The following is a 56267-nucleotide window of genomic DNA, read 5'->3' as shown; positions in this document are numbered from 1 at the left end:
GCGGTTCTGCCCGACCGGCGGGGTGGGCGAGGCCAATGCGGCGACCTGGCTCGCCGAGCCCAACGTGGTAGCGGTCGGCGGTTCCTGGCTGTGCCCGGCGGCGGAGATCAGGAGCGGGAACTGGGCCGGCATAACTGCCATCTGCCAGCGCACCCTCCAGGCCCTTAAACCTGCGTGAAGTCTTGCCATCCCTGAGCTAAGACTTAGGTCAGGCAAAAGACCCAGGGAGGGAAGACCATGACCGCCAGCATCGTCGGATGGGCGCATACGCCGTTCGGCAAGTTCGACACCGAAACCGTCGAAAGCCTCGTCACCCGCGTCGCCAACGAGGCGATGGCCGATGCCGGCATTTCGGCGTCCGATGTCGACGAGATCGTGCTCGGCCATTTCAACGCCGGCTTCTCGGCGCAGGATTTCACCGCCTCGCTGGTGCTTCAGGCCGACCCGAAGCTGCGCTTCAAGCCGGCAACCCGCGTCGAAAACGCCTGCGCCACCGGCTCCGCCGCTGTTCACCAGGGCCTCCGCGCGATTGCCGCTGGCGCGGCCAAGATCGTGCTGGTGGTCGGCGTCGAGCAGATGACCCGCACGCCTGGCCCGGAGATCGGCAAGAACCTGCTCAAGGCGTCCTACCTGCCCGAGGACGGCGACACCGTTGGCGGCTTTGCCGGCGTGTTCGGCAAGATTGCCAGCTCCTACTTCCAGAAATACGGCGACCAGTCCGATGCGCTGGCGCTGATCGCGGCCAAGAACCACAAGAATGGCGTCGCCAATCCCTTCGCCCAGATGCGCAAGGATTTCGGCTTCGACTTCTGCCGCGCCGAAAGCGAGAAGAACCCTTATGTCGCCGGTCCCCTGAAGCGCACCGATTGCTCGCTGGTGTCGGATGGCGCGGCCGCGCTGGTTCTAGCCGATGCCGAAACCGCCAAGACCATGGGCAAGTCGATCGGCTTCCGCGCGACCGCGCATGCCCAGGATTTCCTGCCGATGTCCAAGCGCGACATCCTCCAGTTCGAGGGCTGCACGGTTGCCTGGCAGCGCGCCCTGGAGAAGGCCGGCGTGACGCTCTCCGATCTCTCCTTCGTCGAGACCCATGACTGCTTCACCGTCGCCGAGCTGATCGAATACGAGGCAATGGGCCTGACGCCCAGGGGGCAGGGCGCCCGCGCCATCAAGGAAGGCTGGACCCTCAAGGACGGCAAGCTGCCGGTCAACGCGTCCGGCGGCCTGAAGGCCAAGGGACACCCGATCGGCGCCACCGGCGTCTCCATGCATGTGATGACCGCGATGCAGCTCGCAGGCCAGGCGCCCGAGGGCATGCAGCTCAAGAACGCCAGGCTTGGCGGCATCTTCAACATGGGCGGCGCCGCCGTCGCCAACTACGTCTCCATCCTGGAGCCGCTGAAGTGAGGCTTGTAGGGTGGGTTAGCGTAGCGTAACCCACCTCTTCTCTGTCTGCGTGGAAAGTGAAGAGGTGGATTACGCCTTCGGCTAATCCACCCTACGCTCCTTGCGCTAGATCATGGTGGGCACGCTTCGATTTGCCCACCCTACCGCTCTGATTGATTTGCAGGGAATGCATCATGAGCAATGATTACGAAGATTCACTGTCGATGGACGCCCTCAACGATCGCATCGCGATCCTCGAGGACAACATCCGCCAGCTGATCGAGCAGGCTGCCGCCGCTTCCGGCGAGCAGAGCGAGTCGCGCATCGCCGACCGCATCAACCAGCAGAACGACGAGCTCGATCGGCTGATGAAAATCCGCGAATCCCGCCAGAAGAAATAGCAGCCATCGCTGCGCATGCGGCCATACGCCGTCCGCCCTTGCGCGCACGGCACCGGTGGCTTTAGCTGGACCGATATCGCGGGGCCGCTTCGAAATCCCGCGCAATCGGGAGTGAAGCAATGGGGCCGCTGAAGGGCATCAAGGTCGTCGACATGACCACCGTGCTGATGGGCCCCTATGCGACCCAGATGCTCGGCGACTACGGTGCTGATGTCATCAAGGTGGAATCGCTCGATGGCGACGTCACTCGCCTGATCGGCCCGATGCGGCATGCCGGCATGGGCCCGGTGTTCCTCAACACCAACCGCAGCAAGCGATCGATCTGCCTCGATCTGAAGAAGCCCGCCGGTCGCGACGCCGTGCTGCGGCTGCTCAAGGACGCGGACGTGCTCGTCTACAACGTCCGTCCGCAGGCGATGGCACGGCTTCAGCTCGGCTATGACGTCGTCTCCGCGATCAATCCGCGCCTCGTCTATGCCGGTGTGTTCGGCTTCGGTCAGGACGGGCCCTACGCGGCCAAGCCTGCTTACGACGATCTGATCCAGGGCGCGACGGCGCTCCCCGCCTTGATGGCGCAGACCGGAGATGGCGTGCCGCGCTACGTGCCGAACGCGCTGGTCGATCGCATCGTCGGTCTCACGGCCGTCGGTGCGATCTGCGCCAGTCTGGTGCATCGCGACCGCACCGGCCGCGGCCAGCGCGTCGACATTCCGATGTTCGAGACCATGGCCGGCTTTGTCATGGGTGATCACATGGGCGGGCTCACCTACGAGCCGCCGCTCGACAAGGGCGGCTATGCCCGCCACCTCTCGCGCGACCGCAGGCCCTACAAGACGTCCGACGGCTATCTCAGCGTCATCGTCTACAACGACAAGCAGTGGGAGAATTTCTTCAAGGCCACGGCGCGCGACGATTTGCGCGCCGATCCAAAATTCGCGACCTTTGCCGGCCGCGCCGCCAATATCGACGTCGTCTATGCCGAGCTCGCCCGCATCTTCGAGACGCGCACCACCGCCGAATGGATCGAGCTTCTGACGAAGGCCGACGTGCCTGTCATGCCGATGCACGACCTCGCCTCGATCCTGCACGACGAGCATCTGGAGGCGACGAACTTCTTCCCGGTGGTGAACCATCCGACCGAAGGTCCGATCCGCAGCATGAAGGTGACGGCAACCTGGTCGGACACCGAAGCCGAGCCGGTCCGTCTCGCGCCGCGGCTCAACGAGCACGGCGCGGAGATTCTTCGCGAGATCGGTTATTCCGCCGACGAGATCGTGGCGATGGTGCGCGATGGCATCACGCGCTCGGCGCCGGAGTAGGGGAAGTGATGACGCAAACTCTCTCATCCGTCATTCCGGGGCGATGCGAAGCATCGAACCTGGAATCTCGAGATTCCGGGTTCGATGCTTCGCATCGCCCCGGAATGACAGCGAGGTTCGCATCATGAGCTTCATCACCGGCGTCGGCCTCACACCTTTCGGCAAGCACGAAGGCTCATCCTCGCTCGACCTGATGAGCAAGGCCGCGCAATCAGCACTCGACGATGCCGGGCTGAAGCGCGCCGAGATCGACGGCATTCTCTGCGGCTACTCCACCGTCTCGCCGCACATCATGCTGGCGACCGTGTTCGCCGAGCATTTCGGCATTCGTCCGTCCTACGCCCATGCCGTCCAAGTCGGCGGCGCCACGGGCCTTGCGATGACGATGCTCGCGCATCACCTCGTTACGTCAGGTGTCTGCCGTAACGTGCTCGTGGTTGCCGGTGAGAACCGCCTCACCGGGCAGAGCCGCGACGCCTTGATCCAGGCGCTGGCGCAGGTCGGGCATCCCGATTACGAGGTGCCGCTGGGGCCGACCATTCCCGCCTATTACGGTCTGGTTGCCACGCGCTACATGCACGAATACGGCGTCACCGAACAAGACCTCGCCGAATTCGCGGTGCTGATGCGTGCGCACGCCTGCGCCCATCCCGGCGCGCAATTCCACGATCCCATCACGGTCGCCGACGTCATGGCCTCGAAGCCGGTGGCGCTGCCGCTGAAACTGCTCGACTGCTGTCCGGTGTCCGACGGCGGCGCCGCCTTCGTCATCAGCCGCGAGCGGACCGGCGAGGCCGGCGTCCACATCCGCGGCTGCGCCCAGGCGCATACCCATCAGCACGTCACGGCTGCGCCGGCACTCAGCGCGCTCGGCGCCGAGATCTCGATCGCGCGCGCCAAGGAGGCCGCCGGCCTTACGATCTCCGACGTGCGCTACGCTGCGATCTACGACAGCTTCACCATTACCCTCGCCATGCTGCTGGAAGACCTCGGTCTGGCCGGCCGCGGCGAAGCGGCGGCACGCGTGCGCTCCGGTCATTTCGGCCGCGAGGGCGCGATGCCGCTCAACACCCATGGCGGCCTGCTCAGCTACGGCCATTGCGGGGTCGGCGGCGCCATGGCGCATCTGGTCGAGGCGCATTTGCAGATGACGGGCCGGGCGGCTGGCCGCCAGGTGCGCGATGCCTCCATCGCGCTCCTGCACGGCGACGGTGGCGTGCTGTCGTCCCATGTCAGCATGTTTCTGGAGCGCGTGCGATGAGCGAACGTCTAGCGGACTGGACCAAGGGCGAGCAGGCGATCACATTTCAGACCTGTGGCGCGTGCGGCCATGTGCAGTATTTTCACCGCGCCTTTTGCGCCGCATGTGGCGCGGCCGATCCGCGAGCGCGGCGCGCCAGCGGCAGGGGCAGGGTCTACGCGACCTCGCTGGTCTGCCGCGCAGCTACGCCCGAAACGCGGGCGCTCGTGCCCTACAACATCCTGCTGGTCGATTGCCCCGAGGGTTTTCGGATGATGGCCCATGGCGAGAATGGCCTTGCCATCGGCGACACGGTCACCGCGAGCTTCAAGCCGTTCGCCGGTAAGCTCGTGCCTTTCTTTACGAAGGAGGCGTAACGGGATTCCGTCATTCGGGGGCGGTCATACGACCGAGCCTGGAACGGGTATTCTGGGCCTGGCTTGTGCGAGAGCCACCCCGGAATGACGAAAACTCTAAAACTCCAACTCAACGCGCGTAGAATAATATGCTGGCGATGACGAGCATTGCCATCACCGCCAGCACATGCGCGAGCGATTCCGAGGCCGCCCCCTTGGTGGCTTCCTTCATGCCATTTTCTCCCTAGACTTGGGCGTGACTCATCGTTGCGCGCACTGCGCACCCGACGGCCAATTATTTTACTCGGAACACCCCACTTCGAGTATTCGCTGCAATTAAGTCCCCATGCGGCGAATATCGACTGTGCCAAGGTCGATCAGCAATGCGGCGGCAATTTGACTCGATGATGTTGCTCCTGCGTCGCGGTGCGAATACAGTTTTTGGGAACTTGCCCCGACAACGACAACAAGCATCAAAAGCTCAAGGAAAAAATTCCCTCATGGCCCGCATCGACTACAGCGATCCGTCCAAGGCGTCCGACCGCACCCGCGAAATTCTCGACAAGAACCGCAACGCCAACATCTTCCGCATGATGTCGCATTCGCCGAGCTACTTCGAGCAATATTGCCGGCTCGGCGGCGCGATCAGGCACAAGGGCGAGCTCGATCCGATCGTGCGGGAGCTAGCGATCACGCGCACCGGCATTCTGTGCGAGGCGCCGTACGAGATCATCGCGCACAAGCGCATCGGCAAGAATGTCGGCGTTACCGATGCGCAGAACGAGGCGCTCGAGAACTGGCAGGCGGCGAGCTGCTTCGACGAGACCCAGCGCGCCGCGCTCGCCTTCACCGACGAGATCGTCAAGCTGAGGAAGCCGACGGACGCGACCTTCAAGGCGATCGCCGCGAAGCTGACGCCGGCAGCATTGGTCGAGCTGCAGCTCTCGGTCGGCTTCTACATCATGACCTCGAAATTCCTGGAGACGTTCGAGATCGATCTCCAGCCGGTCACTGAAGTGGTGGGCTGATCCAGGCCCGGCTTGCGAGGGATGGTCATGACGATCGATGAATATGCGGCCTGGGCTGCGACCATCGCGAAAGTCGATGAGCATCCCTCGAACGAGCGGCTGTCCTACCTCGGGCTTGGGCTTGCCGGTGAAGCCGGCGAGGTCGCCGAGCATATCAAGAAGTTGCTCCGCGACGACTGGCTCGACAAGGCCGGTCTCGTCGAAGAGCTCGGCGACGTCATCTACTATTGGGCCTGCCTGTGCGCCGCGACCGGCCAGCAGCCATCCGAATTGCTGAAAGCCAGCGCAGCCAAGATCAAACGGCGGATCAGCGAGGCGGCAGGCCGCTGAGCAAGGTAAGAGGTTCATTCACAAGAGGTCGTCATGCCCGGGCTTGTCCCGGGCATCCACGTTCTTCGTACTGCGTGGCGAGGCGTGGATGGCCGGGACAAGCCCGGCCATGACGCTGTGGGGACGTCGATGCCCCAGCTCTATGCCTACGTCGAGGTCAAAATATCGACCTTGGTGTTGGCGACGATCAGGCGATCGGCGAGCAGCTGCGCCAGATTGCGCATGATGCGCTCGGAGGCGCGCGGGTGCTGCCTGCGGAAACGCTCGAAATCCTTCAGCGGCACCTCGAACGCCGTCGCGGCCATGTCCGCGAACACGTCGGCCGAGCGGCTTGTCTCGATCAGCGCCATCTCGCCAAAGGCCATCCCGGCGGTGAGCGTTGCCAGTCTGATGCCGTCGGGCAGGGTGACATGCACCGCGCCGCTGCGCAGGAAAAACAGCGCATCAGCGGGATCGCCCGCCGTGACGATCTTTGCGCCGGACTGATAGGTCTTGATCGTGCAGATCGAGGCGAGATCGGTCAGCTCTTCGGCGCTGAGGCCGTCGAGCAGCGGCTGTTCGGACAGCTCGGTGGTCTCGTGAAAATCGATCGAGCCGCCATGGCGGTAGACGATCTGGTCTTCCGCCCATTCGATCGCGGTGTCGAGCAGATAGAAGTCGCGGACGTTCTTCAGCTCCGCGGTCCACTCCCGCAGCGTATTCCATTCCTTCGACGCACGCCTGACACCGGAGAGCACGACGGTCACATTCAGTGCGGCGAGATCCTCGAACGCCTCCGCGATCAGCCGCGCGCCGGCGCGGGTGGTGGAGGTGACGCGGTGCAGGTCGAAGATCACGAATTGCGGACGCGGCCGTTCTGCCAGCCGGCGCGAGACGTAGTCGACCGCCGAAAGCGACAGTGTGCCGACCAGTTCGATGATCCGCACATCCTGCTCATGCGCGGCGAGGATGTCGCGCTCCTGCTGACGGCGGACGCGGCGGGACGGGCTCTTGCCGATGTCGTAGTCGGCGATGACAGCGTTGCGGGCGTCGTCGCTGCGGTTCAGCATGTGCAGGTCGTAGTGCGAGGACAGCGCCTCGCAGACCTTGATGCCGCGGACGCTGTTGCCGTGCTTGTCGAGCTTCGGCGAATAGCTGCCGAGCCCGAGACGGGCAGGCAGCGCCGCCAGAATGCCGCCGCCGACCCCGCTCTTGGCGGGGATGCCGATCCGGTAGATCCATTCGCCGGCGTAGTCGTACATGCCGGACGAGGTCATCACCGACAGCGTGCGCGAGATCGCATACGGCCTCAGCACCTGCTCGCCCGTGACCGGATTGACGCCGCGATTGGCGAGCGTTGCCGCCATCACCGCAATGTCGCGCGCGGTGACCAGCACCGCGCATTGCCGGAAATAGACGTCGAGCACGCCGGCAACATCGTCCGAGATGACCGCGTTGGTCTTGAGCAGGTAGCCGATGGCGCGGTTGCGATCGCCGGTCTGGCTCTCCGAGGCGTGGACCGCTTCATCAACGCCGAGGTCGCGCCCGGCGAAGCGGCTGAGCGCAAGCCTGATCTGCTCGAACGCCGCGTCGCCCTTGCTGGCATGGATCAGCCCGGTGCACGCGATCGCGCCGGCGTTGACCATCGGGTTGAACGGATGGTTCTCGGAATTGAGCCGGATCGAGTTGAAGGGATCACCTGACGGCTCGACGCCGATCGCGCCCTCGACCTTGTTCGCGCCCAGCAGATCCAGCGCCAGCGCGAACACGAACGGTTTCGACATCGACTGGATGGTGAACGGCACCCTGGAGTCGCCGACTTCGTAGACATGGCCGTCCAGTGTCGCAAGGCTGATGCCAAAATGGGCAGGGTCGGCCTTGCTCAATTCGGGAATGTAGTCCGCGACGTGACCGGAGGTCTCGGCAGAGAACTCATTGAGACACGTGTCGAGGAACCGCAACAACGGCGGCTTCGAGCGGGTCCAGGCAGTGGCGGGCGACGGTTGCGCTATCATCGGCTCACTTGTGCAACGCAATCTGGCCACGCGCAACCCATCCCGCAAGCCAATGCGTGTGCCGCGACGTCCGAACGCAAGACGCCGCGCGGGATTGTCGTGTTGTGTGTTTCAGATAAGTCGCGGATGGAAAGCCGCAGGCTGCGCGCTCGGCTTGCGACCATCGCGATCGACTGGCCTTCGGCGACGAGGTCGTCGATCGTCACGAGCAGTGATTTGAGCGTACCCGATGCGGGCGAGGGCACTGGTATCTCCATCTTCATGGCTTCGACGACCACAACGTCGTCACCATCGGCGACGGTTTCTCCAACTTGCGCGGGAGTTGCGCGGATGCGGCTCGCGACGTCGGTGCGATCTTAATTTCTGGCATGCCATCGCCTTTTTGTTGTGATGGCAAAACGCCTGAGGTAGCGTCGTTCACAAAGTGGAATTTAATTCCGCACAGCGGAACAAACGGTAGGGAACATGGGACGACGTTCGGAGCGTTTAAGCAGGCAAGGTGCACTCGCTGGCGATGCCGGCGAAGGTGATGTGATCCAGGTGGTGTCGCGCGCGTTCGACGTGTTGCGATGCTTCGAGGGCCACGAGGCGAGGCTCGGCAATCTCGAGATTTCAAATCGCTGCGGCTTGCCGCGCTCCACCGTGTCGCGGCTCACGCACACGCTGACGCGCATGGGCCAGCTCGTCTATCTGCCGCGCGACCAGAAATATCGCATCGGCCCGAGCGCGGTGGCGATGAGCGTCTCGATGATGAAGGGCGCGCAGCTGCGCAGCATGATCCGCCAGCGGCTGCAGGAAGTCGCCGAGCGGCTTCCGGGCACCGTCGGCTTCGTCGTGCCCGATCGCTTCCATCTCGTCTATCTGCAGTTCGCGCGCTCGGCCGCCGCGCTCGGCCTGCACGAGGGCACCGGCAGCCGCATCTCGATGGCGTCGACCGCCGCGGGCGCGGCCTACACGGCTGCGCTGTCTCCGGAAATTGGCGATGCCTATATCGCCGAGATGGAGCGCGAGGCTCCCGAGGCTGCCAAGATCCTGAAGCCCCGCATCGAGGCCAACAGGCAGTCGCTGCGCGAGCGCGGCTATGTCACGGCTTGCGGTTTGTGGAGCCCGCACATCAATGGCCTCGCCGTGCCGATCTGGTCGCCGCAGTACCAGACCTTCGTGGTCGTCACGATCGGGCTGCTCTCGGCGATGTATGACGAGCAGCGTCTGCATGCCGAAGTCGCGCCGCTGATGGTTGCGCTCGGCCGTTCGCTCGGCAGCCTGATGGAGGGCGCCGAAGGCGACGTCTTCAACGCGCGCATCTCGCGCAAACCGGTCGCGATATCAGTGCACAACAACAACAAGCCGATCAGTTCGGAGGGAGTGAATGAACTGGAAGCCGGAACTCGACGAGCTCGCCCGGCGCGAAGCCTTCGCGCGGGAGATGGGCGGCGTTGACAAGGTCAAGCGACAGCATGACCAGGGCCGGCTGACTGTTCGGGAACGCATCGACAAACTGATCGACAAGAACAGCTTCCACGAGATCGGTGCCGTCTCCGGCATCGGTGAGTACGATCCCACGGGCGAGCTGAAAAACCTGACGCCGGCGAACTGCGTGTTCGGCCGTGCGCGTATCGACGGCCGCACGGTCGTCGTGGTCGGTGACGATTTCACCGTGCGTGGCGGCTCGGCGGATGCGTCGATCTCGGCCAAGCCCCTGATGGCGGAGGAGATGGCGCACGACTTCCGTCTGCCCATCGTCCGCATTATCGAGGGCTCCGGCGGCGGCGGCTCGGTCAAGACCATCGAGACCAAGGGTGCGGCGAACCTGCCGGGCGGCATCGGGGGCACGCGCTGGTACCGCTTCACCACCGAGAATCTGTCGCGCGTGCCTGTCGTCGCGCTTGGCCTCGGTTCGGTCGCGGGCCTGGGGGCCGCGCGTCTTGCTGCGAGCCACTATTCGATCATGACGCGGAAGTCCGCGATGTTCGTCGCGGGCCCGCCGGTGGTCAAGGCGCTTGGCCAGGACCTCTCGAAGGAAGAGCTCGGCGGCGCCGACATCCAGACCAAGGCCGGTGCGGTCGATCATGCTGTCGACACCGAGGAGGAGGCCTTTGCCTGCGCGCGGCGTTTCCTCTCCTATCTGCCGTCGTCGGTCTACGACCTGCCGCCGACCCTGCCGTGCATCGACAATCCGGAGCGTACGGATGAAGCGCTGATGAAGGCGGTGCCGCGCAACCGCAAGCAGGTCTACAAGGTCAGGCCGATCATTGAATCGGTCGTCGACAAGGGCTCGTTCTTCGAGGTCGCCGGCAATTTCGGCAAGCCTGTCATCGTCGGTCTGGCGCGGCTCGAGGGCAGGGCCGTGATGGTCCTCGCCAGCGACAGCTTCCACTATGGCGGCTCCTGGACGGCGGATGCCTGTCAGAAGGTGGTGCGCTGGGTGGATTTCGCCGAGACCTTCCACCTGCCGATCGTCTATCTCATGGACTGCCCCGGATTCATGATCGGCCTCGACGCCGAGAAGGCGGCGACCATTCGTCACGGCGTCCGCGCCATGGCGGCGGTGAACCAGACCACCGTGCCCTGGTGCACGGTGATCCTGCGTAACGCCTTCGGTGTTGCGGGCGTCGTGCATCAGCCCGCCGACCGCTTCTCGATCCGCTACGCCTGGCCCTCGGCCTATTGGGGCTCGCTGCCGCTCGAAGGCGGCATCGAGGCCGCCTACCGCGCCGATATCGACGCGGCCGAGGACAAGGCGGCCAAGCTGAAGGAGATCGAGGAGCGGCTGAACAAGCTGCGCTCGCCGTTCCGCTCGGCCGAAAAATTCTGGGTCGAGGAGATCATCGATCCCAGGAAGACAAGGTCGCTGCTGTGCGAGTTCGCCAGGCTGGCAGAGCCACTGCGGAAGGCAGGGCCGGCGGAGAATTTCTCGATCAGGCCGTGATCTCTCCTCGTCGTTGCGGGCCGCGCTCGTGGTGACGAGTCACACCCGCAGCACCTTGCCCGGATTCATGATGTTCTGCGGGTCGAGCGCGCGCTTGATGGTGCGCATGATGTCGAGCTCGGTCTTGGAGCGGTAGTGGCTGAGCTCGTCGAGCTTTTCGATGCCGATGCCGTGCTCGGCCGAGATCGAGCCGCCCATGGAGGTGACGAGATCGTTCACGGCCCGCGTGATGGCGGCGGCGTATTGGTTCAGCGTCTGCTGATCCATGCCGATGGGCCCCATGAACGAGAAGTGCAGATTGCCGTCGCCGATGTGCCCCAGCGGATAGGGGCGAATGCTCGGGAGAATCTCGAGCGAAGCCTTGAGCCCCTTGTCGATGAAGTCGGGGATTTTGGAGATCGCCACCGAGATGTCGTAGCTGATGCCGGGGCCCTCGGCGCGCGAGGCCTCGGCCATGGCCTCCCGGATGCGCCACATGTTGCGCGATTGACTGACGGTTTGTGCGATGGTGGCATCCAGCACGCGGCCGGCCTCGAGCTGGCCTTCGAGAAACGCCTCCAGCTTTTCGGACATGCCATCGGCGCCATGCTGCCGTGGGCGTGAGGACGACCATTCAAGCAGCAGGTACCACGGCGTATCCGCCTTGAGCGGATCCTGGACGCCGGGAATGTGGCGCATCACGAGGTCGACGGCCGCGCGGCTCAACAGTTCGCAGGAGCCGACATTGTCCTCGGAGGCCGCATGCGCCTCGGACAGAATCTCCAGCGCTGCGCGGGGATCGCGCACCGCCAGCCACGCCGTGCTGACGTCCTTGGGCGCCGGCCACAGCTTGAGCACGGCCTTGGTGATGATGCCCAATGTCCCTTCGGCGCCCATGAAAAGGTGCTTGAGGTCGTAGCCCGTGTTGTCCTTCTTCAGCGCGCGCAATCCGTCCCAGACATCGCCATTGGGCAGCACCACCTCGAGCCCCATCACCAGGTTGCGCGCATTGCCGTAGCGCAGCACCTGGACGCCGCCGGCGTTGGTCGACAGATTGCCGCCGATCATGCAGGAGCCCTGGGCACCGAGGCTGAGCGGAAGGAACCGGTCTTGAGCAGCCGCCGTCTCCTGCAGGGTCTGCAGCACGCAGCCGGCCTCGACCGTCATCGTATAACCGACGGGATCGATGTCGAGCACGCGGTTCATCCGGCCGAGCGACAGCACGATGCCGGTATGCGCCGGCCAGGGCGTGGCACCACCCATCAGTCCGGTGTTGCCGCCCTGGGGCACGATCGCGACGCCGTGCGCATTGCAAAGCCGGACCACCTTGGCGACCTCCTCGGTGCTGCCGGGCCGTACGACGGCGCCGGCGCTGCCGGACAGCACGCCGCGCCAGTCCGTGACGAACGGCTGCTTGCCGTGCTCGTCCTCGATGAAGCCTTTCTCGCCCACGATCGCGCGTAACGCGTCGCGGAGCTCGGCAGTCAGGGGAGCGGTCGGAATGGTGGGGATGGGCGACGGGAAGGCGGTCGGCATCGTGTTTCCTCTGGCGCATCTTGGTGTGCACTGCGCGCGAAGCGCTTGGGGACCATTGTCCACGTTTGGGCCGTGAAGTCTATTCTGTTGGCAGCGCCGGGGTTCTGGATGTCGGAGGTCGCGATCGCACAGAACCAGGAAACGCCATAGCCCTGATACGCAGGGCAATCGCATGGCGGATTGCGTTGGTTGGAGACGCTCGGGCCGCAAACTCGTCATGCCCGGGCTTGTCCCGGGCATCCACGTTCTTCGTGCTGCGGGAAAGGTCGTGGATGGCCGGGACAGGCCCGGCCACGACGTCAGGGAACGGCCTGCTTAAATCTTGGAAAGGTCATCTGCGATTGCCCCTGCCCGCAAGCGGGAGAGGCGGAGCAAGCCCGCGGTCCTCGCGAAATCTATATGCGATTGCCCTGATACGACAGAGGTCGGTCGCCCGGTCCGGATCATTGATCTGTATCAACAGGAATTGCACACGGCCCGTTTTGCTGCTGAATGCACCCGCGGCCCGACCGAGACCGAGGCCCGCAAGAAGCGCCGACAAAGACCGTTGCGGACCGCAAGGCGTACGCCGGGAGGAGAGCTGGATGCCACCGCGGGGCCTGATCGTTGCGTTTCTGAAAATTGTTGTTACCGCGCTGACGATTCCGGCTTGCGTTTCCTGCACGATGCGCCCCCTGCAAGGCGTGCTCGTCCCGAGCAGCGAGGCCGTCGAAGCGACCACCCAAGTTCCGATCCTCATTGGAACGACGCGCGCACGATCGAGCAACGATCCCGGCGAGATGTTCAGCCGCGAGCCGTCGCGCGAGATGGGTTATGCCCAGGTGACGGTGTCCATTCCGCCGGATGGGTCGCGGACGGTTGGTGAAATCCAGTGGCCGCTGTCGCCCCCCGGCGATCCGCGCAAGGAGTTTGTCACGGCATCGGCGGGCTACCTCGATCGCGCCGAATTCAATGCTGCCGTCACCAGCGCGGCAAAGTCCAGGCGTCTGAACAAGGCGATGGTGTTCGTTCATGGCTTCAACAACCGTTTCGACGATGCGGTGTATCGCTATGCGCAGTTTGTTCACGACGGCCGGCTTCCCGTCATTCCCGTCCTGTTTTCATGGCCATCACAGGGCGCGGGAAACCTCGGTTCCTACGACCACGACCGCAAGGTCGCAGGACAATCGGGCGCGGCGCTGGCCGAGCTCGTCGAGACCGTGAACGCCAATCCCGCCATCAAGGAGATCACGTTCGTCTGCCATTCCATGGGCTGCCTGGTGACGCTGGACGCACTGCGGAGCACGGCTCCACGCGGCCGAACGGCATCGAAGCTGAAGAATGTCGCGCTTGTCGCGCCCGACATCGGGTTTGACGAGTTCATCAGCCTGGTCGGGCCTGCCGGGTCCATGCGTCCGCGCATAGGACTGTTCCTGTCCCAGGACGATGTTGCTCTCAAAGTATCGAAGTCGCTTGCCGGAGGGACAACGCGCCTCGGCGACATCAATCCGCAGGAAGAGCCGTATAGAAGCACGCTGGCGCAGCAGAAGATTCAGGTGTTCGACCTCACGCATCTGGGCGGGGACGAGGCGCACTCCAGAGCCATGAGCGAGGTGAGTTCCGTCATGGTGATGATCAGGCAGAGGCTCGCGCAAGGCCAGCAGCTCGGCGAGGACGCGGCCCGAACGGCCTCCCGCTAGCGCGGCGCTGGCATCTTGATGCCGAGCGTGCGCTCGGCGAACGCCGACGTCAGTTTTCCCGTACCAGCCATGCCGGAAGCTCGGCGGTCGCATTTAGTCGCCATTAACGATGCGGTCTCAATCTGACACAGCAGCACCCAATCCGCACCGTGTTTAAGAATTTCCGCAAGTTTTGAGTAAGGAGCGCAAATCCATAGTTCCGTCCGCTGACGGGCGAAAGTGACCGGCGACGAAGTCGGCCCATCACGTTCGTCCGCACCAATCCAGGGACGTGTCTTACCGCAGCGACGGTATTCAGGATCAAGGTTCATGCTCCGCCGCATAGTGCATCGTTTCGCGAGAGATCGGAAGGCCAACGTCGCCATCATCTTCGCGCTCATGCTGGTCCCCATCATCTTCCTGCTGGGCATGGCGCTCGACTACACGCTGGCTCTGCGAAAGCAGGAGCAGTTGAACGCGGCCGCCGACGCAGCGGCCATCGCGGCGGTCAGGCCGGCGATGCTGACGCAATCGGACGACAGCGTCGTCCAGGCGACCGCGGCGGCGGTATTCGCGGCCAAGGCGAACCTTCCCGGTCTTTCGACGGTCCCGACACCCACGATCAATGTCACCGACTCCGGGCTCTCGCGGACCATCACCGTTGCGTACACCGCGCAGTCGATCAACAATTTCCCCGGCGTGCTCGGCAAGGGCACCTGGCAGATTTCCGGCTCGGCGACTGCGAAGGCTTCCAGCGCGCCCAACATGAATTTCTACATGTTGCTGGACGATTCTCCGTCGATGGCGCTCGCCGCGACGCAGACCGACATCAACAACATGATCGCGGCGACGAAGAACCAGCCCTCCTATGCGGCGAATTGCGCCTTCGCCTGCCATGAGGCAAATCCCAACAACAAGGCTCCGAGCTCTTCGAACAAGGACAATCTGACGGTCGCGCGTGCCAACAACATCACGCTGCGAATCGATCTCGTACAGAATGCCGTCACGCAATTGCTCGTCGGCCCGTGGACATGCCCGCAGTCAGGTACGTCGGGCGGCGTCATGCAGTGCATGTCGGCGATCAACAATACGACCTACAAGGCGGCGATCTACACCTTCGACTACAATCTGAACACGATCCAGACGTTGACGACCCCGAGCACCGCCGGCACGAAGATCTCCAATATTTCGCTGCTGACGGTCGACCACCAGAATTGCCCGGTCGTCGATAGCAAAGGTGCTTGTACCTATACCACCGACTTCGGCACGGATATCTCGGGCGGGCTGACGAGCATCAACAACCTGATGCCTGCGCCGGGCACCGGCACCAATCAGCAGGGCGACACGCCGCAGGAGGTCATCTTCCTCGTCACGGACGGCGTCGACGACAAGCTCATCCCGAAGGCGGGAGGCAGCTGTGACCCCAATGCCACCTATGCGCTTCCGTCGGCGAACAGCACGTATCTGCGCTGTCAGCAACCGCTCGACACGACGGTCTGCACGACCATCAAGAACCGCGGCATTCGCATCGCGATCCTCTACACCGAGTATCTGCAATTGTCGGATTCCTGGTATCAGAGCCGCATCTCGCAATTCAACAATCCTTCGTCCTCCACCGGCACGATCGCGCAGCGGCTGCAATCCTGCGCTTCGCCCGGCCTGTTCGCCGACGTGCAGAACGGTGGCGACATTTCCACGGCGCTGACGAACCTCTTCATCAAGGTCGCGTCCAGCACGGCCAGCCTCGTTCAGTAAGGAAAGCCCATGTTCGGACTGAGCGCCGCATCGAGGACAAGACGCCGCAATCGCCGTGCCGCCTTCGCCCGGGACGACAAGGGCGCCACGGCCGTCGAGTTCGCACTCGTCGGCGCGCCGTTTCTCGCTCTCCTCATTGCGCTCATCCAGACCTTTCTCGTTTTCTTCGCCCAGGAGTTGCTCGAATCCGTGGTGCGTCAGTCGGCGCGCCTGGTCATGACCGGACAGGTGCAGTCACAGCAGATGACGGCGTCCACGTTCAAGCAGGCGGTCTGCAACCAGATCGTGATCCTGTTCAGCTGTAGCGGCGTGATGATCGACATGCAGGTCGCCAACGCGTGGTCGTCGACGAATACGGCGATGCCCACCTTGACCTTCGACAGCAACGGCAACATCACCAACACCTGGCAATTCAACCCCGGCAATGCCGGCGACATCGTCGTGCTCCGGGTGATGTATGTCTGGCCGGTCATGCTCGGGCCGCTGGGTTTCAACCTCTCCAATCTTTCGAACGGCAACCGGCTGATCATGTCGTCCGCCGCGTTCCAGAACGAGCCAGGAGCTAGCTGATGATTGCCGGCCTGTCGTTTCGCGCACGGCGCCTGTGGACCGATGACCGCGGCGTAGCGGCGACCGAATTCGCCATTATCGTTCCGTTCATGCTGGTGCTCTATGTCGGCGGCGTCGAGCTCGGCAACGGGCTGGCCACGAACGTCAAGGTGACGGCGACGGCCCACAGTGTCGCCGACATGATCTCGCAGAACACGCAGGTGACCTCGTCCCAGATGGACGGCATTCTGCAGGCATCGTCGGCGATCATGGCCCCTTATCCCGTCACCGATACCAACGGCAACTCCCTGATCACGATCACCGTCTCCGAGGTCTCCACCGACAGCAGCGGCAAGGCGACGGTTCAATGGAGCAAGTCGACGAGCTCGACGGGCGCGCGGCCGGTGGGACAGACGATGACCTTGTCGTCCTACACCGCCGGCTCGAGCTCCAGCAACGCCAACATCTCTCTGATCCTCAGCGAGGTCTCCTACGCCTATACGCCGAACCTCGGTTACACGATCAGCGGGACCGTGACGCTGTCCGACAGCTACTACCTGTTCCCGCGCTGCTCGACGAACGGCCCGGCCAATTCGAGCTTTCCGTATTACGACGTGAAATATCCGGCAACGACGACCTGCACCTGCATTCAGCACCTGCAACAGAAGACTTGCTAGATCCGGACCACATCACCGATCCACGCCAGGGGCCGCGCGACTGCGGGCGGCACCGGCCGCAAGAAACCCGTCGACAGCGTCGAACACCTGCCACCGGCCGGTCTCCAGGAACGGGGAGTGGGTGGCGTCACGGATTTCGACCCAGCTTCGGGTCGGGGCGGACGACAGCTTTCCGAACACGGCTTGTGCCATGTCGGTCGGGCAATCGCGATCGAGGTCGCCGTGAACGATCAGCACCGGCGCGGTGATATCGGCGGGGTCGTAGACCGGCTTTCCCGCTGCCCAGAAGTCGCGGCTGTCCTGCACGGTGCCGTTTGGCGCGCGCAGCCGATCCGGGCCGAGTTCTGATGGGGCAAACGTAGCTTCGGCCCAGGCCTCGAACCATGCGTCCGGGAGGATAGCTGTCCGCTTGTCCCCGGGCACGCCATTGAGCCAGCGTGCCTTCGCTGCCGCCCGATCGACGATGCGGTAGGCGCCGAGCGGGCCGCCGGCATCGGCGGCGCTCGGGGTTGTGCGCAGCCATTGCGGCGCGATCAGGATCAGCCTGGCGACATGATCAGGATTGTCCGACGTGTAACGCGCCACGATCGTGGTGCCCCAGGACCAGCCGATCAGGTTGATCCGGTCGAGCCCGCGCCGCTTGCGGATGAAGGTGACGGCAGCGCCGACATCGGCGACCGCGACGGGCGTGCGTACGATCGGCGGGTGGTCGAGCGGCGGTGCCGCCATCTCGATGGGCTTGGTCGAGCGGCCATAGCCCCTGACATCGACGAGATAGACGTCGAAGCCACGCAGCGCCAGATGATCCATCCACGAAATGCCGTCGAGCGGCAGGTCGAACGACGTCGAGGCCGGATAAGTCGATCCGGCGACGAACAGGAGCGTCCGCTCCGGCGAGAACGTCGCAAGGCCCGAAGGCCGCTTGTTGCGGACGAACAGGGCGATGCCGTCGGTATCGCTCGGGATCATGAATTCTTCGCAGGTGATGTCCGCCTGTGGCTGCAGCATCTCAAATCTCCCGTCAGGCGAAACGCCAGTCAAAACCATCGCCATTGCGCGTCACGAAGCCGGCCGAGCTTGCCGCGAAATGCGCGGTGAACACTTTCGCCCCGTCTTCTGCAGCGCGTGTCAGCAGCCAGCGGCGTGATGCGCGCGACTTCGCCGGATCGTCGCAGAAGGCGCTGTTCCAGTCTGGCTGGAACACCTGGAGCGGCTGATGCATGACGTCTCCGCTGAACAAGCCTTTCTCACCGCGATCGACGAGTTCGAACACGACATGGCCCGGACTATGCCCCGGAGTCGCGTGCACGGCGAGACCGTTCGCGAGCAGGCCGTCGCCGTCGATGATCTCGGCTTGTCCGGCCTCGATCACGGGCAGGACGCTGTCGGCGAAGACGCCGGCATTGAAGCCGCTCTGTCCGGCCGGGCCGGTCCAGTGATCGTGCTCGGCCCTGGAGAAAACATATCTGGCATTGGGGAAGGTCGGTATCCAGCGTCCGTCGCGCAGCTCCGTGTTCCAGCCGCAATGGTCGGCGTGAAGATGCGTGCAGCAGACGAAATCGACCTGGTCCGGTGTGACGCCGGCCTCGGCGAGCCGCGCCAGGAAGGGCAGGTTCTGCTGGTGAAATCGCGGCAGGGAAGGCCTGCTCTTGTGGTTGCCGCCGCAGCCGTCGATCAGCATGACGTGGCGTGGTGTCTTCAGCACCCAGGTATGAACGCTGGCGATGAAGCGGTTCTGCGCCTCGTCGAAGCAGGTGGGGATCAGCAGGGCCCGATGTTGATCGAGCACGCGAGGATCCCAATCCGGAAACAGCATCGCGGGTGCGAAGCCGGGGCCGCGCTGTTCGGTCACGCGCGTGATCGTGGTCGCGCCGATACGATGGATCGTGTCCATGAACTGCTCTCCGGACGAGGCGTCAATGCGATTGCCCATGTGCCAGCGCTTGTGCAATCATTGAAATTGATAGTTGGGATAGGAGGTATAAACAAGGTGGATATCAACGGCCATGATCTACCGTTGCTCGCCTCGCTCCGCGTCATGCTGGACGAGCGCAACATCACGAGGGCCGCGGTGCGCCTCGGCATCAGCCAGCCGGCGTTGTCGGCGCAATTGGCGAGGTTGCGCGACGTGTTTGGCGATCCCCTGCTGACGCCGGCCTCGTCGGGCAAGGGCATGGTGCTGACGCCGCGCGGCGCTGCGCTGCGCGAGCCGCTCCGTCAAGCGTTGCAGCAGCTTCAGGCCGTGGTCAGCGCGCCGCCGGTGTTCGATGCGGCGACGTCGGAGCGGACATTCTCGCTCGGCGCCAATGACAATGCCGGCGCCATCATCGGAACGCGGCTGATTCAGCGGCTGCGCAGCGGCAATTCCCCCGCGATGCGGTTGGCGCTGCGCGCAGCCGATCCTGGCATGCTCGTGGGCCAGCTCGAGGCCGGCGACATCGACATCGCGTTGGTGTCGCAGGCCGGGCTCCCCAAGGGTCTTCCGCATCAGCCGCTGCTCCAGGAAAAGTTCATGATGGCCCAGCGCAAGCGCCATCCGCGCGGCGACAGGAAGCCGACGCTGCGCGAATATGCCGGTCTTGATCATGTCGTCGTGTCGGGCGAGGGCGGCGGGTTTCGCAGCTTCGTCGACGACATTCTGCAGACCCAGGGATATCGGCGGAAGGTCGTCGCCTCCGTGCAGCATTACAGCCTGGTGCCGCTGATCCTGGAAACGACGGACCTGGTCTGCACGCTGCCGGCCCGCTTTCTCAGCCGCTATGCCGATCGGCTGGTCTCGTTCCCTCTGCCGTTCGACGCCGGCCGTTTCACGCTGTTTGCGACATGGCACGCGCGGTTCGACGCTGATCCCGCCCACGCCTGGCTGCGCGGGCAGGTGCTGGCGTGTGCGACAGACTGAGCGACTTGGGAAGCGGCGATTATGCTATAATACCCCTGTTTTGCCCGACAGGTCAAACTGTTTTTCGGAAAAAACGTAAGTCATTGATCCGCCATGACTGTTCTACTGTGCATGGGGTTGTTTTCGCGTCCTGGCGAGAGCGCGATCCTTACGCGCTCTCCGTCTCCCGGTGCACGTCGTGCACGACGAGGCCCATGCCTTCCTCCGGCATCTTGATCCAGTCGCGGCGCTTGAGGGTGCGTTTGGTGTCTTCGTAGCCGGAGGTCCAGTGCTCGCGCATCGAGGTGCCCGAGAATTCGTGGTCCTTGGCGTCGCCCTCATAGGCCTTCTGCTGGTAGATCAGATGCAGGATCGCGATTTCAGGCATGTTGCACAGGCTCGCCTTGAGCTGGCGATCCTCGTCGGAGAGCTGCTCGTCCGGGATCTTGGCCAGCGCCTTGTAGAGCAGCACCTTGAGGTTATGGGTGCGGCGGTAGACGTCGGTGTTGTGGCGGGTGCGCGAGGAATACATGATGTCCTTGTGGCGGGCCATCACGTCCTGTATCGAGCGCGGCAGCACGCCACGGGCGCTGAACAGGTCGACCTGGAACACCAATGAATTGAGCGCGTCCTCCTGGTCGAGCAGATGCTGCAGCGGCGTGTTGGAGACGATGCCGCCGTCCCAGAAATGATCGGTGCCGATCCGCACCATCGGCAGCGCCGGCGGCAGCGCGCCGGAGGCCATGATGTGCTCCGGCTCGATCTCGTCACGGGCGTTGTCGAAATAGATGAAGTTGCCCGAGAGCACGTTTACCGCGCCGACCGCGAAGCGGACCTTCTTCTCGTTGATCAGGTCAAAGTCGACCAGTTCGAGCAGGGTCGCCTTGAGCGCAGCCGTGTCGTAGTAGCTCGTCGCGGTCCGGGCGCCGACCGGGCTCAGCCAGGGATTGACCGGGTGCGGTGTGAAGAAGCCCGGCTGGCCCATCGCGGAGGTCATCCACGCGCTGGTGAAGTTGCGCCACTGACGGAAGATGTCGCCATCGGGCGTGTAGTGCCAGATCTTGCGGTTGGTGATGCGCTCCCAGAATACGCGCAGCGCATCGAGCCGCTTCTCCGGCTTGTTGCCGGCGATGATGGCGGAGTTGATCGCGCCGATCGAGACGCCGGTGAGCCAGTCGGGCTCGATGCCGGCCTCGTGCAGCGCCTGGTAGACGCCGGCCTGGTAGGCGCCGAGCGCGCCGCCGCCCTGCAGCACCAGCGCGACACGGTCGCAGCGCTCCGGCCGCCAGCCCCGCGCGGGAGGCTGCTGGGTCTGGTGTGTCGGTTGCGACGTGCGAGCGTCCATGATGATGCCTCCTGCCTTCACCGGACGATTGCGGCCGGTGGTGACGGCATGATGACAAGGCCGGCTGGTGCATCCTTTGCATGCAACTCGACTAAGGGGGGGCGGGTCGTGCGTCCGACGGAAATCGGTCACATCGCAGTCAATGACGGCGGCTAGCTATCGCATGAATCGGAAATTGTCGGGCATCACGGACATCACACGGGAGATTTGGATGCGCAGGGAAGACGTATTGAGGCTTCCGTCCATGCCGGCCGCCGGGCCGAGCTATCCGGCCGGACCGTACCGCTTCGTCAACCGCGAATTCCTCGTCATCACCTACGAGACCGATCCGGATCTGATCCGCGCCGGCCTGCCTGAACCGCTCGAGCCGATCGAGCAGCCGATCGTGCATTACGAATGGATCAAGATGCCGGACTCCTCGGGCTTCGGCAGCTACACCGAGTCAGGGCTCGTCATCCCCGCGCGGCTGCACGGCGAGGAGGTCAACTTCGTCTCGCAAATGTATCTCGACGATGATCCGCCGATCGCGGCGGGCCGCGAGATCTGGGGCTTTCCGAAGAAATACGCCCATCCCAAGCTCGAGATCGTCAAGGACACGCTGACGGGCACGTTGGAATATGCCGGCCAGCTCGTGGCCATGGGCACGATGGGCTACAAGCACGAGAGCATGGCCGGCAACGGCGATCTCACCCGCGCCACGCTGTCGAAGACGCAAGTGAATCTGAAGATGATTCCCGGCGTCGACGGCCATCTCGAAGTCTGCCAGCTCGTCGCGATCAACCTGATCGACATCGTGCCGAAGGGCTCGTGGATTGGGCCCGGCCGGCTGCACCTGGTGCCGCACGTCAACGCGCCGGTGGCGGATTTTCCGGTCCGCCGCTGCATCGGCGCACATCACTACATCGCTGACCTCACGCTGCCGTTCGGCCGCATCGTGCACGATTACGTCAAGGAAGCAGCCGCTGCGACCGGGCTCGCCGCGGAGTAGGTCGGTTCCTGGGCCGGCCTCGGCCGGCCCGGCACCTGTTGGCGCGTCAGGCCATCGCGGGCTTTCCTTGCGGCTTCGGCTGCCGCGACAGGGTGAGCACGATCAGCGAGGCGAACACGCAGAGCGCGCCGGCGACGAAGAAGGCGGGCAGATAGCTCTGCAGCAGCGTCCGCGACAGGCCCGCACCGAACGCGGCGGTGCCGGCGCCGAGCTGGTGGCCGGCGAAGATCCAGCCGAACACCAGATTGGCGCGCTCGGGTCCGAATTTCTGCGCCGTCAGCCGCACCGTCGGCGGCACGGTTGCGATCCAGTCGAGGCCGTAGAACATCGCGAAGATCGACAGGCCATAGAACGAGAAATCGCTGAAGGGCAGGAAGATCAGCGAGAGCCCGCGCAGGCCGTAGTACCAGAACAGCAGATGGCGGTTGTCATAGCGGTCCGACAGCCATCCCGACATGATGGTGCCGAAGAAGTCGAAGATCCCCATGGCCGCCAGGAGGCTGGCGGCCTGCACCTGCGGGATGCCGAAGTCGAGGCACATCGGGATCAGGTGCACCTGCACGAGGCCGTTGGTCGAGGCGCCGCAGACGAAGAAGGTCGCAAACAGGATCCAGAACGCACGCGACTTCGAGGCATCGCGCAGCGTGCCGAGCGCGACGGATGTGATCGAGCCGTGGTTCACGGGCGGCGCGGGCAGGGGCTCGCTGCCGTCGTCGCCGAACGGACGCAAGCCGACATCGCTCGGTCGGTCCCGCATGACGAGCAGGACGGCCATCGCGGAAACGCCGAGCATGATGCAGACGAAGCCGAGCGCCAAGCGCCAGCCGTAGCGTTCGGTGAGGCTCGCCAGCAGCGGCAGGAACACGAGCTGGCCGGTGGCGACGCTCGCGGTCATGATGCCGATGACGAGGCCGCGGCGCGCCGCGAACCAGCGGGTCGCGATGGTCGCGCCGAGCACCAACGCGGTCATGCCGGTGCCGATACCGATCACCACGCCCCACAACGCCACGAGCTGCCAGACCTCAGTCATGCCGAGCGAGAGCACGAGCGCCGAGACGACGACGAGCTGCGCGGTCAGCGTGACATTGCGCAGGCCGTAGCGGTTGAGAAGCGCGGCCGCGAACGGCGCCATCAGCCCGAACAGGATGAAGCGGATCGACAGCGCGGAGGAAATCTCCGCCGTGCTCCATCCGAACTCCTTTTGAAGCGGAACGATGAACACGCCGGGCGCGCCGACGGTACCCGCGCTGATCAGCGCGGCGAAGAAGGTCACGCCGACCATCACCCAGCCGTAGTGGATGTTGCGGCGGCCGAGCGCGGCCGCGAGCGGATTCGAGATCATGGCCCATCATTCCAGTTTGGCGGGCTCCGGAAGACCCGCGTCATCGTTGCAGTCTGACACGAAAGCGGGAAGTCTGAAATGACAGACTTCCCTCAATTCAGGTCATTCGAGGCCTATTGCGCGAGACGTTCCACGGCGATCGCCGTGGCCTCGCCGCCGCCGATGCAGAGCGCTGCGACGCCGCGCTTGAGATCGTTGGCCTCGAGCGCATGCAGCAGCGTCACGATCAGCCGCGCGCCGGTGGCGCCGATGGGATGACCGAGTGCGCAGGCGCCGCCATTGATGTTCAGCTTCTCGCGCGGAATGCCGAGATCGCGCTGGGCGGCCATCGCCACCACGGCGAAGGCTTCGTTGATCTCGAACAGGTCGACATCACCTGCACTCCAGCCGACCTTGTCGAGCAGCTTGCGGATCGCCGGGATCGGCGCCGTGGTGAACCATTGCGGCTCCTGGCTGTGCGTGGCGTGGCCCTTGATCTCGGCGATTGCCGGAAGGCCGTTACGATCGGCGAGCGAGCGCCTGGTCAGCACCAGCGCGGCAGCGCCGTCGGCATTGGCGGACGAGGCCGCCGGCGTGATCGTCCCGTTGGCGCGGAAAGCGGGCTTTAGTCCGGGAATCTTGGCGGGGTCGACCTTCAGGGGATGCTCGTCATTGGCGACGATGCGTGGGCCGGCTTTGTCGGTCAGCGTGATCGGCGCGATCTCGGCCTTGAATGCGCCGCCCTCGACCGCCTTGCGCGCGCGGCTCAGGGTCTCCATCGCGTAGGCGTCCTGGTCCTTGCGGGTGAACTGATAGGCTTCCGCAGTTGCTTCGCCGAAATCGCCCATGGAGCGGCCGGTCTCGTAGGCATCCTCGAGGCCATCCATCATCATGTGGTCGATGATGCGGTCATGGCCGGCGCGATAGCCGCCGCGCGCCTTTTGCAGCAGATATGGTGCATTGGTCATGCTCTCCATGCCGCCGGAGACGACGATCTCGGCCGAGCCGGCGCGGATAATGTCGTGCGCCAGCATGGTCGCCTTCATGCCGGAACCGCAGACCTTGTTCACCGTTGTCGCGCCGGTCGCATCGGGCAGGCCTGCGGCACGCGCAGCCTGGCGCGCCGGTGCCTGGCCCTGGCCGGCCGGCAGCACGCAACCCATGAAGACCTCGTCGACCTTCTCGGGCGCGAGCCCGGCACGTTCAAGTGCGGCGTTGATCACATGGGATCCGAGCCTGTGTGCCGGGAGCGGCGACAGTTCGCCCATGAAGCGGCCGAGCGGGGTGCGGGCGGCGGAGACGATGACGACGGGATCGGCGGCTTCGGCCATGACAAACTCCCAGCAATGACGGATGAGATTACGTCCATCATATGATGCGGCGCAAAAAATGCAACCGCACCCGGCATGAGAAATTGTCGTGGTCCGGATGAGATTTGGTCGTTCGAGCGGAGGAGGGCAGCCTACCGCTTCCTGTTCACGAAAGCCTGCATCAGCCGCGTGGGCTCGTCCGTGAGGAACGATTCGCCGAATACCTTGACGCTGAGGTTCACCGACTCGGTCAGCGGGAGTTCCTCCCATTGCCGCAGCAGCGCCTTCTGCGAGCGCAGCGCCTCGGGGCCACATTCGAGCAGCGCGCTGACGAGATGCTCGATCTCGGCATCCAGTCCGCCCTCCGGTGCGACCTTGTCGACCAGGCCCCAAGCGAGCGCCGTGGCCGCGTCGACGTTCTCGGCCGTCATCACCAGCCAGCGCGCGCGGGCCCAGCCGATCAGGCGCGGCAGCAGTGCAGCATGAATCACCGAGGGGATGCCGACGCGCACCTCCGGCATGCCGAAATGTGCATCATGCGCGGCGATCCGGAAATCGCAGGCGGCCGCGACCTCGAGCCCGCCGCCGAGGCACCAGCCGGGCATGCGTGCGATGACGGGGGCGGGGAATTGGCGCACGGCCTCGCAGAGATCGCGCAGGCGGCTGATGAAGGCCTCGGCGGACTTTTGGTCGAGCCTGGCCATCTCCTTGATGTCGGCGCCGCCGATCATGCTCTTCTCACTCTGGCCGCGCAGCACAAGGACACGGATGCTGCGGTCGGACGAGAGCTGCTGCAGGCCATCGCGGACCGCGTCCGTCACGGCTGAACCGAGGATGTTGAGCGAGCCGGCATTGCAGATCGCGACATGAACGACGCCGCGCGCATCGCGTGTCACGCCGCAGTGATTGTTGAGCATTTCCATCGCAGCGTCTCGAAAGTCTGGTGGACAGGCGCAAGGTGCGTCCGTCAGGACCACTTCCTGGCCGAAACGGCCTGCTTGTCAAGCGGACCCGCCGGAGTTGCCAGCATGAAGTCCGCAGCATAGTATGATGAATATCATCTCAAGAGGCGACCCATGACAGACCACGCTCAACCCGACCTGTTTTCACCCGCACAGCGGCGCGAGCGCGTTGTGGACTGGCAGGTCCCGGCGCCGGTTGCGAAAGTGGCCATGGGTCTGTCTGGCATGGACGCCATGCTGGGTATCCGCGACGGTCGACTGCCGCCGCCGCCTTTCGCCAAGCTGATCGGCTTCACCGTCGGATTGGTCGAACCGGGCCGGATCGTGATGGAGCTGGAACCGCGCGAGGACCTGGAAAACACCATCGGTCTACTCCACGGCGCGACCGCCGCTGCGCTGCTCGACACGGTCATGGGCTGCGCGATTTCGACGCGGCTCGAGGCCGGGCAGTCTTCGGTGACGCTGGACCTGAAAATGACCTTTCTGCGCCCCCTCTCGGTCCGGTCAGGACTGATCTCGGCCGAAGGCAAGGTGATCAAGCTGGGCCGTCAGACCAGCTACACCGAAGGCTTCGTCCGCGACGGTAAGGGGGCACTTGCAGTCCATGCAACTGCAACCTTTTCCATGATCGGCAACATCTTTACCGGGAATTAATGCGCCGGTCAGGCGATATCCGTGTTATGAGATGACTTCCGACATCCAATGAGAGCCGCATGCGCTATTCTCGGGAACACAAGCAGGAAACCCACGACCGCATCGTGAAGAAGGCGTCCGTGCGGCTGCGCGAAAAGGGGGCCCACGGCATCGGTGTCGCCGACCTCATGAAGGAGGCGGGCCTAACCCATGGTGGCTTCTACGCGCATTTCGATTCCCGCGAGGCGTTGGTGATCGAGGCTTTTGCCTACGCCATGGACCGTTCGATGGAGCATTGGCGCAAGCAGTCGGACCAGGTCGCGCCGGAGAAGCAGCTTGCCCAGATCGTCGAGACCTATCTCTCGGCGCTGCATCGCGACAATCCCGGCCATGGCTGCTCGATCCCCGCGCTTGGCGCCGAGATCGCCCGCGAGAGCCCGAAGACGCGCAAGGCCTTTGCCGGCAAGCTCGACGAGATGGTCGAGATGATGACCGATTTCATTCCAAATCTGCCGCGCAAGGCCGCGCGCAAGCAGGCGATCGCGACGCTGGCGACGATGGCCGGTACCATGCTGCTGGCCCGCATCGCCGGCTCCAGCGAATTGTCGGACGAGGTGCTGAAGGCCGGCAAGGACTGTGCGCTGGAGGGCGCCAAGCGCGAGCCGGTGAAGGCCGTGCCGGCCAGGAAGAAGCAGAACTAGGCGAGGTTTCGTAGGGTGGGCAAAGGCGCGTAAGCGCTGTGCCCACAATCTCTCCGTTGGAAAAATGCGTGGGCACGCTTCGCTTTGCCCACCCTACGAGACCCTCTTTTACCGCCCCGCAAACAACGGCCGCTCGCGCTCCACGATCTCGCCAATGTAATCGGCCACCGCCCTGATCCGCGCGAGATCCTTGCTGTCGGCGTGCATCAGCATCCAGAACGTCCTGGTGATCGAAACTTCCTCCGGCAGCACGGCCACGAGCTGCGGATAGTCGCTCGCCATGAAATGCGGCAACACCGCGATGCCGAAGCCCGCGAGGGTGGCGTTGAGCTGGGCGATCAGGTTGGCACTGCGGAAGCGCGCGGAGATCCGCGGCGAGACTTGCGGCAGGTAATCGAGCTCCGGCGTGAACAAAAGCTCCTCGATGTAGCCGACGAAGCGGTGTTGTGGCAGTTCCTCGCGCGAGGAGATTGCCGGGAAGCGGTCGAGATAACCGGGCGAGGCATAAAGCCCGAGGCGGTAGTCCAGCAGCTTGCGGCCGACGATGCGACCTTCCTTCGGCATGGTCAGGCTGATCGCGATGTCGGCCTCGCGCTTGGAGAGACTGAACAGCCGTGCGGTCGCGACAAGCTGCAGATCGAGGTCGGGATAGCGGTCAGCGAAGGGCGCCAGCCGCGGCGCCAGGAAAGCGGTGCCGAATCCGTCGGGCGCGCCGATCCGCACCGTGCCCGTCAGCCGGGCCACCGAGCCGCCAACCTGCTCCTGGTTGGCGACGATGGTCGATTCCATCGCTTCTGCGCTGTCGGCGACGCGCTGGCCAGCTTCGGTGAGGAGGTAGCCGGTCTTGCGCCGGTCGAACAGTTTCGCCGAGAGGTGCTTTTCCAGCCGGTCGACGCGTCGGATGACCGTGGCGTGGTCGACCCCGAGTTGTTTCGCCGCGGCCGACACCGAGCCGCCCCGCACGATGGCCAGCACGAAACGGAAGTCGTCCCAGTCGATGTGACCTTGATCCAGCATTTTCGCACATCTATGGTGCATTATCTCAGACTTGAATCCCATAAAATGCAGGTCGATAGCTTTTGTCAAAGCGAACAGGCTGGCCTGAAGGAGATCATTCCATGCGTTCAATCGGACATTTCATCGGTGGCAAGGAGGTCAAGGGCACCTCGGGCCGCACCGCCGACGTCTTCGAGCCGATGACCGGTGACGTTCAGGCCAAGGTCGCGCTGGCGTCCAAGGCCGAAGTCCGCGCCGCTGTCGAGAACGCCCGCGCGGCGCAGCCCGAATGGGCCGCGACCAACCCGCAGCGCCGCGCTCGCGTCATGATGAAATTCGTCGAGCTGGTGCAGCGCGACTACGACAAGCTCGCCGAACTGCTTGCTCGCGAGCACGGCAAGACCGTGCCCGACGCCAAGGGCGACATCCAGCGCGGCCTCGAGGTCGCCGAGTTCGCTTGCGGCATCCCGCATTTGATGAAGGGCGAGTACACCGAGGGCGCCGGCCCCGGCATCGACATCTACTCCATGCGCCAGCCGCTCGGCGTCGTCGCCGGCATCACGCCGTTTAATTTCCCGGCGATGATCCCGATGTGGAAGTTCGCGCCCGCGATCGCTTGCGGCAACGCCTTCATCCTGAAGCCGTCGGAACGTGACCCCGGCGTGCCGATGCTGCTCGCCGAACTCATGATGGAAGCGGGCCTGCCGGCCGGCATCCTCAACGTCGTCAACGGCGACAAGGAAGCGGTCGACGCCATCCTGGACGATCCTGATATCAAGGCCATCGGCTTCGTCGGCTCCACGCCGATCGCGCAGTACATCTACGAGCGCGCCGCCCAGACCGGCAAGCGCTGCCAGTGCTTTGGCGGCGCCAAGAACCACGCCATCGTCATGCCCGATGCCGACATGGACCAGGCCGTCGACGCGCTGATCGGCGCCGGCTACGGCTCGGCCGGCGAGCGCTGCATGGCGGTCTCCGTTGCCGTTCCCGTCGGCAAATCCACCGCCGACCGCCTGATGGAAAAGCTGATCCCGCGCGTCGAGAGCCTGAAGATCGGCACCTCGATCGATCCGTCGGCCGATTACGGTCCGCTGGTGACCCGCGAGGCGGTCGAGAAGGTCAAGAGCTATATCGACATCGGCGTCAAGGAAGGCGCCACGCTGGCGGTCGACGGTCGCGGCTTCAAGATGCAGGGCTACGAGAAGGGCTTCTATCTCGGTGGTTCGCTGTTCGACAACGTCACCAAGGACATGCGGATCTACAAGGAAGAGATCTTTGGCCCCGTGCTCTCGGTCGTGCGCGCGCACGACTACAAGGAGGCGCTGGCGCTGCCGTCGGAGCATGATTACGGCAACGGCGTTGCCATCTTCACCCGCGACGGCGATGCCGCGCGCGACTTCGCGGCCAGGGTCAACGTCGGCATGGTCGGCATCAACGTGCCGATCCCGGTGCCGATCGCCTATTACACCTTCGGCGGCTGGAAAAAGTCGGGCTTCGGCGATCTCAACCAGCACGGCCCGGATTCGGTCCGCTTCTACACCAAGACCAAGACGGTGACCTCGCGCTGGCCGTCCGGCGTCAAGGAAGGCGCGGAGTTCTCGATCCCGCTGATGAAGTGACGGCCTCGGTCGTCATTGCGAGGAGTTCTTGCGACGAAGCAATCCGGACTGTCTCCACGGAGGGATGCTGGATTGCTTCGCTGCGCTCGCAATGACGATAGAGTGAAAGGGTAGGCGGCAGCATGCAGTTCGCTCTGAACGAGGATCAGGTCGCGGTTCGCGACATGGCGCTGGCGTTTGCGGCGGAAAAGATCGCGCCGCACGCGCTGCGCTGGGACGAGGAGAAGCACTTTCCCGTCGACGTGATGCGCGAGGCCGCAACGCTCGGAATGGGCGGCATCTACATCCGCGAGGATGTCGGCGGCTCCGCATTGAGCCGGTTCGACGCGGCGCTGATCTTCGAGGCGCTGGCAACGGGCTGCCCGACCACCTCGGCCTTCATCTCCATCCACAACATGGCGAGCTGGATGATCGATGCCTTCGGCAGCGACACCCAGCGTCGTCAGTGGCTGCCAAAGCTCTGCTCGATGGAACTGATCGCGAGCTACTGCCTGACCGAGCCGGGCGCCGGCTCCGACGCTGCGGCTCTGCGCACCCGCGCCGCGCGCGACGGCGATCATTATGTGCTGAACGGCCAGAAGCAATTCATCTCCGGCGCAGGCGGCACCGATCTGCTGGTGACGATGGTGCGGACCGGCGGTGACGGTCCCGGTGGCATCTCGACGCTCGTCATCGACGGCAACACGCCGGGCGTGTCGTTCGGCGCCAACGAGCGCAAGATGGGCTGGAACGCACAGCCGACCCGCGCCGTGATGTTCGAGAACGCCCGCGTGCCGGTCGCGAACCGGTTGAGCGAGGAGGGCGTCGGCTTCAAGATCGCGATGGCTGGTCTGGACGGCGGCCGCCTCAACATCACGGCGTGTTCTATTGGTGGCGCCCAAACGGCGCTCGACAAGGCGCGCGCCTACATGAAGGAGCGCAAGGCCTTTGGAAAACGTCTGGACGAATTCCAGGCCCTGCAATTCAAGCTCGCCGACATGGCGATCGAGCTCGAGGCTGCGCGCACCTTCCTGTGGCGAGCTGCTGCCGCGCTCGACCGCAAGGATCCCGATGCCACCATGCTCTGCGCGATGGCCAAGCGTTTTGGGACCGATGTCGGCTTCGAGGTCGCCAATCATGCCCTGCAGCTCCACGGAGGCTATGGCTACCTCAGCGAATACGGCATCGAGAAGATCGTGCGCGATCTGCGCGTGCACCAGATCCTCGAAGGCACCAATGAAATCATGCGGCTCATCGTGGCGCGCAAATTGATCGAGGGCGTGCGATGAGCTCCGTGGAGGAGGGCGATCTCATCGTTCGCCGCGAGGGCGCGGCGGGCGTTATCCGCCTCAATCGGCCCAAGGCGATCAACGCCATGACGCTGGAGATGTCGGAAGGCATCGACGCAGCCCTCGACCGCTTCGCGAGGAATCCTGAGGTCGCTTTGATCATTCTGGAAGGCGCCGGCGAGCGCGGTCTCTGCGCTGGCGGCGACATTCGCGGCCTCTGGGAAAGCTCGCGCGAAGGCGGCGATCTCGGCGCCCGGTTCTGGCGTCAGGAATACGTCATGAACGCGCGGATCGCGAGATATCCGAAGCCCTATGTCGCATTCATGGATGGCCTCGTCATGGGCGGCGGCGTCGGGCTGTCAGGCCACGCCAGCCACCGTGTCGTCACCGATCGCACCAGGCTGGCGATGCCCGAGGTCGGCCTCGGCTTCTTCCCCGATGTCGGCGGCACCTGGCTGCTGTCGCGATCGCCCGGAGAGATCGGCACCTATTTCGGGTTGACCGGCCAGACCATGAATGGTCCTGACGCGATCCATGCAAAGTTCGCGGATGCCGTTGTACCAGCGGCGAAATGGCCGGTGCTACGAGAGGCGCTGACGAAGGTTGGCCAGGGCGTGACCGCGGCCGAGGTCACCAAGCTCATCAATAGCTTTGCGACTGGCGAGACTGCAGGCCCGGTCGCGGCCAAAGAAGCTGTTATCGATGCACTGTTTGGCTTCGACCGCATGGAAGACATCTATGCTGCGCTCAAGCGCGACGGCTCGGAGTTTGCGCTGGCGACCCTCAAGACGCTCAACGAAAAATCGCCGCGCGGCATGGTGGTGACGCTGAAGCTGCTGCGGCTGGCGCGCACCGCGTCGAGCCTGGAAGAATGCCTGGTGCGGGAATATCGCGCCGCGCTGGAGGTCTTCCGCAGCGACGATTTCCGCGAAGGCGTGCGCGCCGCCGTGATCGACAAGGACCGCAATCCGATCTGGTCGCCGCCGCGTATCGAGGATGTGACACAGGAAATGCTGGCGCCGTATCTGGCCGAGATCGGCGCGGACGAGCTGAAGTTCAACTAACAACGTCACTCAAGCGGAGGAAACGACAATGGCCATGATCGCATTCATCGGTCTCGGCAATATGGGCGGCCCGATGGCCGCCAACCTGGTCAAGGCCGGCCACAAGGTGGTGGCGTTCGATCTCGTCGAAGCCTCCCGCAATCAGGCCAAGGCCGATGGCGCCGACATCGCGGACAGCGCCGCTGGCGCAGTCAAGGGTGCTGACGTCGTCGTCACCATGCTTCCCGCAGGCAAGCATGTGCTCGGCGTCTGGAACGAGGTCGTTCCCGCCATGACCAAGGGCACTCTGATCATCGACAGCTCCACCATCGACGTCGAGAGCGCGAGGGCCGCCCATGAGCTCGCGGCCAGGAATGGCGTGCTCTCGGTCGACGCGCCGGTCTCCGGCGGCACCGGCGGCGCCAAGGGTGCGACACTCACCTTCATGTGCGGCGGCGAGGAGGGCGCGTTCGCGGCAGCAAAGCCCGTGCTGGAGAAGATGGGCAAGAAGATCGTCCATTGCGGAGGCGCCGGAGCAGGCCAGGCGGCCAAGATCTGCAACAACATGATCCTCGGCATTTCCATGATCGCGGTGAGCGAGGCCTTTGCGCTGGGCGAAAAACTCGGCCTCTCGCACCAGGCGCTGTTCGACGTGGCCTCGACCTCATCGGGTCAGTGCTGGTCGCTCACGACCTATTGTCCAGTCCCGGGGCCGGTGCCGACCTCGCCCGCCAACAACGACTACAAGCCGGGTTTTGCCTCGGCGCTCATGGTGAAGGATCTGACCCTTGCGCAGGACGCCGCGAAGGCCGCAGGCGCAGCGACGCCGCTCGGCCAGCATGCGCAGGAGATCTACCAGGCGTTCGACAAGGCCGGCCAGGGCGGGGTGGATTTTTCCGGGATTATCAAGCACGTTAGGGGACTTGCTCGATCGAAATCATCCTGAGGTGCGAGCAACGCGAGCCTCGAAGGATGAGAAGACGGTATCTGTGGCCATCCTTCGAGACGCCGCTTCGCGGCTCCTCAGGATGACGGCAGTGAACGTGGTGAAGCCGGATGACGACATTTCAGGACGCGCGCGCATTTCTTCTTCAGCACCGCACGGATTACGAGACAGCGGTCAAAGACTTCCGCTGGCCCGATCCTGCCCCCTTCAACTGGGCCCTCGACTGGTTCGACGCCGAGCTCGCGACAAATGCGGAGAGCAAGGATCGGCCCGCGCTCTGGATCGTCGACGCCGCGCAGGACAAGCAGACGAAACTGTCGTTCGCGGCGCTGTCGAAGCGTTCCAATCAGGTCGCCAACTTCCTTCGCGCGCAGGGCCTGAAACGCGGTGATCACCTGCTGTTGCTGCTCGGCAATGTGGTTCCGCTGTGGGAGACCATGCTCGCGGCAATCAAGCTCGGCGTCGTCGTGATTCCCGCGACGACGCTGCTCACCGCCGAGGAGCTGCGCGACCGGCTCGATCGCGGCAGAGCGAAGGCGGTGGTGGCTGCGCAGGACCAGGTTGCGAAGTTCGCGAGCCTTGGCGTTGACGGTGTCGCCCGTATCGTGGTGGGCGAGGCATCCGATGGCTGGCTCGCTTTTGACGAGGCTGCGAAGGCGTCGGAGAGCTTCACGCCCGATGGTCCGACCAATGCCGACGACCCGATGCTGCTCTATTTCACCTCGGGCACGACGGCGAAGCCAAAACTCGTCCGGCACAGCCAGCGCAGCTACCCCGTCGGCCATCTCTCCACGATGTACTGGATCGGGCTGAAACCGGGCGACGTCCATCTCAACATCTCGTCGCCCGGCTGGGCCAAGCACGCCTGGAGCTGCTTCTTCGCGCCGTGGAACGCGGGCGCCACCGTGTTCGTCGTCAACCAGCCGCGCTTCGACGCGAAGAGCCTGCTCGCCACTATTGGCCGCTGCGGCGTCACCACGCTGTGCGCGCCACCGACCGTGTGGCGGTTGTTCATCCAGGAGAACCTGGCCTCGTTCAAGATGGCCCTTCGCGAAGTCTGCGGCGCCGGCGAACCGCTCAATCCCGAAGTGATCGACCAGGTGCAGGCCGCCTGGGGCCTCACCATCCGCGATGGTTACGGCCAGACTGAAACGACTGCGCTCGCCGGCAACTCGCCGGGGCAAAAGATCAAGGTCGGCTCGATGGGCCGCCCGTTGCCCGGCTATCGCGTGCAGGTCAGCGATGCCGATGGCCATCCGGCCAAGGAGGGCGAGGTGGCTCTCCTGCTTGGTGCCGATCGTCCAGCAGGCCTGATGCAGGGCTATCAGGGTGACGACGGCAAGCTCTCGGGCGCAGAGGGCGAGCTCTATCGCAGCGGCGACGTGGTCTTCGCCGACGAGGATGGCTATCTCACCTTCGTCGGCCGCTCCGACGACGTTTTCAAATCCTCCGACTATCGCATCAGCCCGTTCGAACTGGAGAGCGTGCTGCTCGAGCATGAGCTCGTCGCGGAGGCCGCGGTGGTGCCGAGCCCGGATCCCATCCGGCTCGCGATCCCCAAGGCCTTCGTGTTGCTGACATCAGGCGCGGAGCGGACGCCGGAGACGGCACTGTCCATCTTCAAGCACCTGCACACGCGCCTGGCGCCGTTCAAGCGCGTCCGCCGGCTCGAGATCGTCACCGAACTGCCGAAGACGATCTCTGGCAAAATCCGCCGCGTGCAGCTACGACGGCTCGAACGCGACAATGATCGCGACGATCCGCTGCGCGGCCGGGAATTCCGTGAGGAGGATTTTCCGGAGCTGCCGAAAACAAGAAGTGAGACCTGAGTGAACCAGATTTGGAAGTCGCCGCCGATCACGCTGGAGGCCTATCAGGCCTTGGTCGGCAAGGAGATCGGAGTCTCGTCCTGGCACCTGATCGATCAGCCCCGCATCGACACCTATGCCGACGTGACCGAGGATCACCAGTTCATCCATGTTGACCCGGTGAGGGCCAAGGACACCGCGTTCGGCACCACCATCGCGCACGGCTTCCTGACCATGTCGATGTTGTCAGTGATGTCCTACGAAGTGATGCCGGCGATTGCGGGCACCACGATGGGCGTGAATTACGGCTTCGACAAATTGCGCTTCATTTCGCCGGTGCGCTCAGGCAAGCGCGTCCGCGGCCGTTTCGTGCTGGCCGAGGCCAGGGTCCGCAAGCCCAACGAGTTGCAGTCCCGTACCAACGTGACGGTCGAGATCGAAGGCGAGGACAAGCCCGCGCTGGTCGCCGACTGGCTGGGGTTGATCTATTTCGCGTAGGTCCGGGCGGGCTTGACCAAGCCCTTCGTCGCTGCTCAAAAGCGTGTCAAAGCGCGCTCGGTGCACCCTCTCCCCTTGTGGGAAAGGGTGGCGAAATCGAGCGGAGCGAGATGAAGCCGGGTGAGAGGTATCTCTCCACGCGCTCATCAGCCGAGACATATCCCTCATCCGGCGCTTCGCGCCACCTTCTCCCGCAAGGGGAGAAGGGAAGAAAGCACAAGGAAGCACAATGGCAATCAGGTTTGACGGACGCGTCGCCATCGTCACCGGCGCAGGCAATGGTCTCGGCAGGGCGCATGCGCTCGGGCTCGCCAGCCGCGGCGCGAAAGTCGTGGTCAACGATTTCGGCGGCGCACGCGACGGCAGCGGCGGCTCGCTGTCGCCGGCGGAGGCCGTGGTCGAGGAGATCCGGAAAGTCGGCGGCACCGCGATGGCCGACGGCGCCGACGTCTCGAATTTCGAGCAGGTCACCGCCATGGTCGAGCGCGCCACCAGGGAGTGGGGCAGCGTGGACATCATGTGCGCCAATGCCGGCATCCTGCGTGACAAGTCGTTCGGCAAGATGGAAGCCGCCGATTTCCAGAAGGTGCTCGACGTGCATCTCGTCGGCACCTTCTACTGCTGCAAGGCGGTCTGGGCCGGCATGCGCGACCGCAATTACGGCCGCATCGTGCTGACGACCTCGTCGTCCGGCCTCTACGGCAATTTCGGCCAGGCCAATTACGGCGCGGCGAAATCGGGCATGGTCGGCCTGATGAACGTGCTCGCCGAGGAAGGCCGCAAGAACAACATCCGCGTCAACATCATCTCGCCGACGGCCGCGACCCGCATGACCGAAGAGCTGTTGCCGCCGCAGGCGCTGCAGCTCATGAAGCCGAACGCGATCACGCCCGCGGTCGAGTACATGCTGAGCGAGGACGCGCCGACGCGCACCATCATGGGCGCCGGTGCCGGCTCCTTCGCCGTGATCAAGATCCTGGAGAGCGAAGGCATCAACCTGCCGGAATCGGAGTGGACGCCGGACGCGGTCGCCGCGCATTTCGCCGAGATCAGCGACATGTCGAAGGCGAGGGCACTTGCCGGCGCATTCGAGCAGACGCAGAAATACGTGGCGCAGGCCGCGGCGCGGGCGGGGATCAAGCTCTGACTGATGTCGCCGTCATCGGTGCGGGTCCCGCCGGGCTGATGGCGGCGGAGGTGCTGGCGCGAGGTGGCGCCAGCGTCGCCGTCTACGACGCCATGCCGTCCGCCGGCCGCAAATTCCTGATGGCTGGCCGCGGCGGCCTCAATCTGACCCACAGCGAGCCGCTGGCGGATTTCCTCACGCGTTATCGCGAGGCGATGCCGAATCTGCGCGCGGCGGTCGAAGCGTTTCCGCCCGACGCGCTGCGCGACTGGAGCGCAGGCCTGGGGCAGCTGACCTTCGTCGGCAGCAGCGGGCGGGTGTTTCCAAAGACGTTCAAGGCCTCGCCCTTGCTGCGCGCGTGGCTGCGGCGGCTCAATGCATCAGGCGTGAAATTCGCGTTTCGGCATCGCTGGAGCGGCTGCGACAAACAGGGGCGGTTGCAGTTTCAAACGCCCGACGGCCCGCTTGCCGTCGCCGCGAGCGCAACGGTGCTCGCGCTCGGCGGCGCAAGCTGGCCGCGGCTTGGCTCCGACGGCGGCTGGGTCGATATCCTCCAGGCCAAAGGCGTTGCGGTCTCGAAGCTGCGGCCGGCCAATTCAGGCTTCACGGTCGCATGGTCCGATGTGTTCCGCGATCGTTTCGAAGGCCAGCCGCTCAAGGGCGTGGCGCTGACGATCGGCGCGCACGCCGTGCGCGGTGAAGCGATGATCACCCGCAGCGGCATCGAGGGCGGCGCGATCTATGCACTGTCGGCGGAGCTGCGCGAGGCAGTGCTGAGCATCGGACAGGCGACACTGATGATCGCGTTGCGGCCCGATCTCGATACGACCGCGCTGACCACGCGCCTGTCGGGCACGCGCGGCAAGCAGTCGCTCGCGAACTTCCTGCGCAAGGCGGCGCAAGTGTCGCCGGTCGGCATCGGCCTGATGCAGGAGGCGGCCATTGCATCCGGCCGCTCGTTGGCCGCGCTGTCGCCGGCGGAGCTTGCACAGTTGATCAACGCAATTCCGGTTCAGCTGACCGGTGCCGCCCCGATCGAACGTGCGATCTCGACCGCTGGCGGGATCGTCTTCGACGAGCTCGACGAAAACTTCATGCTGCGCAGCCTGCCGGGTGTGTTCGCCGCCGGCGAGATGCTGGACTGGGAAGCCCCGACCGGCGGGTACCTGCTGCAGGCCTCGTTTGCGACGGGAGCAGCGGCGGGCAGGGGTGTGTTGGGCTGGCTCAAGAAATCGTAGGGTGGGTTAGCGAAGCGTAACCCACCACGTCTGTATCCGCATCGAGGGAAGTGGTGGGTTACGCCTTCGGCTAACCCACCCTACAGCGTGCCTCTACCGCAGCTTGCCCCGCGCCGCCACCGGCAGCGTGCCGATGATCTCGTCGCCGCGGACCATCACCACCTCGTCCATCATGTTGACGACGACGCACACATGGTTCGGCACGATACGGACGACATCGCCGACATTTGGCCGCGTATTGCTGCGGGAGAGGTCGAGGAAGCCGTGCTCTTCGGCGAATTTCGCGATTCGTGCTTCGGGATGTTCCAGGATCAGGCCATGGCCGTCGAGCCCGCCGGTATCCGTCGTCAGCGTCTTCGAACCGGCATCGAGAATGCCGCGCTCGGGCGCGGCGCGGCTCACGACCGTCGAATAGATGTACAGCGCGCAGTCGTCCCAGGTCGCTGAGCCGGCCGCGACCTGCATACGATCGTTGTAGATGTAGGTGCCGAAGCGGTGCTCGGTGCCGCCCTTGAGCTTGCCGATGTTGACGAGGTTCGGCGTGCCGCCGGTGGACACGATCTTGGCATCGAGCCCGACGGCGCGCACGCCGGCGAGCGCCTCGTCGTAGAATTTCTGTGCGTCGCCCCAGCCCGTTTCGGTCGGGTAGAGCATGAAGCCAGCGAATTCCAGCCCCTTGGACGCCGCGATCTCGCGCGCCAGCGCAATCGCTTCGGCCGGCGTCTCGACGCCCGCGCGCTTGCGGCCGGTGTCGCATTCGACCACCACAGAGAGCGGACGGCCCGAAGCCGCAGCGGCTTTCGGCAGACCGGCAATGACGGTCGAATTGTCGGCGGCAACCGTCATGTTGGTCTTGGCATTGAGCGAGCCGAGGCGCGCCATCTTCTCTTCGCCGAGCAGATTGTAGCTGATCAGGATGTCGTCGATGCCGGCATTGGCCATGATCTCGGCCTCGCCGATCTTCTGGCAGGTGATGCCCTTGGCGCCGGCCGCGACCTGCATCCTCGCAATCGTCGGGTTCTTGTGGGTCTTGATATGCGGACGGTTGGCAATGCCGGCATCGTCGCAGGCCTTCTGGATCCGCGCAATGTTGCGCTCGACCTTGTCCATGTCGATGACGGCGCAGGGCGTGCCGTATTCGCGGGCGATCTTGGCGGCGAGGGGTGTGGTCATTGGTTATGCCTGTTCGATTTCTTCGCGGAGCATTTCAAGTTCGAGCCAGCGCTCTTCAGCGGCTGATAATTCTTCATGCGCCTTGGCGATGGCCGCGGAAGTATCGTCGAATTTCTTGCGATCCCTGGCGTAGAGGTTGGGATCGTCGAGCACGCGCTGCAGTCTTGCGATGTCGGCCTGCAGCGTCTCCATCTTCTTCGGCAGTGTCTCGAGGGCGTGCTTCTCGTTGAAGCTCAGCTTGCGCTTGGACGCAGAGGCGGGCGCGGCCGCGCGCCCCTCTTTCTTCTCCGCAGGCGCCGGCGCCCTCGCGGTCTCGCGCTTCAGGTCGGCGCCGCGTTGCGTGAGCATGTCGCTGTAGCCGCCGGCATATTCGATCCACTTGCCGTTGCCCTCGGGCGCGATCACGGACGTCACGACGCGGTCGAGGAAGTCGCGGTCATGGCTGATCAGGATGACGGTGCCCTCGTAATCGCCGAGCATGTCTTCGAGCACGTCGAGGGTTTCGAGATCGAGGTCGTTGGTCGGCTCGTCCAGCACCAGCAGGTTCGAGGGTTTCGCCAGCGCGCGCGCCAGCATCAGCCGGCCGCGCTCGCCGCCCGACAGCACCTCCACGGGCGTGCCGCGCTGCTCCTGGGCGAACAGGAAGTCCTTCATGTAGCCGACGACGTGCTTCGGCTTGCCGCCGACCATGATCTGGTCGCCCCGGCCCCCGGTCAGGGCCTCGGCCAGCGTCGATTTGGGATCGAGGCTCTCGCGGTGCTGGTCGAGCGTGGCGGTCTCCAGATTGGCCCCCAGCCGCACGATACCGGAATCGGGCTGGGCGCCGCCGGTCAGCAGATTGACCAGCGTGGTCTTGCCGGCCCCGTTCGGGCCGATGATGCCGAGCCGGTCGCCGCGCTGGATGCGGGTCGAAAAACCATCGACAATCGTGCGATCGCCAAACGCCTTGGCGATGTTCTTCGCCTCGATCACCAGCTTGCCGGATTGCTCGGCCTCGGCGGCAGCGAGGCTGGCGGTGCCGGCCGTGCCGCGGTAGTTGCGGCGCTGGTCGCGCAGCGTATGCAGATTGGCGAGCCGTTTGACGTTGCGCTTGCGGCGGCCGGAAACGCCGTGGCGAAGCCAGTGTTCTTCGTCGACGATCTTGCGGTCGAGCTTGTGCTGGTCGCGCTCTTCTTCGGCCAGCACCTCGTCGCGCCAGCTCTCGAACGAGGCAAAACCGCGATCGATCTGTTTGATCCTGCCGCGGTCGAGCCACGCTGTGGAGCGCGAGAGATTGGTCAGGAAGCGGCGGTCGTGGCTGATGATGACCAGCGCGCTGCGCCGGGAGTCGAGCTCCTTTTCCAGCCATTCGATGGTGGAGAGATCGAGATGGTTGGTCGGCTCGTCCAGCAACAGAATGTCGGGCGAGGGGGCCAGCACGCGTGCGAGCGCCGCGCGGCGCGCCTCGCCGCCGGAGACGTTGGCCGGATTCTCGTTGCCGGTCAGTCCGAGCTGCTCGACCAGATAGCGCGCCTGATACGGATCGTCTCCGGGCGCGAGGCCGGCCTCGACATAGGCGAGCGTGGTCTTGTGCTCGCCGAAATCAGGCTCCTGCGGCAGGTAGCGCACGGTCGCGCCGGGCTGCACAAAGCGCGTGCCGCTGTCGGCCTCGACAAGGCCGGCCGCGATCCTGAGCAGCGTCGACTTGCCGGAGCCGTTGCGGCCGATCAGGCAGACGCGCTCAGATGGTGCGACATTGAGTTCGACACCCGACAGCAGCGGCGTGCCGCCGAAGGTGAGCTTGATATCCTTGAGCTGGATCAGCGGGGGCGCCATGGCTAGCTCTGGCTTGTTGCGGCCTGATCGGCGCGGCGGCGCTGGATTCGGCGCAGCGTCTGGTCGAGCGCCGAGAGGAAGGCGGAGCGGTCGCGCGACGAGAACGAGCGCGGGCCGCCCGTGACTTCGCCGGCCGAGCGCAAATCCGTCATCAGATTGCGCACGGCAAGCGTCATCCCGATCGATTCTTCCGTGAACGGCTTGCCGTTCGGCGCAATCACGTCGGCGCCGGCCTTCACGCAGCGGCTCGCCAGCGGAATGTCCGAGGTGATGACGACGTCACCTGGCCTCGCCCGTTCCGCGATCCAGTCGTCGGCGGCATCCATGCCGGAGCCGGCCGCGACGCGCTCGATCAGGGGATCGTGGGGCACACGGATGAAATTGCCGGCGACCACGCTGACGGGCACGCCGTGCCGGAGCGCGACGCGATAAATTTCGTCCTTCACCGGACAGGCGTCGGCGTCGACATAGATGCGGGTGGGGGTGTCGGTCATTCGCCGCGTGGTACCCCATTCGGGCCGCAAAGGCGAGGGGATTGACCGGTGTTCCCGGGGGCCTACGATCGGGTCCGAAACAACAAGAATACAGGGAAAAGCCAGCCATGCCGAACCGGCTCGAAACCTACCGCGTCGAGGCCTACAACACCGCCAAACAGTCCGAAAACAAGATGCATGACGATACGGTGGCGCGCCGCTTCGGCTTTTCCGGTGGGCTCGTCCCCGGCGTCGATGTCTTCGCCTACATGATGCACGTGCCGCTCGCGCGCTGGGGCCGCGATTTCCTGTCGCGCGGGCTGATCGAGGCCCGCTTCGTCAAGCCCGTGTATGACGGCGAGACCGCCGATGTCGATGCGACCGAGCACAACGGCCTGCTCACGATCGAGGTGTTCAGCCGCACCGAGCTGTGTGCGACGGGCACGGCGTCGCTCCCGGCCGCTGCGCCAGCAATGTCATTGGGCGACTATGTCGAGGTGCCCGCAGTCGCCGAACGCAAGCCCGTCAGCCCTGAAATCTTCGAGGTCGGCAAATGGCTGGGCACGACGCCGCGCCGTTGGGCCGGGCCCGACGCAACCGGCTATCTCGCCGATATCAGGGAGACTGATCCGATCTTCGCGCGCGAAGGGTTCGGCCATCCCGGCTTGATCCAGCGCGTCATGAACCGCGTGCTGGTCGACAACACCATTTTGGGCCCTTGGATCCATGTCGGTAGCCGCATGCAGCTCTTGTCAGCCGCGCGCGCCGGCGACGAGATCACCGCACGGGCGAAGGTCATGGCAAACTACGAGAAGAAAGGCCACCGCTTCGTCGAGCTCGATGCCCTCGTCGTCGCCAATGGCACGACGCCGATCGCGCATTGCCAGCACATTGCGATCTATCAGCCGCGGGAGCAGGCGGCGGCGTAGGGAAGGGGCACACCATCGCCGCACCGTCATGCCCGGGCTTGTCCCGGGCATCCACGTTCTTGGTGCCGCTCCACGTGGATGGTCGGGACAAGCCCGGCCATGACGAACGAGAGAGCGCAATTTACGCCGCCTTGCCCTTCGCATCCTGGATCGCTCGCCACACGCGCTCCGGGGTCAGCGGCATGTCGATGTGCTTAATGCCGTAGTCCGACAGCGCATCGACCACCGCGTTCACCACGGTCGACAGGCTGCCGGCGCAGCCGGCTTCGCCGCAGCCCTTGGTGCCCAGCGGATTGCTCTTGGCGGGCACGGGGTGGTCGCCGACCTCCATGTACGGCACGTCCTCGGCGCGGGGCAGCGCGTAGTCCATCAGTGAGCCCGTGATCGGCTGGCCGCTCTCGTCGTAGCGGACATGCTCCATCAGCGCCTGGCCAATGCCCTGGACCACGCCGCCATGGAGCTGGCCCGCCACCAGCATCGGGTTGATCACGGTGCCGAAATCGTTCACCGCGCTGTAGCGCACGATCTGCACCACGCCCGTATCAGGATCGACCTCGACCTCGGCGACATGGCAGCCGTTCGGGAACGCCGAGGCAATGGGTTCGCTGGTATGATCGACATCGAGCGAGTCAGGCACGCCCTCCGGCACCTTGCCGTCATGCAGCTTCCTGGCGAGCTCCATGATGTCGATGCTGCGATCGGTGCCGGCGATGGTGAAGGCGCCATCTGCGAACTCGATGTCGGACTCCGAGGCCTCCAGCATGTATGCGGCGGCGCGCTTGCCCTTTTCGATGACGAGCTTTGCGGCCCCGACGATGGCCTGTCCGGTCGCCGTGATCGAGCGCGAGCCGCCGGTGCCGTTGCCGGTGTGGACGATGTCGCTGTCGCCTTGCACCAGCTTCACGCTCTCGAAGGGAACGCCGAGCTGCGCGCACAGCACCTGCGCGAACGGCGTCGCATGGCCCTGGCCGTAGTCGAGCGTGCCGGTGATCAGCTGTACGGTGCCATCGGGATCGAACACGATCTTGCCGAGCTCGGGGCCGGGCGGTGCGGTAACTTCGAGATAGGAGCCGACCGCGATGCCGCGCAACTTGCCGGCCTTCTTGCTCTCCTTCTTGCGCTTGGCGAAATTCTCGTGATCGGAGATGTCGAGCGCCTTGGTGAACACCGCCTGGAAGTCGCCGCTGTCATAGGTGACGCCTGACGAGGCGGGGAACGGCATCTGGTTCGGCTTGATAAAGTTGCGCTTGCGCAGCGTCAGCCGGTTGATGCCCATCTCGTCGGCGGCACGGTCGATCAGCCGCTCCATGTAGTAGTTGGCCTCGGGCCGGCCGGCGCCGCGATAGGCGCCCATCAGCGTGGTGTTGGTCAGCGCCGTCTTGATGTCGACCGCCATCAGCGGCGTGCGGTAGACGCTGGAGAAATTCTTGCCGGTGTTGAGGGAGAGCGGGCTCGGCGCGACGCCGGTGATGTAGGCGCCGAGATTGCCATAGCCGGACAGCCTTGCCGCGAGGAAATGCCCCTCGGCGTCGAGCGCGAGCTCGGCATGGATCTTTTGCCCGCGACCATGGCTGTCGGAGAGGAAGGCGGTGGAGCGCTCGTCGAGCCACTTCACCGGGCGTCCCAACGCCTTCGCCGCATACAGGATGCACATGTATTCCGGATAGTTGACGTTCTTCATGCCGAAGGAGCCGCCGACATTGGCGGTGAGGACGCGCACCTTGTCGTTCGGCACTTTCAGGTTCTTGGCGAGGTTGGCGCGGTTGCCCGCGACGCCCTGCGTCGGCATCTGGATGGTGTAGCGCTCGGTGGTCTTGTCGTAGGAGGCGAGGCCGACGCGCGGCTCCATCGAGACCACGGCGACACGGGTGTTCTCGATGTCGATCCTGGTCACATGGGCGGCGCTGGCGAAAGCGGCGTTGACCTTCTCCGTGTCGCCATAGTGATAATCGAGCGCGACATTGTTCGGGATGTGATCGTAGAGCTGCGGCGCGCCGGGCTTTGCCGCTTCCTCGGGGTCAGTCACCGCCGGCAGCGGCTCGATATCGAGCTCGACCGCCTCGGCCGCATCGCGCGCCTGGGCGAGCGTGTCGGCCACCACGAAGGCGACAGGGTCGCCGACGAAGCGCACCTTGTCGGTCGCCAGCGGGTGCCGGTTGGTCTGCAGCAGGGGTGAGCCGTCACGGCTCTTCAGCGGCAGGCCGCAGGTGAAGGGGCCGTAGCCGGCGGCATCGAGGTCCTTGCCGGTCCACACGCCCAGCACGCCCGGCATCCCCTTGGCTGCATCAAGGCCGATGCCGCGGATCACGCCATGGGCGTGGGTCGAGCGGACGATCACGGCATAGGCTTGGCCGGGCAGGTTGAAATCGTCGGTGTAGCGGCCCTTGCCGCGCACCAGCGTGTCGTCCTCCTTGCGGCGGACCGGCTGCCCGACGCCGTATTTTTGCAGTGCAATAGCATTTTCGAGCGTGGACGATTTGGTGTGTTCTTGCATGGAAATGACCTGAAAAGCCGGCAATTGCGCATTTAGGGGGCGCCTGGAGGGCCGGACCCCACAAAAATAGCGCACGGTCCCGTTCACGACAACGCACGAATGGGCATGGTCCCATGTGATGCGTTGTTGCGCAGGCCTGCCGCGCTGCTAATGTTTCAGGCGAAAAAGCAATTCCAGATCGGCCCCATGGGCCGCGGAAAGACAGTTTGTATGAATGACGACACGCGGCTCCGCGACGGCCATGTGACGCATCATGGGCCGCACGGTGAGCTGGAGGGGTCGGCGGCGGTGGCGTTGGCCACTGAACCGGTTGTCGGCGCGCAGGCGCCGGGAACCGGCGTCTATGCGGCGCTGGACCTCGGAACCAACAATTGCAGGCTCCTGATCGCCTGCCCGACCCACGATGGCTTTCGCGTGGTCGATTCCTTCTCGCGCATCATCCGGCTCGGCGAGGGCGTCTCGGCGACGGGCTGCATCAGCGAGGCCGCGATCGACCGCGCCATCGCCGCGCTCAGCATCTGCCGGGACAAGATCAACCTGCGCAAGGCCAGGCGGCTGCGGCTGATCGCCACCGAGGCCTGCCGCGCGGCCTCGAACGCGGAGGGCTTCCGCAGCCGTGTCGCGGCGGAGACCGGCATCGAGCTCGAGGTGATCGACCGCGAGACCGAAGCCTCGCTCGCGATGCTCGGTTGCTCCCCGCTGGTCGATCCGAAGGGCCGGGGCGCGATCCTGTTCGATATCGGCGGCGGCTCGACCGAGCTGGTGCGCATCGAGCGCGATTCGCAAAATCCGGAGCCGCGCATCAAGGCGTGGATGTCGATCCCGTACGGTGTGGTCACGCTCGCCGAGCAGTTCGGCGGCCGCGACGTGACGCCGGAGATCTATGCCGCGATGGAGCGGGCGGTCGCGAGCCACGTCGCGCCGTTCGCGGACGAGCATGGCCGCGATCTCGCCGACATGCACCTGCTCGGCACCTCGGGCACGGTGACGACGCTTGCCGGTATCCACCTCAACCTCCTTCGCTACGATCGCCGCCGCATCGACAGCATCTGGATGAACGATTCCGACATCACCGCGACCATCAACAAGCTGCTCGGCATGAGCTACGAGGAGCGCGCGGGCAACAGCTGCATCAGCGTCGAGCGTGCTGATCTCGTGCTCGCCGGCTGCGCCATCCTCGATGCGATCAGGCACGCCTTCCCGCTGCCGCGCCTGCGCGTCGCCGACCGGGGCCTGCGCGAGGGCATGCTGGTCGAGATGATGCGCGAGGACGGCGCGCTCAGGAGCTGGTGAGATGGCCAAAGACACCACCGGCCGCTTGCACGTTCAGGTCAAGACCGGCGGCAAGCGCAAATTGTCGTCGAAGCTCTGGCTGGAGCGGCAGCTCAACGATCCCTATGTCGCCAAGGCAAAGGCCGCAGGCTATCGCTCGCGCGCCGCTTTCAAGCTGCTCGAGATCGACGACAAATACCGCTTGCTGAAACAAGGCATGGCCGTGGTCGATCTTGGCGCGGCGCCGGGCGGCTGGAGCCAGATCGCCGCCAAGCGCGTCGGCTCGGTCGACGGCAAGGGCAAGGTCGTTGCGATCGATCTGCTCGCGATGCCTGAGATCGCCGGCGTCGACTTCGCGCAGCTCGACTTCATGGAGAACGACGCGCCAGCGAAGCTCACCGCGATGCTGGGCGGCGGCGCCGATATCGTGATGTCGGACATGGCCGCCAACACCACCGGCCACCGCAAGACCGATCAGCTCCGCATCGTCGGCCTGATCGAGACCGCCGCTGCGTTTGCGTGCGACGTGCTCAAGCCCGGCGGCACGTTCCTGGCGAAAACGTTCCAGAGCGGGGCCGACGCCGATCTGCTCGCCCAGCTCAAGCGGGACTTTGCAACGGTGCGTCATGTGAAGCCGTCCGCAAGCCGGCAGGATTCCTCGGAGCGGTATGTGCTGGCGACGGGGTTTCGGGGCGAGTCGAAGGCGTAAGGACGAGCGCGCTTGTCGCGCACGACCGGCCGGGACATCGAACCATAGCCAATCCGCCGAGACTCAAACCGTCGCCCGCCGCCGGGCAGGGCAATCGCATATGACCTTTTGGGCTGCCTGAGCGCGCGCCTCGTCCTTCGAGACGACCGCTGCGCGGTCTCCTCAGGATGAGGCTCTTCGGTGCCCGCTGAAGCTGCTGCCACGCACTCCGTCTTCATCCTCCTGAGGAGCCCGCCCAAGCGGGCGTCTCGAAGGATGGCCGCAGGGAAAAGTCCTCTCATATGCGATTGCTCTGCGCCGCCGGGGGTGGCCATGGCGGCGCGCCGCCCGGCCGTCCCCGCACAATGAACTTGATCCGGAGATGCGCGACTTAAACCAGTGGCCGGATCAATGGAGTTGCGACATGAAGGGCAGGACATCCTGGTGCGAGGCGCTCCTTGCCGGCCTGCTGATGGCTTGCGGTGCCGGCATCTGTAGCGCGGCATCTGCCGCGGAGCCTGCAGCTCCGCCTCCGGGATACGCAATTGCAGAGAAGCACACCAGGACGTCGCCTGACGGTGCGACCACGATCGAGCAATATTTGAACCAGGAGACCGATGAGTGGAAATGGCTGTTCTTTGCGCGCCGGGCGGACACGTTCGCGCTGCTTGATCCGGAGCCGGCCGGGTACCCGGCGGGTTTTGTCTTCACCAACGACCAGAACTGGATCATTCGCCTGCAGAAGACCGGCTCTGGTGAACAGTCGCTCTATCTTTATCGCTTCGCGCCGAAGGGCTTTGTGAGCGCGACCAAAAAACCGCTCGGCGACCTCGCGTGGGCCTACATGAAGAGCCGGCCCGACTGGCGAAAGATCATCAAGGCGCCGGAGTATCACGAGGCGGCCTATCTGTGGGAGGGTCTCGAAGACAATTACCGCAAGCTGGGCGTCGATTGGCCCGCGAACCGTTATCTTGTGATCGGCCTGTCCGGTGATGCTGACGTCAAGGGGCGCAAACACGAGCAAACGGGCGTCGTGAACGGCTGGCACTGCCGATACGATCTGCAGACCGGCAAGTTCGACGTGCCCCCTGCATTTTCATCTGACAATGCGAAGGCCGTGATGCCGCAGTGAGCGCCTGGCTTCGTGGCGGGAGCGAAGACGGAGCCGCTACCCAAGCCGCTGATCCCGCATGTCCTGCGTGTCTTCCGTGGCCGTCTTGACGGCGGCGGTCGCTGCGCTCTTGGCTGCACCCTTGCGGCTTGCGACCTCGAGCGCCGTGCGGCCCGAGATCTCGTGGCCGGCATCGGCGGGCATCTGCCAGAAGAACCAGCTCGAGGCCGCCGAGGTCAGCGCGACCACGACAAAGGCCGGCATGAACACGGTGGCGTTGAGCTCGCTGACGTGGTTCAGCCACATCGTCGTTTCCACCGAGGCGGCGCCGACCGCGACGCCGGCGGAGACCGCGAGCTGCTGGTTGACGCTGACCAGCGTCGTGGCGCGGCTCATCTGAGGGCTGTCGACGTCGGCATAGGCCACCGTGTTGATCGCAGTGAACTCCAGCGAGCGGAAGAAGCCGCCGACCACCAGGATCACCATGATGATCAAGAGCGGGGTCGTCACCGTGAACAGCGCGCAGACGCCGAGGAAGAACGCGCTGACGAGCGCATTCACCGTCATCAGATTGCGGAAGCCGAAGGCGCGGATGAGACGCGCCGCCAGCGTCTTCATGCCCATCGCGCCGAGCGAGGAGGAGAAGGTGACGAGGCCGGAATGAAACGGCGACAGCCCGAAGCCGATCTGCATCAAGAGCGGCAGCAGGAAGGGCAGCGCGCCGATGCCGAGCCGGAACATGAAGCCGCCGATGACGGCCGCGCGCAGCGTCGGCAGCCGCAGCAGTGAAAAGTCCAGCACCGGCGAGCCGGTCCGGCGGGCATGAATCACGTAAAGCGTCATCGAGATCGAGCCGCCCAGGACAAGGGCCGCGATGGTGCTCCAGGGCAGCAGATTGAGGCCGGCGACCGACAGGCCGAAGGCGATGCCGGCAAGCCCGACGCCCGCGAGCACCATGCCGTAGAGATCGAACTTCTCCTGCGTCTCGCTCTTGATGGGATCGATGAACTTCAAGGCCATGAAAATGCCGAGCAGCCCGATCGGGATGTTGATCAGGAAGATCCAGTGCCACGACGCGTAAGTCGTGATGAAGCCGCCAAGCGGCGGGCCGATCACGGGACCGATCAGGGCAGGGACCGTCACCCACGCCATTGCGTTGACCAGCGCGCTCTTGTCGACAGAGCGCAACAGCACCAGACGCCCGACCGGCGTCATCATCGCGCCGCCCATGCCTTGCAGGATGCGCGCGAACACGAAATCGGTCACCGAGCCCGACAGCGCGCAGCCCACCGAGCCGATCATGAACACGCCGACCGCAATCGCGAACACCATGCGCGCGCCGAACCTGTCGGCGGTCCAGCCGCTCGCCGGGATGAACACCGCGAGCGACAGCAGGTAGGAGGTGATCGCAAGCTTCAGCGTCAGCGGGCTGGTGCCGATGTCGGCCGCGATCGCCGGCAGCGAGGTGGCGATGACGGTGGAGTCCATGTTCTCCATGAAGAGAGCAGTGGCCACGATCAGCGGGATGATGCGTTGCTTGTCGACCATGACGGATTGGTAATGGAAATCGGAAGGAGGTGCGAGGATTGCGGCTTAACACCGCCACCGGCGCCCGACCATTGCGGATCAACGCATAGCACCTAAATCCTGCGTGACGCCGGAGCGTTCTTCCTATTGGGGCTCGCTGCCGGAGAGGGACACGGCCTCTCGCTCCATCGTCATTCCGGGGCGCGCCATTTGGCGCGAGCCCGGAATCCATTGGACCGCAGGGGCTGCTGAGCGATGGATTCCGGGCTCGCGACTTGGTCGCGCCCCGGAATGGCGGTGGGGATGGCTATCCCCGCTGAATCGACGCAAAAAAGCCTGTGCATGGCTGGCCAGCGGTCCGATTTGCTTTGATTCGTCACGCGGCCGTGCTATCGACCCGCGTCAACCCCACCGATGGGCTCCGAATCCCCGGCGATGCCGCAAGGCACGCCGAGGGTGGCGCTCATCCATACTTATTTGCGGCACGGCCGCAGGAAGGAGTTGGCAGATGGCCACGGTGCAACTTCAGGGCATCCGCGAAGCCTTTACGTTCGACGACGTGCTGTTGAAGCCCGGCCTGTCCGACGTCATGCCGGGCGAGGTCGACATTCGCTCCCGCGTCACCCGCGCCATTCCGCTCAACATCCCGATCATGGCCTCCGCCATGGACACCGTCACCGAGGCCCGCATGGCGATCGCCATGGCGCAGGCCGGCGGTCTCGGCGTCATCCACCGCAATTTCGATCCCGAAGGCCAGGCCGCTCAGGTGCGGCAGGTCAAGCGCTTCGAGTCCGGCATGGTGGTGAACCCCCTCACCATCAGCCCCGAAGCCACGCTCGACGACGCGCTCAAGCTGATGAGCGATCACGGCATCTCCGGCATTCCCGTCGTCACCGGTGCCGGCAAGAACACGCCCGGCAAGCTGGTCGGCATCCTCACCAACCGTGACGTGCGCTTTGCCACCGACCGCCGGCAGAAAGTCTCGGAGCTGATGACGCACGAGAAGCTCGTGACGGTGCGCGAGAATGTCAGCCAGGACGAAGCCCGACGGATGCTGCACCATCATCGCATCGAGAAGCTGCTCGTGGTGGATGAGCAGTATCGCTGCGTCGGCCTGATCACCGTGAAGGACATGGAGAAGGCGGTCGCCCATCCGCTCGCCTGCAAGGACGCCCAGGGGCGCCTCCGCGTCGCCGCCGCCACCACCGTCGGTGACACCGGCTTCGAGCGCACCGAGCGCCTGATCGATGCCGGCGTCGACCTCGTCGTCGTCGACACCGCACACGGGCATTCGCGTCACGTGCTGCACGCGGTGAACCGCATCAAGCGTCTCTCCAACTCCGTGCAGGTCGTCGCCGGCAACGTCGCGACGTCAGAGGGCGCGCAGGCGCTGATCGATGCGGGTGCCGATTGCATCAAGGTCGGCATCGGCCCGGGCTCGATCTGCACCACGCGCATCGTCGCCGGCGTCGGCGTGCCGCAGCTCACCGCGATCATGGATGCGGTGGAAGCGGCGAAGAAGTCCGACATCCCCGTCATCGCCGACGGCGGCATCAAGTTCTCCGGCGATCTGGCCAAGGCGCTTGCCGCCGGCGCCGACATCGCCATGGTCGGCTCGCTGCTCGCCGGTACCGACGAGACTCCCGGCGAAGTGTTCCTGTGGCAGGGCCGTTCCTACAAGGCCTATCGCGGCATGGGCTCGGTCGGCGCGATGGCGCGCGGCTCGGCCGACCGCTACTTCCAGCAGGACATCAAGGACTCGCTCAAGCTCGTCCCGGAGGGCATCGAAGGGCAGGTGCCTTACAAAGGCCCCGTCGGCAATGTCATGCACCAGCTCGCCGGCGGCCTGCGTGCCGCGATGGGTTATGTCGGTGCCAAGGACATGAAGGAACTGCACGAGAAGGCGAATTTCGTCCGCATCACCGGCGCAGGCCTGCGCGAAAGCCACGTTCACGACGTGACCATCACCCGCGAGGCGCCGAACTATCCGGGCGGGGGCTAGTCTTCGGCTCTCGTCCGTTCCGCTCTTTCGTTCGTCATGGCCGGGCTTGACCCGGCCATCCACGTCTTGGGTCTTGCTTTGCGGCCTCGTGGATGCCCGGGACAAGCCCGGGCATGACGATGGAGAATCGGCGCGTTCCTTAAACCTCGTCATTGCAAGCGAAGCAATCCAGTCCTTTTGTATTGACGAGCCTTGCTGCCTCCGCTTCCGTCGTCGACAAGCAATCAGGAGGAAGCCATCATGTCCCAAGCAAAACGCATCGTTCTCGCCGCACGTCCCGTCGGCGAACCAAAATCATCTGATTTCCGCTTAGAGGAATTCGCCGTCCCGACGCCCGGCGCGGGCGAAGTTCTGCTGCGCACGATCTGGCTGTCGCTGGATCCCTACATGCGCGGGCGCATGAGCGATGGTCCATCCTATGCCGCGCCGGTGCCGGTCGGCGGCGTGATGGAAGGCGAGGCGGTGAGCGAGGTCGCGGCCTCCAACAATCCTGACTTCGCCAAGGGCGACATCGTGCGTGCACGCACGGGCTGGCAGACGCATGCGATCTCGAATGGCAAGGGGTTGATCAAGGTCGATCCGAAGCTTGGTCCGATCTCGACCTCGATCGGCGTGCTCGGCATGCCGGGCATGACCGCGTACACGGGCCTGCTCGACATCGGCAAGCCGCAGGAAGGCGAGACTGTCGTCGTCGCCGGTGCGTCGGGCGCGGTCGGCTCTGCGGTGGGACAGATCGCGAAGATCAAGGGCGCACGCGCGGTCGGGATCGCCGGCGGCAAGGACAAGTGCGACTACGTGGTGAAGGAGCTCGGCTTCGATGCCTGCATCGATCACCGCGATCCTGACCTCGCGGCCAAGCTGAAGGATGCCTGCCCGAAAGGCATCGACGTCTATTTCGAGAATGTCGGCGGCGCCGTGTTCGAGGCGGTGTTCCCGCTGCTCAATCCCTTCGCCCGCGTGCCGGTGTGCGGGCTGATCGCCCATTACAACGACACCGAAGCCAAGCCGCCGAAATGGGCGGCATCGATGATGCGTGCGACGCTGACCAAGCGGCTGACGTTCCGCGGCTTCATCGTCTCGGACTTCGCCTCGCGTCACGGCGACTTCCTGCGCGACATGTCCGGCTGGGTCCAGGGCGGCAAGGTGAAGTACAAGGAGTTCGTGACCGAGGGCCTCGAGAGCGCTCCCGGCGCGTTCATGGGCCTGCTGAAGGGCGCCAATTTCGGCAAGCAACTGGTCCGGGTCGGGCCGGACAAGGCTTAGAACTGCCAAGCCTGAACCGTCTCCAGTGTGCCTGCGACGTCTGATAGTTGCACCGGTGTCACACCCCTGACACCGGTGGTTAACAAAGCGTTACCGATCGGCAACACCTTCCCGCAAAAACCCGCTTGTGTGACCGAGGGTTCATTGACCTCAGGGCGAAGGCATTGAATCATTGCGCATATTTAGGGCGTTGCGATGTTTGAGATCGGTATTTTCTGCGTCATCCTGTTGGCTGCCGGCTACTGGGCGGCCATGTATGTCATGGGCCGCCATGACGACGTCATCCACGGCAAGTTCGTGCGCGCCGATGAGGAGGGCGAGTTCGTCACTCCCGTGATACCGACGCCTCCACCGCCGTTTCCGAAACGTCCAGTCAAGGCTGCGCAGGCGGCCAGTGTCCAGCCCGCGAAGGCCGACGTTCCGCCGGTGAGCAGCGAGGCGCTGCAGTCTTTGCTCGCCGCGATCCAGCAGGACCTCAAGAGCGTCGCCTGAGGCCGCGCGTCAATGCTCGCCGCCCATCTGGGCGAACAGCTCCTCGATGTCGATATCGACCTGCCCCGCGGCGCGGACGTGGCGGACTTCAAAGCTGTCAGGGGCGAAGCGGTACTCGACGAGACCGGTCTCCTTGATCGCGATCCGGTCCTGGCGCTGATCGTTGATCTTGAAGCCGGCCGATGGCGCCCAGACGTGCCTGACGTGATGGAATGTGAAGTCGCGGCGCTGGTGCACATGACCGCTGGCGATGAGGCGCAGATCAACCTTGCCAAACATCTCGATCAGCCGCGCGCGCGCCGGCTGCGGCACGTAGCGGATCGAGGTCTCCGGGAGTTCAGGATCGTCGGGCAGGTTGAGAAACAGCGGCTTGTGGATGAACAGCGCGACCGGCTTGCCGTTCACGCGCGAAAGCTCCGAAGCGAGCCAGTCGAATTGCTCGGCCTCGAATGCGAGGCCTGAATTCATGACGAGCGAGTTGAGGCCGATGAAGCGCCAGCCGGCGGCCTCGAACGACCAATGATCTTCGCCGATGATGTCGCAAAATTGCCGGCGGTGCGGTTCCGCGATCGGCGGCCTCGGCGCAGGTCCGAGCGCGGTCGGGTTGTCGCCGATGTCGTGATTGCCGGGGATGTAGCGGCACTCGACCGGAAGGGCCGCGTGCAGGCGCTTCGCAAATTCGACATCGGCGGGGCTGCTCGGGCCGTCGAACGACACATCGCCGGTGTTGATCACGAGATCCGGCCTGCTTGCGTCGATGTGCTCGCTGACGCGATGGAAGTTCGCGACCAGGCCGGGAAAGCGCTGGCCGAGATGCGTGTCTGAAATCTGGGTGATGCGGAATTCCGACATGCGCGAACTATCATCCGGCCAAACGTCGGAACGATGACGCGCGCGCAAAATCCGCGATGAAACAAAGTTTAAAGCGGGCAACGTTTAAAGCACGCGATAGCGGATCGCGCGGGCGGCTTGTCAACTCTCGCAAAAGGGTCGGGGGACCGGAACGCCGTGCCATTTCTCCGATTGTCAGCAGGAGACGTCGCGGCTAATGACGGTCCGCGGGCATGCCGCCTCACGGGAAAGTTCCGATGTCTGTTCAAATGGTTTTGCTGCCGGTCTTCGTGCAGGTCGGGCTCACCTTCGCGCTGCTGATCGGCATGGTGTTCGGGCGCCGGAAGGCGCTGGTCTCGGGGCAGACCAGGATCCGCGACATTGCGCTCGGCGAGCCGAACTGGCCCAAGGGCGCCACACAGATCGCCAATTGCTACCGCAACCAGTTCGAGCTGCCGGTGCTGTTCTACGCCCTGATCGCGCTGGCGCTGCCGCTGCGCCACGCCGATCTCTTCATTGTGCTGATGTCCTGGGTGTTCGTCGTGACACGCTTTGCCCATGCCGGCGTATTCGTCACCTCGAACGATCTTGGCCGGCGCTCGACGGTCTGGCTTGCCGGCGTGCTCGTGCTGCTGGCGATGTGGATCTACTTCGCCCTGAAAATCCTGTTGCTGATCTAGGCGCTTGCTCGCCAATCCTGATCTGAAAGATTCAAATGACTCCCGCTGCCCGGCTGTCCGCAGCCATCGAACTGATCGACACCATCGAGAAGGACCGCGTGCCCGCCGCCAAGGCGCTGAAGGAGTGGGGCACCGCGCACCGCTTCGCCGGCTCCGGCGACCGTGCCGCGATTGCCGGCCTCGTCTGGGACGTGCTGCGCCGTTATGCCTCGAGCGCGTATTTGATGGAGTCGGATACGGCACGCGCGCGCCTGATCGGCATGCTCCGCCTCGAGCGGAACATGGACACCGCGACCATCGCCGCCCTGTTCGACGGCAGCCGCTTCGCCCCCGAGCCGCTGACGGAGGCCGAGCAGGCCGCGCTCGATCATCGCTCCCTGAAGGATGCACCCGCCGCTGTTGCCGGCGACTATCCGGAATGGCTGGATTCTCATCTCGCCAAGGTGTTCGGAGAGGACCGCGCCGCGGAGGCGGCGGCGATGGCGAGCCGGGCGCCGCTCGACCTGCGCGTCAACACGTTAAAATCCAATCGCGACAAGGTGCTGAAGGCACTTGCTCATCTTCATGCGAAACCGACGCATTGGTCGCCAAATGGCCTGCGCATCGAGCTTTCGGCCGATGCACGCAACCCCGGCATCCAGGCCGAAGAGGATTTCATCAAGGGCAGCGTTGAAGTGCAGGATGAAGGATCGCAGCTTGCGGCGCTGTTCACCGCGGCAAAACCCGGCGAGCAGGTGATCGATCTCTGCGCCGGTGCCGGCGGCAAGACACTCGCGCTGGCGGCCATGATGCAGGGCAAGGGCCGGCTGATCGCGACCGACAGCGACAAGCGCCAGCTCGCCCCGATCCACGAACGCCTGTCGCGCGCCGGCGTACACAATGCCGACGTGCGCACGCCCAAGGGCGAGACCGATACGCTCACGGATATCCACGCGTCCGCCGATCTCGTCGTGATCGACGCGCCCTGCACCGGAACCGGAACCTGGCGCCGCAACCCGGATGCCAAATGGCGCATGCGCCCCGGCGCGCTCGAGATCCGCCTGAAGGACCAGGCCGAGGTGCTCGCGCGGGCGGTTCCGCTGGTGAAGCAGGGGGGCCGCATCGCCTACATCACCTGCTCGGTGCTGGTCGAGGAGAATGGCGAGCAGGTGAGGGCCTTCGTCGCGAAGCATCCGGAGTTTTCGATTGTGCCGCCGGATGAGACCGCAAGCGTGCTCTGGGACAAGGCCGAGGCGTTTGCCGACGCCGCGCTGCAATCGCCCGAGGGCTGGCTGATGACCCCGCGCCGCACCGGCACAGATGGGTTCTTCGTCTCGGTTTTGAAAAAGGTCTCGTAGGGTGGGCAAGGGCGCTCTTGCGCCGTGCCCACCATCTCTCACGTCACGATGAATTGGTGGGCACGCTGCGCTTTGCCCACCCTACGGCACCGCGCGTCTGACAGCGCAAACAAAAACCCCGCGAACCGGATTCCGGTCGCGGGGTCTTTCGAACTCAACGATCTGCCGGTACGTCCGTGGTCAGATCGCGAATGTCGGGGCTGCTAGCCGGCGCGGAGGTTGTCGGCCGAGGACTTGCCGCTGCGGCGGTCCGCAACGATGTCGAAGGAGACCTTCTGGCCCTCGTTGAGGGTCGACAGACCGGCGCGCTCGACGGCGCTGATGTGAACGAAGACGTCCTTTGCGCCGTCATCCGGCTGGATG

The 56267-nt window shown here is 64.8% G+C and carries 52 protein-coding genes and 1 pseudogene (2 of these 53 cut by a window edge); 35 read left to right on the top strand and 18 right to left on the bottom strand.

The window, feature by feature from the left end; translation table 11 throughout:
• From eda to JQ621_RS05235, 8 genes are all read left to right on the top strand, one after another.
• Positions 1-178, top strand: partial view of a bifunctional 4-hydroxy-2-oxoglutarate aldolase/2-dehydro-3-deoxy-phosphogluconate aldolase gene (gene eda, locus JQ621_RS05270; protein WP_212233327.1) — the final stretch only. Its footprint begins 473 nt before the window's first position; only the last 178 of its 651 coding nucleotides appear in the window; the start codon falls outside the window, past its left edge; the stop codon is at positions 176-178.
• 59 nt (positions 179-237) lie between these two features.
• Positions 238-1407 (top strand): acetyl-CoA acetyltransferase, encoded by a 1170-nt coding sequence (locus JQ621_RS05265; protein WP_212233326.1) that lies wholly within the window; start codon positions 238-240, stop codon positions 1405-1407.
• A gap of 173 nt (positions 1408-1580) precedes the next feature.
• On the top strand, positions 1581-1787 hold the full coding sequence (locus JQ621_RS05260; RefSeq protein WP_212233325.1) for a hypothetical protein: 207 nt from the start codon (positions 1581-1583) through the stop codon (positions 1785-1787).
• 119 nt (positions 1788-1906) lie between these two features.
• Positions 1907-3106, top strand: coding sequence for a CaiB/BaiF CoA transferase family protein (locus tag JQ621_RS05255; RefSeq protein ID WP_212233324.1), 1200 nt, complete (start codon positions 1907-1909; stop codon positions 3104-3106).
• Positions 3107-3230: 124 nt separating this feature from the next.
• Positions 3231-4367 carry a thiolase family protein gene (locus JQ621_RS05250; RefSeq protein ID WP_212233323.1) on the top strand — a complete coding sequence of 379 codons (1137 nt, stop codon included), beginning with the start codon at positions 3231-3233 and terminating at the stop codon, positions 4365-4367.
• Positions 4364-4723: a Zn-ribbon domain-containing OB-fold protein gene (locus JQ621_RS05245; RefSeq protein ID WP_212233322.1), complete on the top strand. Its 360-nt coding sequence runs from the start codon at positions 4364-4366 to the stop codon at positions 4721-4723. Before JQ621_RS05250 ends, JQ621_RS05245 begins: the two co-directional genes overlap by 4 nt.
• A gap of 479 nt (positions 4724-5202) precedes the next feature.
• Positions 5203-5730, top strand: a complete 528-nt coding sequence (locus JQ621_RS05240) for a carboxymuconolactone decarboxylase family protein (protein WP_212233321.1) — start codon at positions 5203-5205, stop codon at positions 5728-5730.
• Positions 5731-5757: 27 nt separating this feature from the next.
• A complete protein-coding gene (locus JQ621_RS05235; protein ID WP_212233320.1) occupies positions 5758-6060 on the top strand; it encodes a nucleoside triphosphate pyrophosphohydrolase family protein in 303 nt (100 codons plus the stop codon).
• A 146-nt stretch (positions 6061-6206) separates the two neighbouring features.
• Here the strand turns inward: JQ621_RS05235 and glsA are convergent, their stop codons facing one another.
• Together glsA and JQ621_RS35325 are read right to left on the bottom strand one after the other, a co-directional pair.
• Positions 6207-8054, bottom strand: coding sequence for a glutaminase A (glsA, locus tag JQ621_RS05230; protein WP_212233319.1), 1848 nt, complete (start codon positions 8052-8054; stop codon positions 6207-6209).
• Positions 8055-8206: 152 nt separating this feature from the next.
• Positions 8207-8424, bottom strand: a pseudogene (locus tag JQ621_RS35325) (biotin/lipoyl-containing protein); the annotation flags it as partial.
• Between the two features lie 95 nt (positions 8425-8519).
• Here JQ621_RS35325 and JQ621_RS05220 point away from each other — a divergent pair.
• Both JQ621_RS05220 and JQ621_RS05215 read left to right on the top strand, forming a co-directional pair.
• Positions 8520-9494 carry an IclR family transcriptional regulator gene (locus JQ621_RS05220; protein WP_212233318.1) on the top strand — a complete coding sequence of 325 codons (975 nt, stop codon included), beginning with the start codon at positions 8520-8522 and terminating at the stop codon, positions 9492-9494.
• Entirely contained in the window at positions 9424-10983 is a 1560-nt protein-coding gene (locus JQ621_RS05215; RefSeq protein WP_212233317.1) for an acyl-CoA carboxylase subunit beta, read from the top strand. The genes JQ621_RS05220 and JQ621_RS05215 overlap by 71 nt, the downstream gene beginning before the upstream one ends.
• A 39-nt stretch (positions 10984-11022) precedes the next feature.
• On the opposite strand, the gene JQ621_RS05210 is transcribed toward JQ621_RS05215, so the two are convergent.
• A complete protein-coding gene (locus JQ621_RS05210) occupies positions 11023-12498 on the bottom strand; it encodes an FAD-binding oxidoreductase (RefSeq protein WP_212233316.1) in 1476 nt (491 codons plus the stop codon).
• A 584-nt stretch (positions 12499-13082) separates the two neighbouring features.
• On the opposite strand from JQ621_RS05210, the gene JQ621_RS05205 reads away from it, so the two are divergent.
• Entirely contained in the window at positions 13083-14177 is a 1095-nt protein-coding gene (locus JQ621_RS05205; RefSeq protein ID WP_212233315.1) for an alpha/beta hydrolase, read from the top strand.
• On the opposite strand, the gene JQ621_RS05200 is transcribed toward JQ621_RS05205, so the two are convergent.
• Positions 14174-14488 carry a hypothetical protein gene (locus JQ621_RS05200; protein ID WP_212233314.1) on the bottom strand — a complete coding sequence of 105 codons (315 nt, stop codon included), beginning with the start codon at positions 14486-14488 and terminating at the stop codon, positions 14174-14176. The two genes, JQ621_RS05205 and JQ621_RS05200, sit on opposite strands and share 4 nt — an antisense overlap.
• Here JQ621_RS05200 and JQ621_RS05195 point away from each other — a divergent pair.
• Genes JQ621_RS05195 through JQ621_RS05185 form a run of 3 tightly spaced genes read left to right on the top strand, consistent with a single transcriptional unit; the run spans position 14487 to position 17137 of the window.
• Positions 14487-15911, top strand: coding sequence for a TadE/TadG family type IV pilus assembly protein (locus JQ621_RS05195; RefSeq protein WP_212233313.1), 1425 nt, complete (start codon positions 14487-14489; stop codon positions 15909-15911). The two genes, JQ621_RS05200 and JQ621_RS05195, sit on opposite strands and share 2 nt — an antisense overlap.
• Positions 15912-15920: 9 nt before the next feature.
• On the top strand, positions 15921-16481 hold the full coding sequence (locus tag JQ621_RS05190) for a TadE/TadG family type IV pilus assembly protein (protein WP_212233312.1): 561 nt from the start codon (positions 15921-15923) through the stop codon (positions 16479-16481).
• Entirely contained in the window at positions 16481-17137 is a 657-nt protein-coding gene (locus JQ621_RS05185) for a TadE/TadG family type IV pilus assembly protein (RefSeq protein ID WP_212233311.1), read from the top strand. Before JQ621_RS05190 ends, JQ621_RS05185 begins: the two co-directional genes overlap by 1 nt.
• Before the next feature lie 12 nt (positions 17138-17149).
• On the opposite strand, the gene JQ621_RS05180 is transcribed toward JQ621_RS05185, so the two are convergent.
• Positions 17150-18145, bottom strand: a complete 996-nt coding sequence (locus tag JQ621_RS05180) for an alpha/beta hydrolase (RefSeq protein ID WP_212233310.1) — start codon at positions 18143-18145, stop codon at positions 17150-17152.
• Between the two features lie 13 nt (positions 18146-18158).
• Positions 18159-19031 (bottom strand): MBL fold metallo-hydrolase, encoded by an 873-nt coding sequence (locus JQ621_RS05175; protein WP_212233309.1) that lies wholly within the window; start codon positions 19029-19031, stop codon positions 18159-18161.
• Positions 19032-19127: 96 nt separating this feature from the next.
• Here JQ621_RS05175 and JQ621_RS05170 point away from each other — a divergent pair, with 96 nt between their 5' ends.
• Complete coding sequence (locus JQ621_RS05170) at positions 19128-20036, top strand: LysR family transcriptional regulator (RefSeq protein WP_212233308.1); 909 nt, start codon at positions 19128-19130, stop codon at positions 20034-20036.
• Between the two features lie 148 nt (positions 20037-20184).
• On the opposite strand, the gene JQ621_RS05165 is transcribed toward JQ621_RS05170, so the two are convergent.
• Positions 20185-21360, bottom strand: coding sequence for a patatin-like phospholipase family protein (locus JQ621_RS05165; RefSeq protein ID WP_212233307.1), 1176 nt, complete (start codon positions 21358-21360; stop codon positions 20185-20187).
• 211 nt (positions 21361-21571) lie between these two features.
• Here JQ621_RS05165 and JQ621_RS05160 point away from each other — a divergent pair, with 211 nt between their 5' ends.
• Positions 21572-22348: an acetoacetate decarboxylase gene (locus JQ621_RS05160; RefSeq protein WP_212233306.1), complete on the top strand. Its 777-nt coding sequence runs from the start codon at positions 21572-21574 to the stop codon at positions 22346-22348.
• A 46-nt stretch (positions 22349-22394) separates the two neighbouring features.
• Here the strand turns inward: JQ621_RS05160 and JQ621_RS05155 are convergent, their stop codons facing one another.
• The 3 genes from JQ621_RS05155 to JQ621_RS05145 all read right to left on the bottom strand — a co-directional run bounded on the left by JQ621_RS05155 (position 22395) and on the right by JQ621_RS05145 (position 25902).
• Complete coding sequence (locus JQ621_RS05155; RefSeq protein ID WP_212233305.1) at positions 22395-23690, bottom strand: MFS transporter; 1296 nt, start codon at positions 23688-23690, stop codon at positions 22395-22397.
• A gap of 113 nt (positions 23691-23803) precedes the next feature.
• Complete coding sequence (locus tag JQ621_RS05150) at positions 23804-25000, bottom strand: acetyl-CoA C-acyltransferase (protein WP_212233304.1); 1197 nt, start codon at positions 24998-25000, stop codon at positions 23804-23806.
• 131 nt (positions 25001-25131) lie between these two features.
• Positions 25132-25902: an enoyl-CoA hydratase gene (locus JQ621_RS05145; protein WP_212233303.1), complete on the bottom strand. Its 771-nt coding sequence runs from the start codon at positions 25900-25902 to the stop codon at positions 25132-25134.
• A 153-nt stretch (positions 25903-26055) separates the two neighbouring features.
• On the opposite strand from JQ621_RS05145, the gene JQ621_RS05140 reads away from it, so the two are divergent.
• Both JQ621_RS05140 and JQ621_RS05135 read left to right on the top strand, forming a co-directional pair.
• The gene (locus tag JQ621_RS05140) at positions 26056-26595 is read left to right on the top strand and encodes a PaaI family thioesterase (protein ID WP_212233302.1); all 540 of its coding nucleotides are present in this window, start codon (positions 26056-26058) and stop codon (positions 26593-26595) included.
• Positions 26596-26654: 59 nt separating this feature from the next.
• Positions 26655-27275, top strand: coding sequence for a TetR/AcrR family transcriptional regulator (locus JQ621_RS05135; RefSeq protein ID WP_212233301.1), 621 nt, complete (start codon positions 26655-26657; stop codon positions 27273-27275).
• 108 nt (positions 27276-27383) lie between these two features.
• On the opposite strand, the gene JQ621_RS05130 is transcribed toward JQ621_RS05135, so the two are convergent.
• Positions 27384-28292, bottom strand: a complete 909-nt coding sequence (locus JQ621_RS05130) for a LysR family transcriptional regulator (protein ID WP_212233807.1) — start codon at positions 28290-28292, stop codon at positions 27384-27386.
• A gap of 101 nt (positions 28293-28393) precedes the next feature.
• Between JQ621_RS05130 and JQ621_RS05125 the strand changes: the two genes are divergently transcribed.
• The 8 genes from JQ621_RS05125 to JQ621_RS05090 all read left to right on the top strand — a co-directional run bounded on the left by JQ621_RS05125 (position 28394) and on the right by JQ621_RS05090 (position 37817).
• Entirely contained in the window at positions 28394-29890 is a 1497-nt protein-coding gene (locus JQ621_RS05125) for a CoA-acylating methylmalonate-semialdehyde dehydrogenase (RefSeq protein ID WP_212233300.1), read from the top strand.
• Between the two features lie 122 nt (positions 29891-30012).
• Entirely contained in the window at positions 30013-31158 is a 1146-nt protein-coding gene (locus JQ621_RS05120) for an acyl-CoA dehydrogenase family protein (RefSeq protein ID WP_212233299.1), read from the top strand.
• The gene (locus JQ621_RS05115) at positions 31155-32222 is read left to right on the top strand and encodes an enoyl-CoA hydratase/isomerase family protein (RefSeq protein ID WP_212233298.1); all 1068 of its coding nucleotides are present in this window, start codon (positions 31155-31157) and stop codon (positions 32220-32222) included. The genes JQ621_RS05120 and JQ621_RS05115 overlap by 4 nt, the downstream gene beginning before the upstream one ends.
• Positions 32223-32250: 28 nt before the next feature.
• Complete coding sequence (gene mmsB, locus JQ621_RS05110; RefSeq protein ID WP_212233297.1) at positions 32251-33147, top strand: 3-hydroxyisobutyrate dehydrogenase; 897 nt, start codon at positions 32251-32253, stop codon at positions 33145-33147.
• Between the two features lie 110 nt (positions 33148-33257).
• Complete coding sequence (locus JQ621_RS05105) at positions 33258-34976, top strand: AMP-binding protein (RefSeq protein WP_212233296.1); 1719 nt, start codon at positions 33258-33260, stop codon at positions 34974-34976.
• Positions 34977-35453, top strand: a complete 477-nt coding sequence (locus tag JQ621_RS05100; RefSeq protein ID WP_212233295.1) for a MaoC family dehydratase — start codon at positions 34977-34979, stop codon at positions 35451-35453.
• 229 nt (positions 35454-35682) lie between these two features.
• Positions 35683-36600, top strand: a complete 918-nt coding sequence (locus JQ621_RS05095; RefSeq protein ID WP_212233294.1) for an SDR family NAD(P)-dependent oxidoreductase — start codon at positions 35683-35685, stop codon at positions 36598-36600.
• Positions 36597-37817, top strand: coding sequence for a BaiN/RdsA family NAD(P)/FAD-dependent oxidoreductase (locus tag JQ621_RS05090; RefSeq protein WP_212233806.1), 1221 nt, complete (start codon positions 36597-36599; stop codon positions 37815-37817). The genes JQ621_RS05095 and JQ621_RS05090 overlap by 4 nt, the downstream gene beginning before the upstream one ends.
• 93 nt (positions 37818-37910) lie before the next feature.
• On the opposite strand, the gene JQ621_RS05085 is transcribed toward JQ621_RS05090, so the two are convergent.
• Genes JQ621_RS05085 through JQ621_RS05075 form a run of 3 tightly spaced genes read right to left on the bottom strand, consistent with a single transcriptional unit; the run spans position 37911 to position 41299 of the window.
• Positions 37911-38990 (bottom strand): D-TA family PLP-dependent enzyme, encoded by a 1080-nt coding sequence (locus JQ621_RS05085; RefSeq protein ID WP_212233293.1) that lies wholly within the window; start codon positions 38988-38990, stop codon positions 37911-37913.
• A 3-nt stretch (positions 38991-38993) separates the two neighbouring features.
• Entirely contained in the window at positions 38994-40805 is a 1812-nt protein-coding gene (locus JQ621_RS05080; protein ID WP_212233292.1) for an ABC-F family ATP-binding cassette domain-containing protein, read from the bottom strand.
• A gap of 2 nt (positions 40806-40807) precedes the next feature.
• Positions 40808-41299, bottom strand: a complete 492-nt coding sequence (locus tag JQ621_RS05075; protein WP_212233291.1) for a YaiI/YqxD family protein — start codon at positions 41297-41299, stop codon at positions 40808-40810.
• Between the two features lie 107 nt (positions 41300-41406).
• On the opposite strand from JQ621_RS05075, the gene JQ621_RS05070 reads away from it, so the two are divergent.
• Entirely contained in the window at positions 41407-42207 is an 801-nt protein-coding gene (locus JQ621_RS05070; protein WP_212233290.1) for a hotdog family protein, read from the top strand.
• A 121-nt stretch (positions 42208-42328) separates the two neighbouring features.
• Here JQ621_RS05070 and JQ621_RS05065 read toward each other — a convergent pair whose 3' ends face one another.
• Positions 42329-44701: a xanthine dehydrogenase family protein molybdopterin-binding subunit gene (locus JQ621_RS05065; protein WP_212233289.1), complete on the bottom strand. Its 2373-nt coding sequence runs from the start codon at positions 44699-44701 to the stop codon at positions 42329-42331.
• A gap of 210 nt (positions 44702-44911) precedes the next feature.
• Here JQ621_RS05065 and JQ621_RS05060 point away from each other — a divergent pair, with 210 nt between their 5' ends.
• From JQ621_RS05060 to JQ621_RS05050, 3 genes are all read left to right on the top strand, one after another.
• A complete protein-coding gene (locus JQ621_RS05060; protein WP_212233288.1) occupies positions 44912-45994 on the top strand; it encodes a Ppx/GppA phosphatase family protein in 1083 nt (360 codons plus the stop codon).
• 1 nt (position 45995) lies between these two features.
• The gene (locus JQ621_RS05055; RefSeq protein WP_212233287.1) at positions 45996-46682 is read left to right on the top strand and encodes an RlmE family RNA methyltransferase; all 687 of its coding nucleotides are present in this window, start codon (positions 45996-45998) and stop codon (positions 46680-46682) included.
• 580 nt (positions 46683-47262) lie between these two features.
• Positions 47263-47793, top strand: coding sequence for a hypothetical protein (locus tag JQ621_RS05050; RefSeq protein ID WP_249124666.1), 531 nt, complete (start codon positions 47263-47265; stop codon positions 47791-47793).
• A gap of 36 nt (positions 47794-47829) precedes the next feature.
• Here the strand turns inward: JQ621_RS05050 and JQ621_RS05045 are convergent, their stop codons facing one another.
• On the bottom strand, positions 47830-49320 hold the full coding sequence (locus JQ621_RS05045; RefSeq protein ID WP_212233286.1) for an MFS transporter: 1491 nt from the start codon (positions 49318-49320) through the stop codon (positions 47830-47832).
• Between the two features lie 487 nt (positions 49321-49807).
• Here JQ621_RS05045 and guaB point away from each other — a divergent pair, with 487 nt between their 5' ends.
• From guaB to JQ621_RS05030, 3 genes are all read left to right on the top strand, one after another.
• Positions 49808-51301, top strand: a complete 1494-nt coding sequence (gene guaB / locus JQ621_RS05040) for an IMP dehydrogenase (RefSeq protein ID WP_212233285.1) — start codon at positions 49808-49810, stop codon at positions 51299-51301.
• A gap of 240 nt (positions 51302-51541) precedes the next feature.
• A complete protein-coding gene (locus JQ621_RS05035) occupies positions 51542-52564 on the top strand; it encodes an NADP-dependent oxidoreductase (protein WP_212233284.1) in 1023 nt (340 codons plus the stop codon).
• Positions 52565-52759: 195 nt separating this feature from the next.
• A complete protein-coding gene (locus JQ621_RS05030; RefSeq protein ID WP_212233283.1) occupies positions 52760-53056 on the top strand; it encodes a hypothetical protein in 297 nt (98 codons plus the stop codon).
• 9 nt (positions 53057-53065) lie between these two features.
• Here the strand turns inward: JQ621_RS05030 and JQ621_RS05025 are convergent, their stop codons facing one another.
• The gene (locus tag JQ621_RS05025) at positions 53066-53908 is read right to left on the bottom strand and encodes a metallophosphoesterase family protein (protein ID WP_212233282.1); all 843 of its coding nucleotides are present in this window, start codon (positions 53906-53908) and stop codon (positions 53066-53068) included.
• A 236-nt stretch (positions 53909-54144) separates the two neighbouring features.
• On the opposite strand from JQ621_RS05025, the gene JQ621_RS05020 reads away from it, so the two are divergent.
• Together JQ621_RS05020 and JQ621_RS05015 are read left to right on the top strand one after the other, a co-directional pair.
• Positions 54145-54567 carry an MAPEG family protein gene (locus JQ621_RS05020; protein WP_212233281.1) on the top strand — a complete coding sequence of 141 codons (423 nt, stop codon included), beginning with the start codon at positions 54145-54147 and terminating at the stop codon, positions 54565-54567.
• Between the two features lie 35 nt (positions 54568-54602).
• On the top strand, positions 54603-55904 hold the full coding sequence (locus JQ621_RS05015) for an RsmB/NOP family class I SAM-dependent RNA methyltransferase (protein ID WP_212233280.1): 1302 nt from the start codon (positions 54603-54605) through the stop codon (positions 55902-55904).
• A 203-nt stretch (positions 55905-56107) separates the two neighbouring features.
• Here the strand turns inward: JQ621_RS05015 and JQ621_RS05010 are convergent, their stop codons facing one another.
• Positions 56108-56267: the 3' portion of a cold-shock protein gene (locus JQ621_RS05010; RefSeq protein ID WP_027532363.1), read on the bottom strand. Its footprint extends 50 nt past the window's final position; the window shows 160 of its 210 coding nt (coding positions 51-210); the start codon falls outside the window, past its right edge; it ends in the stop codon at positions 56108-56110.

The sequence above is a fragment of the Bradyrhizobium manausense genome, assembly GCF_018129685.1.
Lineage (GTDB): Bacteria > Pseudomonadota > Alphaproteobacteria > Rhizobiales > Xanthobacteraceae > Bradyrhizobium > Bradyrhizobium manausense_D.
This window is presented reverse-complemented; position numbering and strand designations above follow the sequence as displayed.

Bases quoted from the DNA above. Each gene is read 5' to 3' on its own strand.
- JQ621_RS05265 (WP_212233326.1), top strand. From the start codon at position 238: ATGACCGCCAGCATCGTCGGATGGGCGCATACGCCGTTCGGCAAGTTC.
- JQ621_RS05260 (WP_212233325.1), top strand. From the start codon at position 1,581: ATGAGCAATGATTACGAAGATTCACTGTCGATGGACGCCCTCAACGAT.
- JQ621_RS05255 (WP_212233324.1), top strand. From the start codon at position 1,907: ATGGGGCCGCTGAAGGGCATCAAGGTCGTCGACATGACCACCGTGCTG.
- JQ621_RS05250 (WP_212233323.1), top strand. From the start codon at position 3,231: ATGAGCTTCATCACCGGCGTCGGCCTCACACCTTTCGGCAAGCACGAA.
- JQ621_RS05245 (WP_212233322.1), top strand. From the start codon at position 4,364: ATGAGCGAACGTCTAGCGGACTGGACCAAGGGCGAGCAGGCGATCACA.
- JQ621_RS05240 (WP_212233321.1), top strand. From the start codon at position 5,203: ATGGCCCGCATCGACTACAGCGATCCGTCCAAGGCGTCCGACCGCACC.
- JQ621_RS05235 (WP_212233320.1), top strand. From the start codon at position 5,758: ATGACGATCGATGAATATGCGGCCTGGGCTGCGACCATCGCGAAAGTC.
- glsA (WP_212233319.1), bottom strand. From the start codon at position 8,054: ATGATAGCGCAACCGTCGCCCGCCACTGCCTGGACCCGCTCGAAGCCG.
- JQ621_RS05220 (WP_212233318.1), top strand. From the start codon at position 8,520: ATGGGACGACGTTCGGAGCGTTTAAGCAGGCAAGGTGCACTCGCTGGC.
- JQ621_RS05215 (WP_212233317.1), top strand. From the start codon at position 9,424: ATGAACTGGAAGCCGGAACTCGACGAGCTCGCCCGGCGCGAAGCCTTC.
- JQ621_RS05210 (WP_212233316.1), bottom strand. From the start codon at position 12,498: ATGCCGACCGCCTTCCCGTCGCCCATCCCCACCATTCCGACCGCTCCC.
- JQ621_RS05205 (WP_212233315.1), top strand. From the start codon at position 13,083: ATGCCACCGCGGGGCCTGATCGTTGCGTTTCTGAAAATTGTTGTTACC.
- JQ621_RS05195 (WP_212233313.1), top strand. From the start codon at position 14,487: ATGCTCCGCCGCATAGTGCATCGTTTCGCGAGAGATCGGAAGGCCAAC.
- JQ621_RS05200 (WP_212233314.1), bottom strand. From the start codon at position 14,488: ATGAACCTTGATCCTGAATACCGTCGCTGCGGTAAGACACGTCCCTGG.
- JQ621_RS05190 (WP_212233312.1), top strand. From the start codon at position 15,921: ATGTTCGGACTGAGCGCCGCATCGAGGACAAGACGCCGCAATCGCCGT.
- JQ621_RS05185 (WP_212233311.1), top strand. From the start codon at position 16,481: ATGATTGCCGGCCTGTCGTTTCGCGCACGGCGCCTGTGGACCGATGAC.
- JQ621_RS05180 (WP_212233310.1), bottom strand. From the start codon at position 18,145: ATGCTGCAGCCACAGGCGGACATCACCTGCGAAGAATTCATGATCCCG.
- JQ621_RS05175 (WP_212233309.1), bottom strand. From the start codon at position 19,031: ATGGACACGATCCATCGTATCGGCGCGACCACGATCACGCGCGTGACC.
- JQ621_RS05165 (WP_212233307.1), bottom strand. From the start codon at position 21,360: ATGGACGCTCGCACGTCGCAACCGACACACCAGACCCAGCAGCCTCCC.
- JQ621_RS05160 (WP_212233306.1), top strand. From the start codon at position 21,572: ATGCGCAGGGAAGACGTATTGAGGCTTCCGTCCATGCCGGCCGCCGGG.
- JQ621_RS05155 (WP_212233305.1), bottom strand. From the start codon at position 23,690: ATGATCTCGAATCCGCTCGCGGCCGCGCTCGGCCGCCGCAACATCCAC.
- JQ621_RS05150 (WP_212233304.1), bottom strand. From the start codon at position 25,000: ATGGCCGAAGCCGCCGATCCCGTCGTCATCGTCTCCGCCGCCCGCACC.
- JQ621_RS05145 (WP_212233303.1), bottom strand. From the start codon at position 25,902: ATGGAAATGCTCAACAATCACTGCGGCGTGACACGCGATGCGCGCGGC.
- JQ621_RS05140 (WP_212233302.1), top strand. From the start codon at position 26,056: ATGACAGACCACGCTCAACCCGACCTGTTTTCACCCGCACAGCGGCGC.
- JQ621_RS05135 (WP_212233301.1), top strand. From the start codon at position 26,655: ATGCGCTATTCTCGGGAACACAAGCAGGAAACCCACGACCGCATCGTG.
- JQ621_RS05130 (WP_212233807.1), bottom strand. From the start codon at position 28,292: ATGCTGGATCAAGGTCACATCGACTGGGACGACTTCCGTTTCGTGCTG.
- JQ621_RS05125 (WP_212233300.1), top strand. From the start codon at position 28,394: ATGCGTTCAATCGGACATTTCATCGGTGGCAAGGAGGTCAAGGGCACC.
- JQ621_RS05120 (WP_212233299.1), top strand. From the start codon at position 30,013: ATGCAGTTCGCTCTGAACGAGGATCAGGTCGCGGTTCGCGACATGGCG.
- JQ621_RS05115 (WP_212233298.1), top strand. From the start codon at position 31,155: ATGAGCTCCGTGGAGGAGGGCGATCTCATCGTTCGCCGCGAGGGCGCG.
- mmsB (WP_212233297.1), top strand. From the start codon at position 32,251: ATGGCCATGATCGCATTCATCGGTCTCGGCAATATGGGCGGCCCGATG.
- JQ621_RS05105 (WP_212233296.1), top strand. From the start codon at position 33,258: ATGACGACATTTCAGGACGCGCGCGCATTTCTTCTTCAGCACCGCACG.
- JQ621_RS05095 (WP_212233294.1), top strand. From the start codon at position 35,683: ATGGCAATCAGGTTTGACGGACGCGTCGCCATCGTCACCGGCGCAGGC.
- JQ621_RS05085 (WP_212233293.1), bottom strand. From the start codon at position 38,990: ATGACCACACCCCTCGCCGCCAAGATCGCCCGCGAATACGGCACGCCC.
- JQ621_RS05080 (WP_212233292.1), bottom strand. From the start codon at position 40,805: ATGGCGCCCCCGCTGATCCAGCTCAAGGATATCAAGCTCACCTTCGGC.
- JQ621_RS05075 (WP_212233291.1), bottom strand. From the start codon at position 41,299: ATGACCGACACCCCCACCCGCATCTATGTCGACGCCGACGCCTGTCCG.
- JQ621_RS05070 (WP_212233290.1), top strand. From the start codon at position 41,407: ATGCCGAACCGGCTCGAAACCTACCGCGTCGAGGCCTACAACACCGCC.
- JQ621_RS05065 (WP_212233289.1), bottom strand. From the start codon at position 44,701: ATGCAAGAACACACCAAATCGTCCACGCTCGAAAATGCTATTGCACTG.
- JQ621_RS05060 (WP_212233288.1), top strand. From the start codon at position 44,912: ATGAATGACGACACGCGGCTCCGCGACGGCCATGTGACGCATCATGGG.
- JQ621_RS05055 (WP_212233287.1), top strand. From the start codon at position 45,996: ATGGCCAAAGACACCACCGGCCGCTTGCACGTTCAGGTCAAGACCGGC.
- JQ621_RS05045 (WP_212233286.1), bottom strand. From the start codon at position 49,320: ATGGTCGACAAGCAACGCATCATCCCGCTGATCGTGGCCACTGCTCTC.
- guaB (WP_212233285.1), top strand. From the start codon at position 49,808: ATGGCCACGGTGCAACTTCAGGGCATCCGCGAAGCCTTTACGTTCGAC.
- JQ621_RS05035 (WP_212233284.1), top strand. From the start codon at position 51,542: ATGTCCCAAGCAAAACGCATCGTTCTCGCCGCACGTCCCGTCGGCGAA.
- JQ621_RS05030 (WP_212233283.1), top strand. From the start codon at position 52,760: ATGTTTGAGATCGGTATTTTCTGCGTCATCCTGTTGGCTGCCGGCTAC.
- JQ621_RS05025 (WP_212233282.1), bottom strand. From the start codon at position 53,908: ATGTCGGAATTCCGCATCACCCAGATTTCAGACACGCATCTCGGCCAG.
- JQ621_RS05020 (WP_212233281.1), top strand. From the start codon at position 54,145: ATGTCTGTTCAAATGGTTTTGCTGCCGGTCTTCGTGCAGGTCGGGCTC.
- JQ621_RS05015 (WP_212233280.1), top strand. From the start codon at position 54,603: ATGACTCCCGCTGCCCGGCTGTCCGCAGCCATCGAACTGATCGACACC.